General features: G+C 68.5%; 51 protein-coding genes and 1 riboswitch (1 of these 52 running past the window's edge). Of the genes, 29 read left to right on the top strand and 22 right to left on the bottom strand.

Translation table 11 applies throughout. From position 1 onward, the window contains the following. The 3 genes from BW971_RS16980 to gcvP form a co-directional block, all read left to right on the top strand. On the top strand, positions 1-688 hold the 3' end of the coding sequence (locus BW971_RS16980; protein ID WP_083710205.1) for an MFS transporter. 698 nt of this gene lie to the left of the window's left edge; the window shows 688 of its 1,386 coding nt (coding positions 699-1,386); the start codon falls outside the window, past its left edge; the stop codon is at positions 686-688. Beyond that, positions 685-1,458 carry an ArsR/SmtB family transcription factor gene (locus tag BW971_RS16975; protein ID WP_076481995.1) on the top strand — a complete coding sequence of 258 codons (774 nt, stop codon included), beginning with the start codon at positions 685-687 and terminating at the stop codon, positions 1,456-1,458. Before BW971_RS16980 ends, BW971_RS16975 begins: the two co-directional genes overlap by 4 nt. Positions 1,459-1,541: 83 nt before the next feature. Next, a riboswitch (glycine riboswitch) is annotated at positions 1,542-1,639 on the top strand. A 171-nt stretch (positions 1,640-1,810) separates the two neighbouring features. Next, positions 1,811-4,645 carry an aminomethyl-transferring glycine dehydrogenase gene (gene gcvP, locus BW971_RS16970; RefSeq protein ID WP_076481992.1) on the top strand — a complete coding sequence of 945 codons (2,835 nt, stop codon included), beginning with the start codon at positions 1,811-1,813 and terminating at the stop codon, positions 4,643-4,645. A 17-nt stretch (positions 4,646-4,662) separates the two neighbouring features. Here the strand turns inward: gcvP and BW971_RS16965 are convergent, their stop codons facing one another. The 6 genes from BW971_RS16965 to guaB1 form a co-directional block, all read right to left on the bottom strand. Beyond that, positions 4,663-5,829 (bottom strand): substrate-binding domain-containing protein, encoded by a 1,167-nt coding sequence (locus BW971_RS16965; RefSeq protein ID WP_083710203.1) that lies wholly within the window; start codon positions 5,827-5,829, stop codon positions 4,663-4,665. A gap of 80 nt (positions 5,830-5,909) precedes the next feature. Then, the gene (locus tag BW971_RS16960; protein ID WP_076481986.1) at positions 5,910-8,093 is read right to left on the bottom strand and encodes a malate synthase G; all 2,184 of its coding nucleotides are present in this window, start codon (positions 8,091-8,093) and stop codon (positions 5,910-5,912) included. Between the two features lie 63 nt (positions 8,094-8,156). Then, on the bottom strand, positions 8,157-9,053 hold the full coding sequence (locus BW971_RS16955) for a 3-methyladenine DNA glycosylase (RefSeq protein WP_076481983.1): 897 nt from the start codon (positions 9,051-9,053) through the stop codon (positions 8,157-8,159). Between the two features lie 3 nt (positions 9,054-9,056). Next, positions 9,057-10,130 (bottom strand): hemolysin family protein, encoded by a 1,074-nt coding sequence (locus tag BW971_RS16950; protein ID WP_076481980.1) that lies wholly within the window; start codon positions 10,128-10,130, stop codon positions 9,057-9,059. Then, positions 10,127-11,623: a hemolysin family protein gene (locus BW971_RS16945; RefSeq protein ID WP_083710200.1), complete on the bottom strand. Its 1,497-nt coding sequence runs from the start codon at positions 11,621-11,623 to the stop codon at positions 10,127-10,129. The genes BW971_RS16950 and BW971_RS16945 overlap by 4 nt, the downstream gene beginning before the upstream one ends. 220 nt (positions 11,624-11,843) lie before the next feature. Beyond that, positions 11,844-13,283 carry a GMP reductase gene (gene guaB1, locus BW971_RS16940; RefSeq protein ID WP_076481978.1) on the bottom strand — a complete coding sequence of 480 codons (1,440 nt, stop codon included), beginning with the start codon at positions 13,281-13,283 and terminating at the stop codon, positions 11,844-11,846. Positions 13,284-13,462: 179 nt separating this feature from the next. On the opposite strand from guaB1, the gene BW971_RS16935 reads away from it, so the two are divergent. Continuing rightward, positions 13,463-14,377: an NAD-dependent epimerase/dehydratase family protein gene (locus BW971_RS16935; RefSeq protein WP_076481975.1), complete on the top strand. Its 915-nt coding sequence runs from the start codon at positions 13,463-13,465 to the stop codon at positions 14,375-14,377. 43 nt (positions 14,378-14,420) lie between these two features. On the opposite strand, the gene gndA is transcribed toward BW971_RS16935, so the two are convergent. The 3 genes from gndA to BW971_RS16920 all read right to left on the bottom strand — a co-directional run bounded on the left by gndA (position 14,421) and on the right by BW971_RS16920 (position 17,369). After that, positions 14,421-15,911 (bottom strand): NADP-dependent phosphogluconate dehydrogenase, encoded by a 1,491-nt coding sequence (gene gndA / locus BW971_RS16930; protein ID WP_076481972.1) that lies wholly within the window; start codon positions 15,909-15,911, stop codon positions 14,421-14,423. A gap of 71 nt (positions 15,912-15,982) precedes the next feature. Continuing rightward, positions 15,983-16,927 (bottom strand): M56 family metallopeptidase, encoded by a 945-nt coding sequence (locus tag BW971_RS16925; protein ID WP_076481969.1) that lies wholly within the window; start codon positions 16,925-16,927, stop codon positions 15,983-15,985. Between the two features lie 43 nt (positions 16,928-16,970). Beyond that, on the bottom strand, positions 16,971-17,369 hold the full coding sequence (locus BW971_RS16920; RefSeq protein WP_076481966.1) for a BlaI/MecI/CopY family transcriptional regulator: 399 nt from the start codon (positions 17,367-17,369) through the stop codon (positions 16,971-16,973). A gap of 339 nt (positions 17,370-17,708) precedes the next feature. Here BW971_RS16920 and BW971_RS16915 point away from each other — a divergent pair, with 339 nt between their 5' ends. From BW971_RS16915 to BW971_RS16880, 8 genes are all read left to right on the top strand, one after another. Beyond that, positions 17,709-18,092, top strand: a complete 384-nt coding sequence (locus BW971_RS16915) for a PaaI family thioesterase (RefSeq protein WP_076482164.1) — start codon at positions 17,709-17,711, stop codon at positions 18,090-18,092. Between the two features lie 7 nt (positions 18,093-18,099). After that, a complete protein-coding gene (locus BW971_RS16910; protein ID WP_076481963.1) occupies positions 18,100-19,383 on the top strand; it encodes a DUF6986 family protein in 1,284 nt (427 codons plus the stop codon). A 99-nt stretch (positions 19,384-19,482) separates the two neighbouring features. Continuing rightward, positions 19,483-19,785, top strand: coding sequence for an urease subunit gamma (locus BW971_RS16905; RefSeq protein ID WP_076481960.1), 303 nt, complete (start codon positions 19,483-19,485; stop codon positions 19,783-19,785). A gap of 65 nt (positions 19,786-19,850) precedes the next feature. Continuing rightward, positions 19,851-20,162, top strand: coding sequence for an urease subunit beta (locus BW971_RS16900; protein WP_407701234.1), 312 nt, complete (start codon positions 19,851-19,853; stop codon positions 20,160-20,162). Then, positions 20,162-21,883 carry an urease subunit alpha gene (locus tag BW971_RS16895; protein ID WP_076481954.1) on the top strand — a complete coding sequence of 574 codons (1,722 nt, stop codon included), beginning with the start codon at positions 20,162-20,164 and terminating at the stop codon, positions 21,881-21,883. Before BW971_RS16900 ends, BW971_RS16895 begins: the two co-directional genes overlap by 1 nt. 53 nt (positions 21,884-21,936) lie before the next feature. Next, positions 21,937-22,578, top strand: a complete 642-nt coding sequence (locus tag BW971_RS16890) for an urease accessory protein UreF (protein WP_076482161.1) — start codon at positions 21,937-21,939, stop codon at positions 22,576-22,578. 45 nt (positions 22,579-22,623) lie between these two features. After that, positions 22,624-23,304: an urease accessory protein UreG gene (gene ureG / locus BW971_RS16885; protein WP_076481951.1), complete on the top strand. Its 681-nt coding sequence runs from the start codon at positions 22,624-22,626 to the stop codon at positions 23,302-23,304. A gap of 6 nt (positions 23,305-23,310) precedes the next feature. Further along, entirely contained in the window at positions 23,311-24,102 is a 792-nt protein-coding gene (locus tag BW971_RS16880) for an urease accessory protein UreD (RefSeq protein WP_076481949.1), read from the top strand. On the opposite strand, the gene BW971_RS16875 is transcribed toward BW971_RS16880, so the two are convergent. Continuing rightward, the gene (locus BW971_RS16875) at positions 24,090-25,574 is read right to left on the bottom strand and encodes an NAD(P)/FAD-dependent oxidoreductase (protein WP_076481947.1); all 1,485 of its coding nucleotides are present in this window, start codon (positions 25,572-25,574) and stop codon (positions 24,090-24,092) included. The genes BW971_RS16880 and BW971_RS16875 overlap by 13 nt on opposite strands. A 102-nt stretch (positions 25,575-25,676) precedes the next feature. Then, positions 25,677-26,237: a CGNR zinc finger domain-containing protein gene (locus tag BW971_RS16870; protein WP_143690432.1), complete on the bottom strand. Its 561-nt coding sequence runs from the start codon at positions 26,235-26,237 to the stop codon at positions 25,677-25,679. A gap of 110 nt (positions 26,238-26,347) precedes the next feature. Here BW971_RS16870 and BW971_RS16865 point away from each other — a divergent pair, with 110 nt between their 5' ends. Beyond that, positions 26,348-27,352: an EamA family transporter gene (locus BW971_RS16865; RefSeq protein WP_076481943.1), complete on the top strand. Its 1,005-nt coding sequence runs from the start codon at positions 26,348-26,350 to the stop codon at positions 27,350-27,352. Here BW971_RS16865 and BW971_RS16860 read toward each other — a convergent pair. After that, a complete protein-coding gene (locus BW971_RS16860; RefSeq protein ID WP_076482158.1) occupies positions 27,279-27,875 on the bottom strand; it encodes a GNAT family N-acetyltransferase in 597 nt (198 codons plus the stop codon). The genes BW971_RS16865 and BW971_RS16860 overlap by 74 nt on opposite strands. A gap of 395 nt (positions 27,876-28,270) precedes the next feature. Here BW971_RS16860 and BW971_RS16855 point away from each other — a divergent pair, with 395 nt between their 5' ends. From BW971_RS16855 to recD, 7 genes are read left to right on the top strand one after another with little or no spacing between them, the layout of a single operon-like run. Further along, positions 28,271-29,653, top strand: a complete 1,383-nt coding sequence (locus tag BW971_RS16855; protein ID WP_234974453.1) for an NAD(P)/FAD-dependent oxidoreductase — start codon at positions 28,271-28,273, stop codon at positions 29,651-29,653. Beyond that, positions 29,650-30,432, top strand: coding sequence for a DUF1365 domain-containing protein (locus BW971_RS16850; RefSeq protein WP_083710237.1), 783 nt, complete (start codon positions 29,650-29,652; stop codon positions 30,430-30,432). The genes BW971_RS16855 and BW971_RS16850 overlap by 4 nt, the downstream gene beginning before the upstream one ends. Before the next feature lies 1 nt (position 30,433). After that, positions 30,434-31,678: an SAM-dependent methyltransferase gene (locus BW971_RS16845; RefSeq protein WP_076481937.1), complete on the top strand. Its 1,245-nt coding sequence runs from the start codon at positions 30,434-30,436 to the stop codon at positions 31,676-31,678. Between the two features lie 50 nt (positions 31,679-31,728). Further along, positions 31,729-32,211 (top strand): acyl-CoA thioesterase, encoded by a 483-nt coding sequence (locus BW971_RS16840; protein ID WP_076481935.1) that lies wholly within the window; start codon positions 31,729-31,731, stop codon positions 32,209-32,211. Positions 32,212-32,218: 7 nt separating this feature from the next. Next, positions 32,219-35,593, top strand: coding sequence for an exodeoxyribonuclease V subunit gamma (gene recC, locus BW971_RS16835; RefSeq protein WP_076481933.1), 3,375 nt, complete (start codon positions 32,219-32,221; stop codon positions 35,591-35,593). Further along, positions 35,590-38,919 (top strand): UvrD-helicase domain-containing protein, encoded by a 3,330-nt coding sequence (locus BW971_RS16830; protein ID WP_076481930.1) that lies wholly within the window; start codon positions 35,590-35,592, stop codon positions 38,917-38,919. Before recC ends, BW971_RS16830 begins: the two co-directional genes overlap by 4 nt. Continuing rightward, entirely contained in the window at positions 38,916-40,877 is a 1,962-nt protein-coding gene (gene recD, locus BW971_RS16825; RefSeq protein ID WP_083710196.1) for an exodeoxyribonuclease V subunit alpha, read from the top strand. The genes BW971_RS16830 and recD overlap by 4 nt, the downstream gene beginning before the upstream one ends. 51 nt (positions 40,878-40,928) lie before the next feature. Here the strand turns inward: recD and BW971_RS16820 are convergent, their stop codons facing one another. Continuing rightward, the gene (locus BW971_RS16820; protein ID WP_076481928.1) at positions 40,929-41,690 is read right to left on the bottom strand and encodes a PIG-L family deacetylase; all 762 of its coding nucleotides are present in this window, start codon (positions 41,688-41,690) and stop codon (positions 40,929-40,931) included. Between the two features lie 177 nt (positions 41,691-41,867). On the opposite strand from BW971_RS16820, the gene htpG reads away from it, so the two are divergent. The 3 genes from htpG (at position 41,868) to BW971_RS16805 (ending at position 45,750) form a co-directional block, all read left to right on the top strand. Then, the gene (gene htpG / locus BW971_RS16815; protein ID WP_076482150.1) at positions 41,868-43,844 is read left to right on the top strand and encodes a molecular chaperone HtpG; all 1,977 of its coding nucleotides are present in this window, start codon (positions 41,868-41,870) and stop codon (positions 43,842-43,844) included. A gap of 142 nt (positions 43,845-43,986) precedes the next feature. After that, positions 43,987-44,415, top strand: a complete 429-nt coding sequence (locus tag BW971_RS16810; protein WP_076482148.1) for a type II toxin-antitoxin system Rv0910 family toxin — start codon at positions 43,987-43,989, stop codon at positions 44,413-44,415. A gap of 57 nt (positions 44,416-44,472) precedes the next feature. Beyond that, a complete protein-coding gene (locus BW971_RS16805; protein ID WP_076481925.1) occupies positions 44,473-45,750 on the top strand; it encodes a lipase family alpha/beta hydrolase in 1,278 nt (425 codons plus the stop codon). Positions 45,751-45,862: 112 nt separating this feature from the next. Here BW971_RS16805 and BW971_RS16800 read toward each other — a convergent pair whose 3' ends face one another. The 3 genes from BW971_RS16800 to BW971_RS16790 form a co-directional block, all read right to left on the bottom strand. Then, positions 45,863-46,903, bottom strand: coding sequence for an LLM class flavin-dependent oxidoreductase (locus BW971_RS16800; RefSeq protein WP_076481923.1), 1,041 nt, complete (start codon positions 46,901-46,903; stop codon positions 45,863-45,865). A gap of 84 nt (positions 46,904-46,987) precedes the next feature. After that, positions 46,988-48,241, bottom strand: coding sequence for a formamidase (fmdA, locus tag BW971_RS16795; protein WP_076481920.1), 1,254 nt, complete (start codon positions 48,239-48,241; stop codon positions 46,988-46,990). 11 nt (positions 48,242-48,252) lie between these two features. Continuing rightward, positions 48,253-48,477, bottom strand: a complete 225-nt coding sequence (locus BW971_RS16790) for a zinc ribbon domain-containing protein (RefSeq protein ID WP_234974452.1) — start codon at positions 48,475-48,477, stop codon at positions 48,253-48,255. A 225-nt stretch (positions 48,478-48,702) separates the two neighbouring features. Between BW971_RS16790 and BW971_RS16785 the strand changes: the two genes are divergently transcribed. Beyond that, positions 48,703-49,230, top strand: coding sequence for a DUF1697 domain-containing protein (locus tag BW971_RS16785; protein WP_076481915.1), 528 nt, complete (start codon positions 48,703-48,705; stop codon positions 49,228-49,230). 14 nt (positions 49,231-49,244) lie between these two features. Here BW971_RS16785 and BW971_RS16780 read toward each other — a convergent pair whose 3' ends face one another. Genes BW971_RS16780 through BW971_RS16765 form a run of 4 tightly spaced genes read right to left on the bottom strand, consistent with a single transcriptional unit; the run spans position 49,245 to position 51,345 of the window. Next, entirely contained in the window at positions 49,245-49,646 is a 402-nt protein-coding gene (locus BW971_RS16780; RefSeq protein WP_143690431.1) for an NUDIX hydrolase, read from the bottom strand. Between the two features lie 30 nt (positions 49,647-49,676). After that, entirely contained in the window at positions 49,677-50,036 is a 360-nt protein-coding gene (locus tag BW971_RS16775) for a VOC family protein (RefSeq protein ID WP_076481912.1), read from the bottom strand. Positions 50,037-50,079: 43 nt separating this feature from the next. Next, positions 50,080-50,865, bottom strand: coding sequence for an SDR family NAD(P)-dependent oxidoreductase (locus tag BW971_RS16770; protein WP_076481909.1), 786 nt, complete (start codon positions 50,863-50,865; stop codon positions 50,080-50,082). Positions 50,866-50,874: 9 nt separating this feature from the next. Beyond that, the gene (locus BW971_RS16765; protein ID WP_076481906.1) at positions 50,875-51,345 is read right to left on the bottom strand and encodes a GNAT family N-acetyltransferase; all 471 of its coding nucleotides are present in this window, start codon (positions 51,343-51,345) and stop codon (positions 50,875-50,877) included. Between the two features lie 169 nt (positions 51,346-51,514). On the opposite strand from BW971_RS16765, the gene BW971_RS16760 reads away from it, so the two are divergent. After that, positions 51,515-52,927 carry a glucose-6-phosphate dehydrogenase gene (locus tag BW971_RS16760; RefSeq protein WP_076481904.1) on the top strand — a complete coding sequence of 471 codons (1,413 nt, stop codon included), beginning with the start codon at positions 51,515-51,517 and terminating at the stop codon, positions 52,925-52,927. Positions 52,928-52,950: 23 nt separating this feature from the next. On the opposite strand, the gene BW971_RS16755 is transcribed toward BW971_RS16760, so the two are convergent. Then, positions 52,951-53,274, bottom strand: coding sequence for a WhiB family transcriptional regulator (locus BW971_RS16755; RefSeq protein ID WP_407701231.1), 324 nt, complete (start codon positions 53,272-53,274; stop codon positions 52,951-52,953). A 193-nt stretch (positions 53,275-53,467) separates the two neighbouring features. On the opposite strand from BW971_RS16755, the gene BW971_RS16750 reads away from it, so the two are divergent. Together BW971_RS16750 and BW971_RS16745 are read left to right on the top strand one after the other, a co-directional pair. Continuing rightward, positions 53,468-54,268 (top strand): IclR family transcriptional regulator, encoded by an 801-nt coding sequence (locus BW971_RS16750; protein ID WP_076482139.1) that lies wholly within the window; start codon positions 53,468-53,470, stop codon positions 54,266-54,268. 30 nt (positions 54,269-54,298) lie between these two features. Continuing rightward, complete coding sequence (locus BW971_RS16745; protein WP_076481901.1) at positions 54,299-55,132, top strand: alpha/beta fold hydrolase; 834 nt, start codon at positions 54,299-54,301, stop codon at positions 55,130-55,132. Here BW971_RS16745 and BW971_RS16740 read toward each other — a convergent pair. Then, positions 55,129-55,599 (bottom strand): type II toxin-antitoxin system Rv0910 family toxin, encoded by a 471-nt coding sequence (locus BW971_RS16740; RefSeq protein ID WP_076481899.1) that lies wholly within the window; start codon positions 55,597-55,599, stop codon positions 55,129-55,131. The two genes, BW971_RS16745 and BW971_RS16740, sit on opposite strands and share 4 nt — an antisense overlap. A 186-nt stretch (positions 55,600-55,785) precedes the next feature. On the opposite strand from BW971_RS16740, the gene BW971_RS16735 reads away from it, so the two are divergent. Both BW971_RS16735 and BW971_RS16730 read left to right on the top strand, forming a co-directional pair. Then, entirely contained in the window at positions 55,786-56,163 is a 378-nt protein-coding gene (locus BW971_RS16735) for an ArsR/SmtB family transcription factor (RefSeq protein ID WP_076482136.1), read from the top strand. Positions 56,164-56,202: 39 nt separating this feature from the next. Continuing rightward, the gene (locus BW971_RS16730; RefSeq protein WP_076481897.1) at positions 56,203-57,603 is read left to right on the top strand and encodes an ABC transporter substrate-binding protein; all 1,401 of its coding nucleotides are present in this window, start codon (positions 56,203-56,205) and stop codon (positions 57,601-57,603) included. The last annotated feature ends 68 nt before the right edge of the window (positions 57,604-57,671 follow it).

Below are 57,671 nucleotides of genomic sequence, written 5' to 3'. Positions count from 1 at the left end.
CCAGGGACGAGTGGTCGCGACGGTGCTGTTGGTGGTGCTCGCCGCGGTCGCATTCGTCGTCTTCGTCGGAGTCGAGCGAAGGACACCTCATCCGCTGCTACCGCGCAGCGTGCTCGCCCGACCCGCGCTGCACTGGACGATGGTGACGGGCTTCGGCTTCAACTTCGCGATGTACGGTTCGCTGCTCTGCGTCACGCTGACCCTGCAGAAGGCGCATGGATTCGGTGCTCTGAGCGGCGGATTCGCCACGGTGCCGATGGCAACGATCGTATTCGTCGGGGCCACGGCCAGCGGAGCGCTCACCGCGCGGTGCGGCCCTCGGTACCCGATGGTCATCGGTCTGGTGCTGGGGGCCGTCGGTACAGTCGGCATCGGTACCGGTGCGCTGTTGCGGTCACCCGGGTACATCATCACCGGTCTCGCGATGTGCGGGCTCGTGTCACTGTCGATGCCCGCCATGACCTCGGTGGCGCTCGGTGCCGTGGCTGCTGATCGTGCCGGACTCGCCGGCGGCGGATTGAACACCACGCGCCAGATCGGCGGTGCCCTGGGAGTGGCGATGATGGGTGCGATCCTCAACGGGCTCGGGTACCGGTACGGGCTCGCGGTCGCCGCGCTGCTCGCGACGATCGTTCTCGCCATCGCCTGTGCCTCCGCGGTCGCCGCCACCAGGGAGGAGGGTTCGTGACCGGGTCGACGCATCATCGGGTGTCGCCGCGGGGCGGGGACGCCGATCTCGCCGCCGTCGCGGAACTCATCGGTGACCGAGCTCGCGGCAGGATCCTCCTGGCGCTGTCCGGAGGCCGTGAGTTGTCGGCGAGCGTATTGGCCGCCGAGGCGGGCGTCAGCCGGTCGACCGCGAGTGAACATCTGCGGCGTCTGAGCGACGGCGGTCTGGTCGTCGCGCGGATCGATGGACGGCACCGCCACTACCGGCTCGCCGGTGACCAGGTGGCCGAGGCATTGGAACGGCTGATCGAGCTTGCCCCCGCACAACAGGTGAACTCGTTCCGGGGGAGTCGCCGTGCCGACAAGCTGCGGGTGGCGCGCACCTGTTACGACCACATCGCGGGGCATGTGGGTGTCGGGATGATGCGCGGGATGCTCGAGTACGGCTACCTCACCGGTGGTGACGGTCGGCTGGATCCGGCCCGGGGTGGTGGGGACCGTCCCGCGGCTCCCGGCAACGACCACGACTATCAACTGTCGGATGCCGGTCGGGACTTCATCGCCGACATCGGCATCGAGCTGCCCGTGGGCCGTCGGCCACTGGTCCGCTACTGCGTCGACTGGACCGAGACGCGCCACCACCTGGCCGGCCGGCTCGGCCGCGGGTTGTACGACCGGGCGCTGAGCGCCGGTTGGGTGGATCCGCTGCCGACCTATCGTGCGCTTGCCGTCACCGACCGTGGTGTGCAGGCGTTCGCCGAGCACTTCGGACTGGTGCTGGAGCGGTGACACGGGGCGGGTCGACCCGTGATCGGCCCCTCGGGCACGCCACCCGGACCACACACGCGCACCCGACTACACTGATGTCACGTCGCTGCGACACGGGAGAGCGTCATCCGGAATCCGGATGACCGCCGAAGGAGCAACACCTCCCCGTCAAACTCTCAGGCACCCGGACCGTGTCGCGACCGACGACTCTGGAAAGTGGCGACCCGTCGCCCGCCCACGGTGAAAGGCCCTACCCGGGCTGAATCTCTCAGGCGTCCCGCCCGCATCCGCGTCCGGGACATGACAGAGGGGGAGGATCGCCCATCGCATCGCCCGGCACGCCGCGGCCGATGCCGAGCCCGGAGGTCCGCCCGTGGTGCACACCGACTTCGCCGACCGTCACGTCGGCCCCGATGCCGGCGAGATCGCCCGCATCCTGCAGACGCTGAACATCGACTCCCTCGACGACCTGGGTCGCGCGGTGGTCCCGTCGGCGATCGCCGACGGTGCCGCGGCCAACGGCCTCGACGCGTTGCCTCCCGCGTTGTCGGAGGTGGGGATCCTCGCCGAACTCGCCGACCTCGCCGCAGCCAACACCGTGGCCACCACGATGATCGGGCTGGGGTACTACGGCACCCTCACCCCGCCGGTGCTGCTGCGCAACATCATCGAGAACCCTGCCTGGTACACCGCGTACACGCCCTACCAGCCGGAGATCAGCCAGGGCCGACTCGAGGCGCTGCTCAACTTCCAGACCATGGTCGCCGATCTCACCGGGATGGAGGTGGCCAACGCCTCCATGCTCGACGAGGGCACCGCCGCCGCCGAGGCGATGACCTTGCTGCGCCGCGCGGGGAAGAACAAGTCGCCGAGGTTTCTCGTGGACACCGACGTCTTCCCGCAGACCGCGGCGATCATCGAGACGCGGGCCGAGCCCCTGGGCATCGAGGTGGTGTACGCCGACCTCACCGCGGGCCTGCCCGACGGAGAGTTCTTCGGGGTGCTGCTGCAGACCCCCGGTGCCTCCGGTCGGGTGGCCGACACGGCGGCGGTGATCGCGGCCGCGCACGACCGCGGTGCTCTGGTCGCGGTCGGTGCCGACCTGCTGGCCATGACCCTCATCACCCCGCCCGGTGAGGCCGGGGCCGACGCGTGCTTCGGCACCACCCAGCGTTTCGGGGTGCCGATGGGCTTCGGAGGACCGCACGCGGGATATCTGGCCGTGCACAGCCGTCACGCGCGTCAGCTGCCCGGCCGCCTGGTGGGCGTGTCCAAGGACGCCGACGGCAACCTCGCCTACCGACTGTCGTTGCAGACCCGGGAGCAGCACATCCGTCGGGAGAAGGCGACGAGCAACATCTGCACCGCCCAGGTGCTGCTCGCGGTGCTCGCCGCCATGTACGCCGGCTATCACGGACCCGACGGGCTACGGGCCATCGCCGCGCGGGTGCACGCGCATGCCGAGACCATCGCCGCGGCGCTCGGTGCCGCGGTGGTGCACGCCCGCTTCTTCGACACCGTGCTGGCGCACGTGCCCGACCGTGCGGCGTCGGTGGTCAACGCGGCCAAGAACCACGGCATCAACCTGCGCTTCGTCGACGACGACCACGTGAGCATCGCCTGCGATGAGCTCACCACCGACGACCACGTGGCCGCCGTGCTGGACGCCTTCGACGTCACGCCCTCCGACGAGACCGCGGCGGCCGTCGACATCGCCGACCGCACCTCTGAGTACCTGACCCACCCGGCGTTCAACCGATACCGCACCGAGACCGCCATGCTGCGCTACCTGCGTCGGCTGTCGGACAAGGACATCGCGCTGGACCGCAGCATGATCCCGCTGGGCTCGTGCACGATGAAACTGAACGCGACCGCGGAGATGGAGTCGATCACCTGGCCGGGATTCTCGGCGATCCACCCGTTCGCCCCCGCCCAGGACGTGCCCGGATACCTGCAGCTCATCACCACCCTGGAGGGGTGGTTGTGTGACATCACCGGATACGACCGGGTCAGTCTGCAACCCAACGCCGGGTCGCAGGGCGAGTACGCGGGACTTCTCGCCATCCGTAAGTACCACCTGTCGCGCGGTGACGAGAACCGTGACATCTGTCTGATCCCGTCGAGTGCGCACGGCACCAACGCCGCGTCGGCGGTGATGGCCGGGATGCGAGTGGTGGTGGTCGCCTGCCGCGACAACGGCGACGTCGACGTCGACGACCTGCGCGCGAAGATCGACGCCCACGCCGAGCGGCTCGCGGCGATCATGATCACCTACCCGTCCACCCACGGGGTGTTCGAACACGACGTCACCGACGTGTGTGGCGCCGTGCACGATGCAGGCGGTCAGGTGTACGTGGACGGTGCGAACCTGAACGCGTTGGTCGGGCTCGCCCGGCCGGGCCGGTTCGGCGGCGACGTCAGCCATCTGAACCTGCACAAGACGTTCTGCATCCCGCACGGGGGTGGCGGGCCGGGCGTGGGTCCGGTTGCCGTGCGCGAGCATCTGTCGCAGTTCCTGCCCGGGCACCCACTGGCACCCGGTCTGGGCGACGGTCCCACCATCGCCGCGGCGCCCTACGGGTCGGCGTCGATCCTGCCGATCACCTACGCCTACATCCGCATGATGGGAGCCGGCGGATTGCGCAGGGCGACGCTCACCGCGATCGCGGCCGCCAACTACGTCGCCGCGCGGCTTCGCGACCACTTCCCGGTGCTCTACACCGGAGAGAACGGGTTGGTGGCACACGAGTGCATCCTCGACCTGCGCGAGATCAGCAAGCGCACCGGTGTCACCGTCGACGACGTGGCCAAGCGTCTCGCCGACTACGGGTTCCACGCGCCGACCATGAGCTTCCCGGTCGCGGGCACCCTGATGGTGGAACCCACCGAGAGCGAGAACCTCGACGAGATCGACGCCTTCTGTGACGCGATGATCGCCATCCGCGGTGAGATCGACCAGGTGGCCGAGGGGGAGTGGTCGGTGGAGGACAGCCCGTTGCGCGGCGCGCCGCACACCGCCGAATGCCTCGTCGCCGAGGACTGGGACCGTCCATACAGCAGATTCCAGGCCGTGTACCCCAACGGCCTCCCGTCCACGGGTGCGCGGGAGAAGGTGTGGCCGTCGGTGCGGCGGATCGACGGTGCGTTCGGCGATCGCAATCTCGTCTGCAGTTGCCCACCGCTCGAGGCGTTCAGCGAACCGGTCTAGGCGGCGACCGCGACTGATCAGCGGTCGACGATGCGGGTGAGCGCGGCCGCGGCGGCCGCCTCGGGTGCGGCCAACGGGGTGTCGACGGCCGGGAAGGTCACCGCGGCGGTGGACTGCGGCAGCGGTGCCGCGGCCCGGAACCCGTCGGACGCCAGGGTCTTCTGCTGCTCCGCGCGACGCAGGAAGGTGACGAAGTCGGTGACGGCGTCGCCCGCCGTGGCGTCGACGTGCGATCCGGTCAGGGTCACCACCGGGTAGTCGGCGATGGGGGTGGCACCGCTCGGCAGGATCTCGGCGACGTCGAGCGCGGGGTCGGCGCGCGTCAGCGCATAGAGGCCCTGCTCGGTGGTCGCGACCGCGTGCACCGCCCCCGACGCCGGGGTGCCGGAGCCGATGGCCTTCACCGCACCGCTGATCGTTCCGTTCGGCGCGGCCGGTGCCCGCCGGACGAGATCCCGCAGGGTGGTCGTCACCCTCGGCGACCCGACGTCGGCACCGGACAGCGGACCGGTCGTCGAGCGCGACACCGCGGCGGCCACCGCCTGGGCGGCCAGCAACCCGGCGTCGGACTCCGGGCCACCGGGTACCGCCATGCGCAGGCTGCCCCAGCCCCGCAACCCCAGGGCGTCCAACGCATTGTCCCGTGTCTGCAACGTCGGCAGGTCCAGCCACGCGACCTTCGACCCCGCGGTCGAGGCGAACTCCCGGGACACCGCCAGCACCACCGGTGAGGTGGTCAACGACTCCGGCGACCCGGCGACCACACCCGCCCTGGTGGAGGCCAGCTGCGCACTCCACAACGACGACGGTGGGATCCAGGCGGCCGGGAACGATCCCATCGACGCCTGGTCCCAGTTGCCCGCGAGCGCGTCGAGGGTGACCTTGGGATCGGTCGGCCGTACCTCGACGGTGATGCAGTGGTCCCGCGCCTTGGGGGCGGTGGCGTTGTAGGTCGTGGCGATCGACGAGAGCGGGTCGGCCAACGCCGGGGCGACCGCCACCGACACAGTCTGCGGGCCCTTGACGCACCGGTCGGCGTCGGCATTGCCCTGATCGGTGATCCGGTCACCCAACTGCGCCCACAACACCCCGGCCACCACCAGCACCACCACGGCGACGATGGCCACCAGCAGGCCACGGCTCACCCCGCGGCGTGCGGTCCCCGACGAGCGGTGCTTACCCACGCCGCGTCCTCCTCTGCGGTCGAATCAGGCTCTGCGGTCGAACCATCGGCGGCCGACGGCCGGGTCGGACCCCGGTGCTGTCAGGCGTTCGCGGCCTTGTACTCGCGCCGACGGCGGTGCAGGATCGGCTCGGTGTAGCCACTCGGCTGCGTGGTGCCCTCGAGGATGAGTTCCCTGGCCGCCTGCCAGGCGATGCTGGAGTCGAAGTCCGGTGCCATCGGCGTGTAGGTGGGGTCCTTCTCGTTCTGCCGATCCACCACCGGCGCCATCCGTTCCAGGGAGGCGGTGATGTCGTCCGCGGACACGATTCCGTGCCGCAGCCAGTTGGCCAACAACTGGCTGGAGATGCGCAGGGTGGCCCGGTCCTCCATCAGCGCGACATCATGGATGTCGGGGACCTTGGAGCAACCCACACCGGCGTCGATCCAGCGGACCACGTAACCCAGGATCGACTGACAGTTGTTGTCGAGTTCCTGCTGCTTCTCCTCGTCGGTCCAGTCGGTGGACGGGGCCAGCGGAATGGTCAGCAGCTCATCGATGGACGCCGGGTCACGCTTGGCGATCTCGTCCTGCCGCTCGAACACGTCCACCAGGTGGTAGTGCAGCGCGTGCAGGGTGGCGGCGGTCGGTGAGGGCACCCAGGCGGTGTTCGCACCGGCCTGCGGGTGGCCGATCTTCTGCTCCAGCATGTCGTGCATGAGATCGGGCATCGCCCACATCCCCTTGCCGATCTGCGCCTTGTGCTGCAACCCGGCGTGCAATCCGGTGTCGACGTTGTGGTCCTCGTAGGCCTTGATCCAGGTCTGCGCCTTCATGTCGGCCTTGCGGACCACCGGTCCGGCCTCCATCGAGGTGTGGATCTCGTCTCCGGTGCGGTCCAGGAAGCCGGTGTTGATGAACACCACCCGTTCGGAGGCGGCGTTGATGGCGGCCTTGAGGTTGAGCGTGGTGCGACGCTCCTCGTCCATGATGCCCACCTTGAGGGTGTTGCGCGGCAGGCCCAGGGCCTCCTCGACCCGGCCGAACAACTCGACGGTGAAGGCGACCTCGTCGGGACCGTGCATCTTGGGTTTCACGATGTAGATCGATCCGGTGCGCGAGTTCTGCAGACCCTCGGCGGAGGTCCCGTGGATACCGATGAGACCGGTGACCAGGGCATCGAGGATGCCCTCGGGAACCTCCTGACCGTCGGCGGTGAGGATGGCGTCGTTGGTCATCAGGTGCCCGACGTTGCGCACGAACAGCAGTGACCGACCGTGCAGCTCGAGGTCGCTGCCGTCGGGTGCGGTGTAGGTGCGGTTGGCGTTGAGCACGCGGGTGAAGGTCTTGCCGCCCTTGGCGACCTCCTCGGCCAGGTCACCGCGGTTGAGTCCCAACCAGTTGCGGTACCCCAGCACCTTGTCGTCGGCGTCGACCGCGGCCACCGAGTCCTCGAAGTCCATGATCGTGGTGATCGCGGACTCGACGACGACGTCCTTGATGCCCGCCGGATCGGTGGACCCGATGGGGGAGTCGGGGTCGATCTCGATGTCGAGGTGCAGGCCGTTGTGGCGCAGCAACACCGAGGTGGGCGCGGTCGGTTCGCCGCGGTACCCGACGAACGCCGACGGATCGGCGAGCGTGGAGATCGCGTCGTCGGCCAGCGTCACCTGCAGCGACCCGTCGACCACCGCGAACCCGCGGACGTCGGCGTAACCGGCGTGTTCGAGGGGAACAGCCTTGTCCAGGAAGTCCTTCGCGTAGGCGATCACCTTGTCGCCGCGCACCCGGTTGTACGAGGTGCCCTTCTCGGCGCCGTCGCTCTCCGGGATGGCGTCGGTGCCGTACAGCGCGTCGTACAGGGACCCCCACCGCGCATTGGAGGCGTTCAGTGCGAACCGTGCGTTGAGCACGGGGACCACCAGCTGGGGTCCGGCCGTGCTGGTGATCTCCCGATCCACGTTGTCGGTGGTGATCTGGAAGTCCTCGGGCTGCTCGACGAGGTACCCGATATCGGTCAGGAACTGCTTGTACCCGGCCATCGCCTCGGCGTCGGAGGGGTCGAAGTCCCGGTGGGAACGATGCCAGTCGTCGATCTGCTGCTGCAGCGAGTCGCGCACCCCGAGCAGTTCCGCGTTCCGCGGCGCGAGGTCGCCGATGATCGCGGCCGCGCCGGACCAGAACTGATCGGCGTCGACTCCGGTACCCGACAACGCCTCGTCATTGATGAAGTCGTGGAGAACTCGTGCGACCTGCAGGCCGTTCACCGTCACGCGATCTGACATTCGCCCTCACTCCTCTATTCCTGCGCCTGATGTGTCGACGCCCAGGTTACCCGTGGGTAATGGTCACGGATCAGCCCGGTCGTGGGCGTCGATCAGGGCGGCGGTGGCCTCGATGAGCCGCCGACGCACGGCCGCGGCCCGGTCGGCCAGTGCGGTCTGTTCGCGCACGTAGTCGGCCCGCCCGCTCGGTGTCTCCACCGGCACCGGGGCCAACCCGTGGTCGGTGAGATCGTAGGGGCTCGCGCGCATGTCGAGGTGACGGAAGTCCAGTGCCAGGGCGAAGGCGTCGCACACCAGGTCGGAGACGACCAGGGGGCTCAGCTTGAACGCCCACTTGTACAGGTCCATACCCGCGTGCACGCACCCCGGTTGCTCGTCGGCGACCTGCGACTCCCGCATGGGCCGGGTCTGGTTGCGCGGTGCGGCGGGTTCGGTGAAGAAGCGGAACGCGTCGATGTGGGTGCATCGCAACTGGGACGACTCGACCACCGCGTCCGTGTCGGCGGCCGACAGCCGCATCGGTACCGGGTGTCGGGTCCGGTCGGTGCGATAGACCATCGCCCACTCGTGCAGGCCGAAACAGTTCAACCGGGGTGCGCGGGCTGCCGTCGCGGTGAGCAGCCGGTGGACGAAACGGGCCGTGTCGATGCGTTTGTGCAGCTGCCCGTGGTCGACCGTCGCGGCGGGCCGGCCCACGCCATCGGTCAGCGCCCGGTAGCCGGGACGACGCGCGTGGTCGGGGGCGTCGTCCAGGATCACCCCGAACCCGGGATGCCAGCGACGTAACGCCGACGGCTTGTGGTTGTAGTAGGTGAACAGGAACGACCAGACCGGGTGTGGGGTGCCGTCGGCGCCACGGGGCGGGTGGGAGGTCAGCAGCTCGTCGATCCGGTCGCCGTGTGCCTGCTCTCGGGGCCGCCAGACCTCGGCGGGCAGGGTGATCGATGCGCCGGTGGTCATGATTCAGACCCGGTGGGTCTCGTCCCGCACGGTCCCGACGAACTCCTCGACCAGATCCTCGAGCGCGACGACCGCGACCGTGCGGCCGTTGGTGTTCACCACCGCGCCGAGGTGTGAACTGGTCCGCCGGAGTGCGGCGGTGGCCGCGTCGAGCGGGGTGTCGGCGGACAACACCGGCAGCGGGCGGATCTTGTCCGCCCCGATGATGGTGTCCGGTCCGGCCTCGTCGTCGACGATCTCGTCGAGCACGTCCTTGAGGTGGAGGTAGCCGGTATAGGTGCCGTCGGTGGAGCGCACCGGGAACCGGGAGTACCCGGTGTCGGCGACCGCCTCCTCGATCGAACCGAGGGTGGGCCCCATGCGGCCGGAGCCGTCGCTGGTCGCGGCCACGCTGCGCAGGTCGTTCAGCGGGATCGCCACTTCCACCACGGTGCGGCCGGAGGTCTCCAAGGCGCGGGTGAGACGGGCGTGCTCCTCCGCGTCGATCAGCCCTTCCTCACGGGATTCGCCGATCATCTCCGACAGCTCGACCGCCGACACCGTCGCGTCGAGTTCGTCCTTCGGTTCCACCCCGGCGACACGCAGCGAGATGTTCGCCAACCAGTTGTAGAACGCGATCAGCGGTCGGGACACCCTGATGAACACCAGATGGGTGGGGACCAGCAGGATCGCCATCCGTTCGGGCCCGGCCAGCGCGATGTTCTTGGGCACCATCTCACCCAGCAGGATGTGCAGCACCACCACCAGTGCCAACGCGATGGTGAAACCGATCGGATGCAGTAGCGCCTCGGGCACGTGTGCGAGCTCGAACGGCTTCTCCAGCAGATGAGCGATGGCCGGTTCGCCGACCCGTCCCAGCAAAATGGAGCAGATGGTGATGCCCAACTGGGACGCGGCCAGCATCAGGGTCAGGTTCTCGCTGGCCTTGATGACCTTCGCGGCCTTGCGCTCGCCCTGTTCGACCATCGCCTCGAGACGGTCGCGGCGGGCGGAGATCAACGAGAACTCCGCACCGACGAAGAACGCGTTGGCGGCCAGCAGCAGGACCGTGAGCACCACACCGAGGACGTCGTTCATCGCTGCCTGCCCCCGTCGGTCTCACGGATGGGCGACGCGGTCGTGACGTCGTCCTGGACGTTCTCGAGGTGACTGCTCACGGTGGACAGCTCTGCCTCCGCGGGATCCTTGGCCAGCCTGCTGGCGACCTCGTTCAGCGGCTGTAGGCGGACCACGTCCACCCGGCGGTGATCCATCGCCACCACCGTCGCCCGCCAGGCGGGTTCCAACGGCACGGGGTCGTCGGAGTCCTCGTCCTCGTCGGCGATGGTGGCCTGGACGGGCAGGTCGGTCTCGTCGCCGGTGGTCGGTATCCGACCCAGGCAGAACATCACCAGGCCGCCGAGGGTGTCGTAGGGACCGTCCGGAGGTCGGTACCCGGTGGCCTCGGTGAGCTCGTCGACCCGCAGCAACCCGGCACAGACGTACCCGGCACCGTCGGTCTGCACATCGGCCTGTTCGTGATCGTGTTCGTCGGTGACGTCCCCGACGATCTCCTCGATGAGGTCCTCGGTGGTGACGATGCCTGCGGTGCCGCCGTACTCGTCGATGACCACGGCGACCTGCAGACCGTCCGCCCGGATGCGGTCCATCAGGGTGTCGCCGTCGAGGCTGGTCGGGACCACCGGGACGGTGCGGGCCAGGTCGGCCATGGTGGTACTGCGACGTTCCGCGGCGGGTTCGGTGAAGGCCTGTTTGACGTGGACGAACCCCAGGATGTTGTCCAGGTCGCCGTCCTCGACGATGGGGAAGCGCGACAGGCCGGTCCGCGACGACTCGGTGATCAGGTCGAGCACGGTCGCGGCGCGGTCGAGCGACTCCACCCGCACCCGCGGGGTCATCAGTTCCTCCGCGGTGCGTTCGCCGAAGCGCAGCGAGCGTCCGACGAGTGTGGCGGTGCCCTGATCGAGGGCGCCGTGCAGTGCCGAGTTGCGGACCAGGGAACCGAGTTCCTGCGGTGATCGGGCCGACCGCAGTTCCTCCGCGGGCTCGATCCCCAACCGTCGGACCACCCAGTTGGCGGAGTTGTTCAAGGCCTTGATGGCCCACCGGAAGACGGCCGAGAACACGATCATCGGACCGGCGGTGAAGCGGGCGGTGGGCAACGGACGTGCCACCGCGAAGTTCTTGGGGATCAGCTCGCCGAGCACCATCGACAACGACGTGGCCATGACGAGGGCGAGGATCAGCGACACGACGTCGGTGGCCGAGGTGCTCAACCCGATGGCCCCGAACAGCGGACCGAACAGTTCGGCGAGTACCGGCTCGGCGATGTAACCGGTGATCAGAGTGGTGATGGTGATGCCGAGCTGCGCACCCGACAGCTGGAACGACAGCGTGCGGTGTGCTCGGCTGACCTGCTTGGACCGGCGGTCACCGCGTTCGCGGACACCGGCCTCGACGGTGGACCGTTCCAGTGCGGTCAGCGAGAACTCGGCGGCCACGAAGAGTGCGGTGCCCAAGGTGAGTGCGATGAAGCCGATCAGGCTGCCGACGATGATGAGGATCTGCACGTCTCACGACCGTCCGGCGGCCGCGGTGATCGGCGGGATCAGGGGTGAATCGAGCGGAACGACGGGCGCGGTTGACCCGGCCGGGTCATACGGGCTCAGGATGTCCTCCAGGTCTGGCTCAGATCCCGTTCAGGGAGTGCCGACCAGTCTAGGCGACCTCGGTGGGGCGACCCAGTCCAGGCGCGGTGGTCGTCGACGGTCGCACGCCGGCGGTCAGGTGTCACCAGCCGCCCGGTAGCGGTCGGCCCTCGGCGAAACCGGCGGGCGACTGCACACCGAGCACCACATTCCGATGCAGTTCCTCGAGGTTGCGTGAACCGGTGTAGGTGGCGGTGCTGCGCACACCGGAGCAGATGTGATCGATGAGGTCCTCGACTCCCGGACGGTCCGGGTCGAGCTTGATCCGCGAGGTGGAGATACCTTCCTCGAAGAGCGCCTTGCGCGCCCGGTCGAATGCCCCGTCCGACGACGTGCGCGCGGCCACGGCGCGCTTCGAGGCCATCCCGAAGCTCTCCTTGTACGGCTGCCCCGACGAGTCGACGCGCAGGTCACCGGGCGATTCGTAGGTGCCGGCGAACCAGGAACCGATCATCACGTTGGACGCGCCCGCGGCCAGCGCGAGAGCGACGTCACGCGGATGCCGCACCCCACCGTCGGCCCACACGTGTCCGCCGAGCTCGCGGGCGGCGGCGGCGCATTCGGCGACCGCGGACAGCTGCGGACGCCCCACGCCGGTCATCATGCGGGTGGTGCACATGGCACCCGGGCCCACGCCCACCTTCACCACGTTCGCGCCCGCACCGATGAGGTCGGCGGTGCCCTCGGCGGAGACCACGTTGCCCGCCACCAGCACGACCCCGAGGTCGGCGGAGGCGACCTGCTCGACCGCGGCGATCATCTTCTCCTGGTGGCCGTGGGCGGTGTCGATCACCAGCAGGTCGGCACCGGCGGCCACCAGGGCCTTCGCCTTGCCCGCGACGTCACCGTTGATCCCGACCGCCGCGCCCACCCGTAACCGACCCTCGGCGTCGACCGCCGGTGTGTAGATGCCGGTGCGCAACGCGCCCGTGCGGGTCAGCAGACCCGCGAGTCGACCGTCGGGGGCGGTGAGCACAGCGACGCCGAGGTGACTGTCGACCAGTGCTTCGAACACCTCGCGGGCCGGGGTGTCGGCGGGCAGACCGACGAACTTGGGGTCGAGGACCTCACCGAGCCGGGCGAACCGGTCGACGTCCGCACATCCACTCTCGGTGACCACGCCGACCGGGCGGCCTGCGTCGTCGACCACCACCACCGCGCGGTGTGCGCGTTTGGGCAGCAGAGCGAGTGCGTCGGACACCGAGTCGTGCGGACGCAACACCACCGGTGTGTCGGCGACGAGGTCCCGGCTCTTGACGAACGCGATCGACTCCTCGGCGGCGGTGGTGGGCAGGTCCTGCGGCAGGATGACCATCCCGCCCCGTCGCGCCACCGTCTCGGCCATCCGCTTCCCGGCCACCGCGGTCATGTTGGCGACCACGATGGGGATGGTGGTGCCGGAGCCGTCCACGGTGGACAGGTCGACGTCGAAACGTGAGCTCACGTCAGACCGCTGGGGAACGACGAAGACGTCGTCGTAGGTCAGGTCGTGAGGAGCGTCATGGCCCTGGAGGAATCGCACGTGCGCCCATGCTACCGGTGGCCACCTCTCGTCCGGCGAATTCTCCCCATCGCCGGATTGTCCCCATCGTCGAATTGTCCCCGCGCGGCATACGACGTCTCCTAGGCTGCGGGTGGCATTGCACCTCGTCGATCACGCCATCGACGCATCACGTCCGCGACGTCGGGAGGCCATCGCACATGCGGTTGTTCGTCACCGGTGGCACCGGCGCGTTGGGTCGGCATGCGGTGCCCGCGCTGGTGGGCGCGGGCCATGACGTGCGTGCGCTCGCGCGCTCGGCGCGCAAGGCCGAAGTGTTGCGCGACCAGGGCGCCGAGCCGGTGTCGGGGTCGATCGTCGACCGCGATGCGCTGGCCGCGGCGTTCAGGGGATGTGACGCCGTGGTTAATCTGGCCTCCTCGATACCGTCGACGACCTCGTTCGTCCGGGCATCCGCCTGGGACGAGTGCACCCGCGTCCGCGCCGAGGGGTCGGCGGCCATCGTCGATGCCGCCCTGCGTGTGGGCGTCGGTCGCTTCATCCAGGAATCGGTCGTCATGGTCTATCGCGACGGCGACGATCGGTGGCTCGACGAGCAGTCCGCCGTCGACCACTACCCGATCACCGTCGGCAACCACGCCGCGGAGCGGAGTGCGCGCAGGTTCACCGAGGCGGGGATGCACGGCCTGGTGTTGAGATTCGGTCTCTTCTACGGGCCCGGCGCCGCGCACAGTGAACAGTTCGTCGACCTCGCCCGCCGTCACGTCGGGTTCACCGCCGGCCGCGCCGACTCGTTCCAGTCGTCGATCTATCTACCCGACGCGACCACGGCGATCGTCGCGGCGCTCACCGCACCGTCGCATCTGTACAACATCGTCGACGATCGGCCGGTGACCAAGCGGGAGAACGTCGACGCGCTGGTCGCGGCCACCGGACGCCGGGCCTGGCTCCGCGGGCCCGGCCGCGCCGCCGAACTCCTGGGCACCCGCACGACGTCGCTCACCCGGTCGCTGCGGGTGAGCAACGCCGCGTTCCGCGAGGCGACGCCCTGGCGTCCGCGGTTCCCGAGTGTCCGCGACGGATACGCCGACATGGTGTCGGCCACTCGGCGATAGCGCATTGTCGGCGCGTCGGCGACACACCCCGGCCGAGGATCGGTCAGGCCTCGACCTCGGAGCGGTCGTCGCTCCACAGCGTGTGGAACGTGCCCGGCTTGTCGATGCGCTGGTAGGTGTGTGCGCCGAAGAAATCGCGCAGCCCCTGGGTGAGCGCCGCAGGTAGGCGCTCGCTGCGCAGCGCGTCGTAGTAGGCGAGCGAGGACGCGAACGCCGGTGCCGGGATGCCCATCGTGGCGGCGGTGGCCACCACCCGGCGCCAGCTGTCCAGCGCGGTCTCCACCGCCTCGCGGAAGTACGGCGCGAGCAGCAGGCTGGGCAGTTCCGGGTTCTCGGCGTAGGCGTCGCGGATGCGGTTGAGGAACTTGGCCCGGATGATGCATCCGCCGCGCCAGATGGTCGCCAGATCACCGGGGTGCACGTTCCAGTCGTATTCCTGCGATCCGGCCGCGATCTGATCGAAGCCCTGGGCGTAGGCGACCACCTTGGAGGCGTACAGCGCGTTGCGGATGTCGTCGACGAAGGTGTCCGGGTCGGCGGGGGATGACGCCAGGTTGCCTGCGGCCAACCCGGTCGCCTGCGCGCGCTGGTCGGTGGCGCTGGACAGGGCGCGAGCGAACACTGCCTCGGCGATCCCGGTGGTCGGGATCCCGAGGTCGAGCGCCGACTTCACGGTCCACCGACCGGTGCCCTTCTGTCCGGCGGCGTCGGCGATCACGTCGACGAGCGGTGTGCCGGTCTCGGCGTCCACCTGCGAGAGCACCTCGGCGGTGATCTCCACCAGATAGCTGTCCAGGTCACCGGAATTCCATTCCCGGAAGACGTCGGCGATCTTGTCGACCGGCAGGTCCAGTGCCTTGCGCATCAGGTCGTAGGCCTCACCGATGAGCTGCATGTCGGCGTATTCGATGCCGTTGTGCACCATCTTCACGAAGTGACCGGAGCCGTCGGGCCCGATGTGGGTGCAGCACGGCTCGCCGTCGACATGGGCGGAGATGGACTCCAGCAATGGTCCGAGCGAGGTGTACGACTCGGCGGGGCCGCCCGGCATGATGGATGGACCGTTGAGTGCACCCTCCTCGCCGCCGGAGATGCCCGCCCCGACGAAGTTCAACCCGCGCTCCGACATCGCCGCCTCGCGACGGATGGTGTCGGTGTACAGCGAGTTGCCGCCGTCGATGATGATGTCGCCCTCGTCCATCAGGTTCGCGAGTTCGTCGATGACGGCGTCGGTGGGTTCACCCGCCTTGACCATGATCAGCACCCGGCGCGGCTTCTCCAGAGCTGCGACGAACTCCTCGGTGGTCTCGGTGCGGACGAAGTCGCCCTCCGACCCGTGCTGGTCGAGAAGGGCGTCGGTCTTGGCGACGGTGCGGTTGTGCAGGGCGACCCGGTGGCCGTGTCTGGCGAAGTTGCGCGCGATGTTCGACCCCATCACCGCGAGCCCGGTGACGCCGATCTGGGCCAGGCCGGTGTCGGCGCTCGACTCCTGTGCGGTGGCATTCGACGGTGTGCTGGACGCTGATTCGCTCATGTCCTGAGCTTAGGTGGTCGGTGGACCGGTCGTCCCGGGTCTGTGGCGGACAACCTCGGCGGGGAAGAACCTCAGGTGAGGAGCCGGCCGAGTTCGGTCAACCACGGGATGGCGACCGCGAGGGTGGGGATCACCAGGATCGCGCCCGCCGCGAGATAGGCGAGGACACCGGGGAGCGGTGACACCTCCGTCTCGGCGAGCCGCTGGACCCGGGTCACCGCGGTTCGGCCGCCGACGGCCAGCGCGCCGCTGGGTGCGGTGGCGCCTGCGCAATGCACCAGTGCGCGTCCCAGCGGGGTCGGTCCCACGGCGCGCACCGCCTGATCGTCGGCGAGCAGCTCGACGAGCAACTCCACCGCACCCAGGGCCGACGTGCTCCGCACGAAACGGGGGAAGGCCTCGTGCACGGCGACGAACGCCTCCAGCACCAGATCGTGGCGGGCGCGCAGGTGCGACCGCTCGTGAGCGACCACCGCACACAGCTCGTCGTGGCTCAACCGGGCCACCACCCCGTCGCTGATCACCAGCCGACTGCGCAGACCCGGCAGGCAATAGGCCATCGGAGTGTCGACGGCGATCATCCGCACGTCGTCGGCGCACAGCGGACCGCCCTCATCGGGTCGGTCGAGCTGGGCCAGGAGGTCGATCATCTGGCGGTGCGCGTTGCGTCGGGAGCGGGTACGCACGCCGACCCGCACGGCGGTGAACATCAGCCGCGCACCGATCAGGAGGGTCAGCAGGAACACTCCCGCGTAGACCGACCAGGCGAACCATCCGAGATGGGCGATCTCGTCGAACGGATCGGCCAGTGGGCGGCCATCGGGACCGAGCACGATGAGGTTCTGGGCGACGGCGAGGCCGCAGCTGAACGCCGACAACACCGCTGCCAACGCGATCGACTGCCACAACACCAGTGCGGCCCGTGGCGCGTGCAACGGCCACCGTGCGCGCGACAGCAGGTCGGGGACCGGCCCCGTCAGGATCAGGGCCACCACCCCGAACACAACAGCTGTCACAACGTCTTCCTCGAGATCGGCGTCGAACGCACCGTGGCGCGTCTCAGAGGCTTTCGGAAGCCCGACGACTCGTCTCGAGTTCGTCGAGCGCGCGCCGCAGCGCATCCGCCTCGTCGGCACCCACCCGTCCCACGAACGACACCAGTGCGGCCTCCCGCGAGTGTGACTCGTCGACCTCGCGGAGGGCGTCGACCATCAGGCCGGCGACCATGTCCTCACGCGGTCGGGTGGGGCTGTAGCGGTGAGCGCGATCGTCACGGATCTGCGCGACCAGGCTCTTCTTCGCCAAGCGCTGGAGCACCGTCATCACCGTGGTGTACGCGAGTTCGCGATCCACCGACAAGCCGGCGTGGACCTGGCGCACGGTTTGCGGCGCGTCGACGGACCACAGGTGATCCATGACCGCGCGTTCCAGTTCGCCCAAGCCGCTCATCCTCCGCATTTTAACTCCCCGGGCCGCAGACCAGTGCAGTCAGCACCGGCACGAGTCGATGTCCGTCCGGTGTCGGGGACGAGGCGAGGAACGGCAGTTGACATGTAGGTAAGGATAACCTATGTTCATTTCAGCGTCGGATCGCGTGAGAGTCCTGAGGGCTGCAGAGACCCCCGATCCACGTCCGGATGGGCCCCGCATCTCCAGCAGATGCGGGGCTCATTCAATTCTCGGTCGTCGTCGACACCCGGTTGTCCGGTCGGTGGTGCTGATCGCGCAAGATGGACTCACCTGTGCTGATCTGGAGAGACGGAGGGCCGCGTGAGCGAGTCGGACGAGTTGGAGTACATGTCCACCGGGTTGGACGAGACCCTGGGCCTGGAACTGGTCAGCGCCTCCGGCGACGGTTCACGCGCCACCATCGAGATCGGTCCCCGGCATCTACAGCCGTTCGGCATCGTGCACGGGGGCGTGTATTGCGCGGTGGTGGAGAGCCTCGCGAGCATCTCCGCGGCGGTGTGGCTGCGGGAGACCGGTGTCGACGGCCTGGTGGTGGGTGTGAACAACAACACAGACTTCCTCAAGTCGGTGCGTGGGGGTCGTCTCACCGCCACCTCGCGGCCGGTCCACCGTGGTCGCCGCCAGCAGCTGTGGAACGTCGACATCGTCGACGTCGACGACCGGCTGGTGGCCCAGGGGCGGGTGCGGTTGCAGAACCTCGAGAACTCCTGAGCGACCGATGGGTCAGGACCGATCGGGCAGCGGCGAAAGGGTCATGTCGGCGTCGGCGCGGCAGCGGGTGGAGGAGGTGCTGTCGGCGGTCGACACCCGACTGGCGGCCGGCTATCCCGGTGATCGGGATGCCGCCCAACCCGCGCACACGGTGTACGTGCCCGCCGACCGCGTGGAGGTGACGACCCCGCAGCAGTGGGGCGAGCAGGCCGTCGCCCTGTTCGACGAGTCCCACGCCACCGTGTCCGACCTCGACTCCGCCGGTGCGGCGGACGCGGTTCGGGAACGCCTGCGTGGCGAACCGATCGTCGACCTGCGCATCGACCTCGAGGACGGCTACGGCTGGCGTCCCGACGAGACCGAGGATGCCGATGCTCGCCGGGCCGGGCGAGTTCTCGCCGCCTGGGCGGATGTCGACCGGTCGGCGAACGCGGGGCCGATCACCGCAGGGCCGACCACCGCGGGGGTGCGCGCCAAAGGGCTCGGTGCGGTGGAACGGCGCCGTGGACTGCGCACCCTGGAACTCGTGCTCGACGGTGCGGGTGGGGTGCCCCCGGGTTTCGTCGTCACCGTGCCCAAGTTCCGCGCGGTCGAGCAGGTCGACGCGGTGCTGCTGATCTGCGAGGAGCTCGAACGGGTGCACGGTGTGCCTGCCGGTGCGCTGCGCTTCGAGCTGCAGATCGAGAGCCCCCAGGCGGTGGTCGGCGCCGACGGCACCGCACCGCTGGCCGTGGCCGTGCACCGGGCCGGTCCGCGGCTGGTCGGGCTGCACTACGGCACCTACGACTACAGCGCCGCCTGTGGGATCGTCCCGGCCCAGCAGTCGTTGGAGCACCCGGTGGCCGACCACGCGAAATCGGTGATGCTGGCCGCGTCGGCACAGACCGGGGTCTGGGTCAGCGACGGGTCCACCCAGGTCATCCCGGTCGGCGAGCCCGCGGAGGTCGACGCGGCGCTGCGCAGGCACTTCCGGCTGGTCACCCGCTCGTTGGAACACGGGCTGTACCAGGGCTGGGACATGCATCCCGGACACCTGGTCACCCGCTGGCTGGCCGTCTACACCTTCTTCCGGCGAGCGTTGCCCGTCGCGGCGGGTCGACTGCAGAACTACTTCGACCGCCAGGACTCCGGCATCATGGACGAACCCGCGACCGCACAGTCGCTCGCACTGGTGCTGCTGCGCGGACTGTCCACCGGTGCCCTGGACGACGCCGACGTCACCGCCATCGCCCCGTCCTGCGGCCGCGAGGCGCTGGTGGAGTTGCGCCGCCGGGCGGGCGTCGTCGACTGAGTCCGCCCGCGTTTCTCGTGCCGAGCCGACCGGCCGTCCCCGTGGCACTATGAGTCACCCGAGAGATCGCCCGCGAGGGCCTGGCGCAGAGGAGCCGCGGTGCGACTGTCCCCGCACGAACAGGAGCGGTTGATGATCTCCTACGCCGCCGAGCTCGCGCGCAGGCGTCAGGGTCGTGGGCTGCGGCTGAACCACCCGGAGGCGGTCGCGCTCATCACCGACCACATCCTCGAGGGCGCTCGCGACGGTCGGTCGGTGACCGAGTTGATGAGCAGCGGTCGCGAGGTGCTGGGTCGCGACGACGTGATGGACGGGGTGCCGGAGATGCTGCCCGACGTGCAGGTGGAGGCGACGTTCCCGGACGGCACCAAACTCGTCACCGTGCACCACCCGATCTCCTGACCCCGACTCTCCTGACCTCGTCTCCCAGCACCCATCCCCCAGAGAGGAGTCCGATGGCCGACAGCATCATCCCCGGCGAGATCGTCTGCGCCGCCGGCGACATCGAGCTCAACGCGGGGTCCCCGGAGACCACTCTGAGCGTGGTCAACACCGGCGACCGGCCGGTGCAGGTGGGCAGTCACGTGCATTTCCCGCAGTCCAATGCGGCGCTGGATTTCGATCGTGCGGCCGCTCATGGGCTGCGGCTGGACATCCCGGCGGGAACTGCCGTCCGGTTCGAACCCGGAATCGAGATGACGGTGACGCTGGTGCCGCTGCGTGGCGCCCGTGAGGTGTGGGGCATCTCCCTCGACCCGCCCGGCAGATTGGATTCCTGATGGTCTCGCTGAGTCGCGAACGCTACGTCGAACTGTTCGGCCCAACCGTCGGCGATCGCATCCGGTTGGCCGACACCGATCTGCTCATCGAGGTCACCGAGGACCGCAGCGGAGGTCCCGACCGTGCGGGTGAGGAGGCCGTCTTCGGTGGCGGCAAGGTGATCCGCGAATCGATGGGTCAGGGCCGGGCCACCCGCGCCGAGGGCGCCCCCGACACCGTCATCACCGGGGCCGTCGTCCTCGATCACTGGGGTGTGGTCAAGGCCGACGTCGGCATCCGCGACGGCCGCATCGTGGCGCTGGGCAAGGCGGGGAATCCCGACACCATGGACGGGGTGCACCCCGACCTGGTCATCGGGCCCTCCACCGAGGTCATCGCGGGCAACGGCAGGATCCTCACCGCGGGCGGCATCGACTGCCACGTCCACTTCATCGCGCCGACGATCATGGCCGAGGCGCTCGGCAACGGGATCACCACCCTGATCGGCGGGGGCACCGGCCCGGCCGAGGGCAGCAAGGCGACCACCGTGACTCCGGGGTCGTGGCACCTGGCGACCATGCTGCAGGCACTCGACCCGTGGCCGATGAACATCGCGCTGCTCGGCAAGGGCAACACCGTCAGCGAGGCGTCGATGCGCGAGCAACTGCGCGCCGGGGCGTCGGGGTTCAAACTGCACGAGGACTGGGGGAGCACCCCGGCGGCTATCGACGCCTGTCTGCGGGTGGCCGACGAGACCGGGGTGCAGGTCGCGCTGCACTCCGACACCCTCAACGAGGCCGGATTCGTGGAGTCGACGCTCGGGGCCATCGCCGGGCGGAGCATCCACGCGTACCACACCGAGGGCGCGGGAGGTGGTCACGCGCCGGACATCATCACGGTGGCGTCGCACCCGAACGTACTGCCCAGTTCCACCAACCCGACCCGGCCCTACACGGTCAACACGCTGGCCGAACACCTGGACATGTTGATGGTGTGCCACCACCTCAGCCCGTCCATCGCCGAGGACCTGGCCTTCGCGGAGAGTCGCATCCGCGGCACCACCATCGCCGCCGAGGATCTGCTGCACGACCTGGGTGCCATCTCCATGATCGGGTCGGACTCACAGGCGATGGGGCGGATCGGCGAGGTGGTGCTACGTACCTGGCAGACCGCACACGTGATGAAGCAGCGACGTGGGGCGCTGCCCGGCGACGACCGCGCCGACAACCAGCGGGCGCAGCGCTACATCGCCAAGTACACGATCTGCCCGGCTGTCGCGCACGGTCTCGACCACGAGATCGGGTCCGTCGCCGATGGCAAACTCGCCGATCTGGTGCTGTGGGAGCCCGCGTTCTTCGGGGTGCGCCCGCATCTGGTCATCAAGGGCGGAGCCATCGCCTGGGCGCAGATGGGTGACGCCAACGCCTCCATCCCCACCCCGGAACCGGTGCTGCCGCGACCGATGTTCGGGGCCGCGCCGCGGCCGGCCGCGGAGACGTCCATCAGCTTCGTCGCCCAGCAGGCTCTCGACGACGGCATCGCCGACCGGCTCGGCCTGCAAGGTCGCCTCGTCGCGGTGAAGGACACCCGCTCGGTCGGCAAGGCCGACATGACCAACAACGACGCCACCCCCGAGATCACCGTCGACGCGGACACGTTCACGGTGCACATCGACGGCGAGGTGTGGCAGGAACAGCCCGCCGAGTCCCTGCCGATGGCCCAGCGCTACTTCCTGTTCTGATCGTGGACCCGTCTGCATCGGTCACCGCCGGACCCTCGTCGCAACTCGCGACGATGCTCGCCCTGGCCGACTCACGCCTGCCGGTGGGCGGCCACGTGCACTCCGGCGGGGTGGAACAGGCCATCGCCGACGGCTCCGTGCGCTCGATCCCGGCGCTGCGCGACTTCCTGGTCCGGCGGATGTCCACGGCCGGACTGGTGTCGGCGTCCATCTGCGCCGCGGTCGCCGACGGTCGGTTGTCGGTGGAACGGGCGCATCGGGAGACCGACGCCAGGACCCCCTCGCCGTCGGCCCGCGCAGCATCCATGGTCCAGGGCCGGGGCATGCTGCGGTTGGCCAGGAGGGTGTGGCCTGAGCGGCCCGGTGCGGGTCCGCGGCAGGCGGACTGGTCGGTCTACCCGGTACGTCCACATCTGCCGGTTATCGCGGGTGGGGTGGCCGCGGTGACCGGACTCGACGCCCGGCAGGCAGCATTGGTCCTCGTGTACACCACGATGACGGGTTCGGCGACGGCCGGGCAACGCCTGCTGGCCGCCGACCCCGGTGACATCGCGGTGCTCACCTTCGAGCTGGCCCCGTTGTGCGAGCAGATCGCCGCCCGCGCCGCGGCGGAGCTCGCCGACCTGTCCGACCCGCTGTTCGACGTACTCGCCGAACGGCACCAGCGGCGCGAGATCCCGCTCTTCGCATCATGATCGGGCTCGCGACCGCGCGATGAAGTACCGAGTGAAGGAGTTGTCATGCCCCCACATCTGATCGACGGTGAACCGCACACCCACGACCACCCCCGGCGGGTCCGACGCCCGGGTGACCCGCTGCGCATCGGTATCGGTGGTCCGGTCGGATCGGGGAAGACAGCGCTGGTCGCGGCCCTGTGTCGGCAGTTGCGCGACGAGCTGTCGGTGGCCGTGCTGACCAACGACATCTACACCACCGAGGACGCCGACTTCCTGCGCCGCAACGCTGTTCTGCCCGACGAACGCATAACCGCGGTGCAGACCGGCGGCTGCCCGCACACCGCGATCCGCGACGACATCACCGCCAATCTCGACGCCATCGACGACCTGGTGGAGGCGAACCCGCCGCTGGACCTGATCCTGGTGGAATCCGGCGGCGACAACCTCACCGCCACGTTCTCGACCGGCCTGATCGACGCCCAGATCTTCGTCATCGACGTCGCAGGCGGTGACAAGGTGCCCCGCAAAGGCGGTCCGGGGGTGACCTTCTCGGATCTGCTGGTGGTCAACAAGACCGACCTGGCACCGCAGGTGGGTGCCAGCCTGCAGGTGATGGCCGATGACGCCGCCCGGGTTCGGGAGGGCAGGCCCACCGCGTTGATCTCGCTGACCGACGATCCCGCAGCGACCGAGGTGCTGGCCTGGGTGCGCACACAGTTGGCGGCCGTGCCGGCGGGTGCCTGACCACCGGTGCACACCGAGGTCGTCATCTCCGCGATCGCTGGTCGGTCGCCGAGGATCCACGCCGTCGGCGGGCTCGCCGTGCGACAGACCGGTCCGCACCGACTGCATCTGGTCTCCGCAGCGGCCACCCCGCTCGGCGGTGACACCATCCGCGTCGTCGTGCGGGTGGCACCGGGGGCACGACTGCACCTGACCGCGGTGGCGGCCACCATGGCGATGCCGTCGCGACCGGACCGCACGTCGTACGCCGACTGGGAGGTCGAGGTCGGTGCCGGGGGGCGGCTGCTGCTGGATCCGCTACCGACGCTGGTCGCCGGCGGTGCCGACCACGAATCCGTGTGCCGGGTGTCGGCTGCGGTCGACGCCTCGGTCACCGTCACCGAGGCCGTGCAGATCGGCCGCACCGGGGAGACGGCAGGTGCCTGGTCGGGACGGTTGGACGCCGACATCGACGGGACGCCCGTGCTGCGCCACCGGCTCGAATTGCCGCTGGCCGACCCGTCCCGGCTCGGTCAGCCCGCCGCGCCCACAGTGCGGTGCGCGGTCAGCACGCTGACCCACCCCGACCCACGGCCCACGGCGGTCTCCGACACCGAGGTGTGTGCGCGGCTGGTCCTCCCCGCCTCGTCGGTCACCGGATCATCCCCGTCGACCACCCTGACCACCGCGATGGGGCGGTCGTTGACCGCGGTGCGCGCGGCCATCAGCGCACTCGACCCCGCACCCGCGACCGGCGCGGTCGCGGAGAACGGGGTCGGTGAGGACAGGCCCCAGGGTCGTCCGGCTCAGCTGGCCTGAGTCTCGGCGTCGGGTGCGTCGTCCTTGTCGGCGGTGGTCGTGCTCTCCACCCCGGTGTCACGATCGGCGTCGGCGGTGGTGACCGGCGGGATCTCCACCGCATCGGCGTTGCGTCGCCTGCTGGAGATCTGCTGCAGCTGACCCAACGCGGTGCGGGCGTAGACCTGCTGTTCGGTGACCACCAACTGTGAACGGTTGGGGGTGGAGAACGCGAACAGCCAGTCGATGGTGGTGGCCAACCGGTTGCGGAAACCGACGATGTAGATCAGGTGGAGGAACAGCCACCCGATCCAGGCCAGGAATCCTTCGGTCTCGATGACCTTCTTGGTTCCGGGGATCGGGATCTGTGCCACCGCGGCGAACCGGGAGATCGTGGCCATCGACCCCTTGTCCCAGTATTTGAACGGTGCGCGCTCCTGGGGGGACTTGCCCGCCAACCCGGCCTCGATGGCCTTGGCGGCGTACCGGCCGCCCTGGATCGCGCCCTGGGCCTGGCCGGGAACGCCGTCCACGGCCATCATGTCCCCGACGACGAACACGTTCGGCTGCCCCGGGATCGACAGATCGGGGAGCACCTTCACCCGCCCGGCCCGGTCCAACTCGACGTCGCTCTGATCGGCGAGATCGCTACCCAACGGCGACGCCGCCACACCCGCCGACCACACCTTGCACTGGCATTCGATCCGCCGGGTCGTGCCGTCCTTCTCTTTGACGGTGATGCCGTCGTAGTCGAGGTCGACGACCATCGCGTTGAGCTGGATCTCCACGCCCATCTCCTCGAGGCGCTCCGCAGCCTTCTTCCCGAGCTTCTGGCCCATCGGGGGCAGCACCGCGGGCGCGGCGTCGAGGAGGATCACCCGCGCCTTGGTCGGGTCGATGTTGTGGAAGGTGCCCTTCAGGGTCTTGTCGCTCATCTCGGCGATCTGACCCGCCAACTCCACACCGGTGGGACCCGCACCGATGACGACGAACGTCAGCAGTCGGGCTTGCTCGGCGGGGTCGTCGGAGAGCTCGGCCTGCTCGAACGCACCCAGGATGCGCCCACGGAGTTCGAGTGCGTCGTCGATGGTCTTCATACCCGGGGCGAACTCGGCGAAATGGTCGTTGCCGAAGTACGACTGGTTGGCGCCCGCGGCGATGATCAGGCTGTCGTACGGGGTCTCGGTGACCCGTTCCAGCAGACGCGACTTCACCACCTGACGCTGCAGATCGATGTGTTCCACATCACCCAGCACCACCGCGGCGTTGCGTTGCTTGCGCAGCACCACCCGGGTGGCGGGGGCGATCTCGCCCTCGGAGATGATCCCCGTCGCGACCTGGTACAGCATCGGTTGGAACAGGTGATGCGTCGTGCGCGCGATCATCGTGACGTCGACGTCGGCCGACCTCAACTCGTGCGTTGCCGTCAGACCGCCGAAACCGGAACCGATCACCACCACGTGGTGACGGTGCGAACCACCCGCAGGGCTCATGGGAATCTCCTGTCGTTCGTGGACGTGCGTCCACCGCGCTCGACGGCAGACCTCGGCCCAACGGTAGTCAATGCGGGGCGTTCGGTCGCGGGGAAGGGGCGATCACGCCGTGGCGTCGCGATCGGCGCCGGCCAACCGCCTGCGGTAGGCGGCCACGTTGGTTCGGTTGCCGCAGTTGCGTTCGGCACAGAACCGGCGCGATCTGTTCCTGGACAGATCCACCAATACGCAGTCGCAGTCGTCGGCGGCGCAGGTCGCGAGTCGATCGAGCTGCCCGCCGCGGATCAGGTCGACGAAGGCCATCGCGGCCTCGGCGCCCATCCGATGGGCCAACGGGGCGTCGACATGGGTGACGTGGATGTGCCAGTCCCAATCGTCGTGTCTCGTCAGATAGGGGCGTGCGTCCACAGCCTCGAGGATCGCGTTGGCCTCGGCGGCGGCATCGTCGGTGGTCATCTGCCAGAACTGCGCGAGCTGGTGACGCAGGGCGCGTACCTCGTCGAGTTCGGCGACCGTCTGGTCACGCCGCCCCCCGAACCGCCAGTGGTCGAGGAAGGCCGTCAGTGCATCGGTCGTGGTCAGGCCGTCGTCGGCGAGGCGAGCGGTGTTGACCAGCGCGGCCGCCGACTGCAGCGCGACATCGGTGTCATGAGCAAAAAGCACATTGACTCCTGACATGGTGGTCGGGTAAATGTAAGGAGTGTAAGCGACTATCGGTGATGACTGCGCCGATCAGGTCACTGTCGGCGTCGAGGTGCGGGACGAGGTGTGTGATGAGTGCTCGGGTGGGAACGCCTGTTGCCGCGGGTGTCGCGGTGGCGGTGACCTCCGCGACCACGTTCGGCACTTCCGGCCCGCTGGCCAAGGCGCTCATCGACAGCGGCTGGTCGTCGTTGACGGTGACCCTGGTCCGCCTGGGTCTGGGCACCGTGCTCATCGCGGTCCCGATGCTGGTCGTCGGTCGGCGTCGTCTGCGCACGATCGCCAACGCACCGTGGTTGGTCATCGGGTACGGCGTCTTCGGCGTGGCTGTCACCCAGTTGTTCTTCTTCAACGCGGTCCGTCATCTCGACGTCGCGGTCGCCCTCCTGATCGAGTACACGGCCCCGGTCCTGGTGGTCGGGTACGAGTGGGGGATCCGCAGACGCCGTCCGCCGGTACTGACCCTGACCGGTTGCGTGGTCGCCCTCACGGGGTTGTGTGTGGTGATCGCGGGTGGTGGTTCGGGTCTCGGAGTGGACCCGATCGGGGTGCTGTGGGGCCTGGGTGCCGCGGTCGGACTCGCGGGATACTTCATCTTCGCCACCGACGACGTGGTCCGGTCGCCTGGTGCGGTCGATCCGTTGGCGCTGGTCTGCGGAGGCCTCGTGGTGGGGACCACGCTCATCGGGCTGGTCGGCGCGACCGGTCTGCTGCCCGTGCGGATCGGTGACGAGACGGTGCGTCTGGCCGGATCCACCGTCCCCTGGTGGACCGCCACGGTGGCCATCGCGCTGGTGTCCACGGCGATCGCCTATGCGGCGGGCGTGGTCGCGGTGCGGTCGTTGGGGGCCACGGTCGCGTCGTTCGTGTCACTGCTCGAGGTCGTGTCCTCGGCGGTCTTCTCGTGGCTGCTGCTCGGCCAGACCATCACCGCCTGGCAGATGGTGGGCGCCGCCACCCTCCTCGCCGGCGTGGTGGGTGTGCAGATCGGCGGCGCAGGCGTCAGGCGATCAGATGCGAGATCGGTCGCGCCGACCGAGCCCACGGGAACCGCGCCGTCTCCCACTCGGACCTGAGGAGTTCGTATTCCACCTCGCCGCGCTCATCCCGGTCGCGGCGGTCCCCGTCGGCGGCGTGGTGCAGCCCGGCCAGATGCATGCCCGACTTCTCCATCACCCGCCGCGACGCGGTGTTCGCCGCCATCGTCCCGGCGAACACCCGCAGCGTCCCCAACTCACCGAAGGCCAGGGTCATCATCGCTCGGGACCCCTCGGTGCCCAGCCCACATCCCCACAGGTTGCGACGCAACCGGTAGGTCAACTCCAGCTCGGGACCGCGCGAATGGCGGGGTGCGCGCAGGCTGAACCACCCGGCGAAACCCATCCGCACGTCCACCGCGGCCCATATCCCCACACCCGGGCGCCGGGCCATCTCGTCGATGGCACGCGGGATCACCCACTCGGCGATGGTGTCGGCGGGCGTCGGGGTGCCTCCGCTGACGTATCGCATGACCGTGGGGTCGCTGTCGAGACGTACCAGCTGGTCCGCGTCGGCCGTCGTGATGGGCCGTAACACCATGCGGTCGGTCTCGATGATCACCGTGCTCCCGTCTGCCGGTCGTTGGAGATGACTCTCGTCGATGTCGACTCCCGCCACCCGGGGACTGCCCTCGTCCGAAGGTCCGCGGCACACACGCGACTGTCGAATCACGGTCGGCAGCCCAGCCGACCGGCCAGACGGTGTGCGGCGGGGTCGGATCAGTATCGTACGACGCAGACAGCGCCGCGGGCGTTCGGCGGCATGAGTGTGTCGCGACGGTGCGTGGGATCGCGGTCACACCCATCCGTGGAGTGGGGCCGGGCCGAATGGACGGTGTCGAGGTCGCCCGAATGCACGACAAGCCGGACCGGCCCAGACTCGGAGAACACGGGTAGCGACGACAACGGACCCGGACGCGAACGGCAACGACGGACCGACGGTGTGAGGGAGGCGATGTGGCGGCCATCAACGACGCGGCGACGGGGCGGCGTCCCAGCGTCGGCGTCATCGGGTCCGGGGTGTCCGGGCTGACCGCCGCCTACCTCTTGCACGACACCCACGCCGTGACCGTCTACGAGGCCGACCGACGTGCGGGCGGCCATGCCCACACGCACACGGTCGACGACGGTGACCGCCGGCTGTCCATCGACACCGGTTTCATCGTGCACAACGAGATCACCTATCCGTTGCTGCGCAAGCTCTTCGGTCGACTCGAGGTGGCGACCACACCGACCGAGATGAGCATGAGCATCGCCGACCGCCGCGGACGGTTCGTCTACGCGGGCGGCCGGGGGATCGGTGGCGTCTTCGCCCAACGGCGCCGGGTCGCCGATCCGCAATTCCTGGGTATGTTGATGCAGGTCAAACAGTTCCATCGGGCGGCGTCGCAGTTCCTGGACATCGGTGAGGACGACGATCTGACCACCTTCGGACAGTTCCTCGCCGACCACCGGTTCGGTCGGTACTTCATAGATCGCTACGCGCTGCCCCTGGTGTCGTGTGTCTGGTCCGCAGGCGCCAGGACCTCGTTGGACTATCCCGCGCGCTATCTGTTCGCGTTCCTTCGCAACCACGGCATGCTCACCGTCACCGGGTCGCCCACCTGGCACACGGTCACCGGTGGGTCGCGCCAGTACGTCGACCGGATCCTCGCGACGCTCGACGACGTGCGACTCGGCACCGCGGTGACCGGAGTCCGTCGAGATCGCGACGGGGTGGAGATCACCGATGGTGATGGCCGCACCCAGCGATTCGATCGCGTCGTCGTCGCCACCCACCCCGACCAGGCACTGGAACTGCTCACCGATCCCACCCGCGCGGAACGTGCCGTGCTCGGCGCGTTCGGGTACACACCCAACGTCGCCCTCCTGCACACCGATGCCTCGGTCATGCCCCGTTCCCATCGCGGGTGGGCGTCCTGGAACTACCTGATGAGCGAGGGATCGGACCCGGACGGCATGCGCGATCGTGACGGCGCCGCCGGCGACAACGCTCCTCCGGGGGTCACCTACTGGATGAACCGGCTGCAGGCTCTCGACGCCGGCCGCGACTACTTCGTCAGTCTGAATGCCGGCGACCGGGTGGACCCGAGGTCGGTCATCGCCGAGATACACTACTCGCACCCGCAGTACACCCCCGCAGCGGTGGCCGCGCAGGCCCACCTGCCCGCGCTGAACACCACACACACCGCCTTCGCCGGGGCTTACCACGGCTGGGGATTCCACGAGGACGGTTGCCGATCGGGAACCCTGGCCGCCGAGCACTTCGGTGCGGGTTGGTCCGACGGCACCACCGCCGCGTCGGTCTCTACGACCACCGGGGCCGGAGGTGCGTGGTGAGCGTCGCCGCGACCGCGGGTTACGACGACCTGCCCGCGCTGCCCGCCATCGTCGACGGCGTCGTGCGTCACCGGCGGATGGGCCCGGTGGCGCACGCCTTCCGGCACCGGGCCTACGAGTGGCTCGTCGATCTCGACCACCCGCCACGGCCGGGCGCCTTGCTGAGCAGGGTCGCCACCTTCCGCGCCGGAGACCATCTGGGTGCCCCACCCGACGACGACCGTGGGACCGCGGTCATCAAGGCCAACGTGCTCCGCTATCTCGCGACCAACCACATCGATCTCGGACCCGATCCGCGCATCGTCATGCTCGCCAACGCGCGGGTCCTCGGCTACGTCTTCGACCCGCTGTCGATGTACTGGTGCCACGACGCGACCGGGCGTCTGCGGTGTCTGGTGGCCGAGGTGCACAACACCTACGGCGAACGCACCGCGTACCTCCTGGAACCCGACGATGATGGCCGCTCCCAGGTCGAGAAGACCTTCTACGTCTCCCCGTTCAACGACGTGTCCGGCCGGTACGAGATCCGGGCCACGGCCACGCCCGCGCGGGTCGCCGTCTCGATCACCCTGCACCGCGACGGTCGAGAACCGTTCGTCGCCACCTTCACCGGCGTACCCCGGCCGGCGACCCGTGGGGCCACCGTGCGCGCCGTCACCCGGATGCCGTTGATGCCCCAGCGCGCCCGCGGTCTCATCACCGTCCACGGGATCTGGCTGTGGGCCCGCGGCCTGCGCATCGTTCCCCGTCCCGTTCACCATCCGCCGAAAGAGGTGTGAGATGCAACCGATCGTCGAACCGTCCTGCATGCGTCGTCCCGTGCTCCGGAATCGGTGTCTCACCGCGGCGGTGGCACGCAAGTTCGTCGGTTACGCCATCGACCATGCGCCGGTCCGGGTGCGGTTTCCGGACGGCGCCGTGCGTGGAGCGGGCGACGCCGGCAGTGAGGTGCTCGAGATCGTCCACCCCACCGCCATGTTCGAGCGGATAGGACACAGCCCCAAGATCGGTCTCGGCGAGGCGTACATGGCCGGTGACTGGAAGGCAGCGGAGGGCAGCGACCTCGGTGCCCTGCTGACGCCGTTCGCGGAGCGGCTGACCTCGCTGGTCCCCGAGCCGTGGTGGAAGCTCCGCGCCTTCGTCGACCGCCGACAACCGGCGCAGAGCCGCAACTCGCTCGCCGGCTCACGCCGCAACATCGGAGCCCATTACGACCTCAGCAACGAACTGTTCGCCGCCTTCCTGGACCCCTCGATGAGTTACAGCTCGGCACTGTTCGACGAGTCCGTGCCGTTCGCCGAGCAGGACCTGCACACCGCGCAGTTGCGCAAGATCGACTCCATCCTCGACATGGCCGAGGTCCGGGACGGCACCCGCGTGCTCGAGATCGGCAGCGGCTGGGGGGCATTGGCCATGCGGGCGGCAGAGCGTGGCGCACTGGTCACCACCGTCACGCTGTCCACCGAGCAACTCGAGTTGGCCAAGCAGCTGGTCTCCGAGGCCGGACTCACCGATCGTGTCGACATCCGGTTGCAGGATTACCGCGACGTGCGCGGCAGCTACGACGCCATCGTCAGTGTGGAGATGATCGAGGCGGTCGGCGAGGAGTACTGGCCCACCTATTTCCGCTCCCTCGACCAGTTGCTCGCCCCGGGCGGGGTGGTCGCGATCCAGGCGATCATGATGCCGCACGACCGGATGCGCGCCACCCGGCGCTCGTGGGGATGGATCCAGAAGTACATCTTCCCCGGTGGTCTGATCCCGTCCCTGGAGGCGATCGACGACACCGTGGCCGCCCACACCTTGTTGACCCGCACCGACCGGCACGAGTTCGGTCAGCACTACGCCGAGACGCTGCGTCGCTGGCGCCACCGGTTCCTGGAGAACTTCGCCTCGGTGACCACCGAGGAGTTCGACGAGACCTTTCGCCGGATGTGGGAGTACTACCTCGCCTACAGTGAGGCCGGCTTCGCCTCGGAGTACCTGAAGGTCAGCCAACTGCGATTCGAGCGGGTGCGACCGTAGCGGTTCTCGTGGCCGAGGTCGTGTCCGCGGCCCCCGATAGGGTGTAGCCGATGACCGAGCTCTCGAACCACCCCGGCACCTCCACCCTCGACGGTGGCGATCCCGATCGACCGGACGTGCGCACCGATGTCGACGTGGCCCTGCGTTGGGGTGACATGGACGCCAACGGTCACGTCAACAACGTGCAGGTGGCCCGCCTCATCGAGGAGGCCCGCGTCCGCATCGTGTCGGGCTGGGTCGCCGATCTCGGCACCGATCAGTCGTTCGTGGTCGCCCGGCAGGAGGTGGAGTTCGTCGCCTCGATCGCCTACGACCTGCGACCGGCCCAGGTGTCGGTGTGGGCCAGCCGCATCGGCGGACGGTCGTTCGATCTGGCCTGCGTTCTGGTCGACCCGCGCGGCACGCTGAGTGTCCGCGCCGAGACCCGTCTGGTCGCCGTGGACGCGACCGGGTCCGTGCCGCTGCCGGACGGCTTTCGCGCCGTACTGGCCGGACATCTCGCGCCCGCACCCCGGTTCCGTAGCCGCGACTAGGGCCGTCGTGTTCATCCTGCACCGCGCCGAGCGCACCGACACCCTGGTCGACGTGCTCGCCGAGGTGGTCGCCGACCCGCTCGAGGACCCGTTCGCCCCGGAGGTCGTGGCGGTGCCCGCCCGGGGGGTGGAACGCTGGTTGCGGCAGTCGCTGGCCACCCGCCTCGGCGTACCGCAGGGGAACGTCTCCGGCGCCGGCGTGGCCGCGAACATCGACTTCCCTTCGCCGGTCGAACTCACCGACCGCATCACCGCGGAACTGCGCGGTTTCACGACCTCCGACCGCCCGGACGGCACCGCGGACCCGTGGACCGGCACGGCGCTGCTCTGGCAGGTGCTCGCGGCGATCGACCGGGTGGCCGGAGACCCCCAGTGTGCGGTGCTCGCCCGGCACATCGGGCGTCGCCCGGACGGCGGTGCCGATCCACGACGGTCCGGCCGCCGCTTCGCCACCGCCGCACGTCTGGCCACCGTCTTCCGCGGGTATGCCGCCCAGCGACCGGCGATGCTCGTCGACTGGGCCGCGGGGTTCGACGGTGACGGCCTCGGGGGTGAGTTGGACCCCGATCTGCGGTGGCAACCGCATCTGTGGCGGTCCATCCGTACGGCCACCGGGGTGCCCAGCCCGGCCGAGGAACTCGACGCGTTGTGCGAACGTCTCATCCTGACCCCGGAGGCGGTCTCCCTGCCGGCCCGGTTGGCCGTCTTCGGACCCACCCGGCTGGCCGTCGAACAACTGCGCATCCTGGACGCCGTGGGCGCCCACCGCGACGTGCACCTGCTGATCCCGCACCCGAGCGACGCGCTCTGGCGGTCGGTGGATGCCGACATCGCTCGGCTCACCGGCGATGGGGTAGCCGTCGGATCTATGCGCCGCAAGGACTTCCGGACCAGCCCGGTGGCCCACCCGCTGCTGGCCGGGTTGTCCCGCGACGTCCGCGAACTGCAGGCCCGGTTGAGCGGGCTCATCGACCGGGATCATCATCACGCGACGGTCGAGCACGCGACCGCGACGTCCGGGGGCGGGGTGTTACACCGGTTGCAGGACGGTCTGCGTCGCGACGACCCGCAACCCGTCGACACCGCCACCGCGCCGGACACCACGTTGGGGGTGCACGCCTGCCACGGCCCCGACCGACAGGTGCAGGTGATGCGGGAGCGGCTGCTGCGGCTGTTCGCCGACGATCCCACGCTCGAGCCGCGCGACGTCATCATCATGTGCCCGGACGTGGAGACCTACGCGCCGCTCATCCGCGCAGCCTTCGGTGCACCGTCGGCGAAACATCCGGGGCACGCGGTGCGGGTGCGACTGGCGGACCGTGATCTGCGACAGACCAACGCCATCCTCGACGTGGTCGCCACCGTCGTCCGCTTGGCCACCGCGCGGGTCACCGCCACCGAACTGCTCGATCTGGCCGGTCGAGAACCGGTCCGCCACCGTTTCGGTTTCACCGACGACGACCTGCAGACGATGACCGACTGGGTCGCCGAGACCAACATCCGCTGGGCGCTGGACGACGTGCAGCGTAGATCCCATGGTTTGCCCGGTTTCCCGCAGAACACCGTCGACACCGGACTGGACCGGGTGCTGCTGGGGGTCAGCGCCGACGAGACCGAACTGGCCTGGCTGGGTCTCGCGCTACCGCTGGACGACGTGGAGAGCACCGACATCGACCTGGCGGGCCGATTCGCCGAGTTCGTCGCCCGCCTGCAACACCTCGTGGCGGTGCTGCGCGGGGTGCAGCCGGTCGCCGACTGGGCTGGCCACCTCGAACAGGTGGTCGGCGAGTTGACCGACACCACCCGGGACGACAGCTGGCAACGCGCGCAGGCGTTCCGATCCATCACCGCCCTCACCGAGCACGCCGGACCCGACCTCCTGAGCCACGCCGATGTGGTCGCGATGACCGACCGGATGGTCGCCGCCCGGCCGACCAGGGCCAACTTCCGCACCGGCGAGCTGACCGTCTGCACGATGGTCCCCATGCGGTCGGTGCCGCACAGGGCCGTCATGCTGTTGGGCCTCGACGACGACGTGTACCCGCGGTCCACCCGGCTCGACGGCGACGACGTGACCGGTCGCACACCCTGTGTGGGCGAGCGTGATCCGCGCAGTGAGGACCGTCAGTTGCTGTTGGACGCGGTGATGTCGGCGACCGAGCACCTGAGCATCTACTACACCGGTGCCGATCCGGTGTCGGGTCTGCGCCGCCCCCCGGCCGTGCCGGTGTCCGAGTTGATCGACGCGGTCACCCCGTTGCTGGAACCCGGGACCGCGTTGACCCGGCGGCATCCCCTGCACGACTTCGACGCCGACAACTTCCGCGCCGACAGTCCACTGGCGGTGTCGGGCGAGAGTTTCAGTTTCGACACCGCGGCCCTCGCGGGGGCCCGCGCCGTGGTTCGGCCGCCTGTCCGGGCGGCGCGTGTGCAGCTCGGTGGGCTGTCGGCGGCCCCTGAGGGCGACGTCGACCTCGCCGATCTCGTCGCCTTCGTCGAACACCCGGTGAAGGCGTTCTTCCGCCAGCGCGCCGAGCTCACCATCTCCGAGCGCGACGACGACATCGCCGACGACCTCGATGTCGACCTCGACGGTCTGGCGAAGTGGCAGATCGGCGAGCGGATACTGCGTGCGCGGATCGCTGGTGCCGAACCGGGCACCCTGCGCGCCGCCGAATTCCGGCGTGGCACCCTGCCCCCGTTCGGCTTCGGTCTGGAGACCATGAACGCCATCGACGCGGACGTCGACCGGCTGATGCGCGAGGTGACACCACGGCTCACCGAACCGGTCACCAGCATCGACATCTCTCTCGGGCTGCCCGGTGGACGTCGACTGTCCGGCACGGTGCCGTCGGTGTTCGGTGGCACCATCGTCACCGCCACCTACTCACGTCTCGGCCCGGTCCACCGGCTGGCCGCCTGGGTGCGCTTGCTGGCCGTCGCGGCGTCGGGACGGGTCTCGAACCCGAGCGCTGTCGCGGTCGGTCGCGGGCGCTACGGCTCCGGCACCTCCACGCTCACCGCCCCCGACGACCCGCTCGACATCCTCGCCGGTCTCGTCGGTCTACGCGATCGGGGGTTGCGCGCACCGCTCCCGGTGGCCACCAAGGCTACCGCTCTGTACGCGACGCGACGCCGTCAGGGTGTCGACGAACATCCCGCTCTCTCCACGGCCGGTGACGAATTCAGCGGCAGATACGGCGAACACGGTGACCGTTACCTGCGGTTCGCCTTCCCCGGCGGCTTCGACGACCTCACGTCGTTCCCGGCCGCCGACGGGCCTGTGCTCGCTGACGTGACCGCCGAGCACACCGAGTTCGGCGCGGTCGCCGGTGCGCTGTGGAATCGCCTGCTCGACGACGAGAAGGTGCGGGGATCATGACCGCCCAGCCGCGGTTGACCCCCGCCGCCTTCGAGGTCACCGGCGCCCCGCCCACGGGTACCACCGTCTTGGAGGCCAGCGCGGGCACCGGTAAGACGTTCGCCATCGTCGGCCTCGCGGCCCGACTCATCGCCGAGGGGCTGGACATCTCGGAGCTGCTGTTGGTCACCTTCAGCCGATTGGCCAGTGCCGAACTGCGAGAACGCACCCGCGATCGGTTGGCTCGCCTGGAGGTCGCGCTGCGGGACCCGGTGGCCGCCGCCGAGGATCCCGACGAGCTGACCGCCTTTCTCGCGCGGGGGGCCATCGACGAGGTCGCGCTGCGACACCGTCGGGTCGCCGATGCGTTGTCGAACTTCGACGCCGCCACCATCGCGACCACGCACACCTTCTGCAGCCGGATGCTCGACTGGTTGGGGATCGCCGGGGAGGCCGAGAGCGACGTCACCCTCGTCGAGGAGGTCGACGAGCTCACCGCGGAGGTCGCAGGCGACGTATTCCTCAACCGGTTCGCTCGCAACGGTCCCGCCTTCGCGTACAAACACGCCGGCGAGATCGCCAAACAATCGGTGCGACAGCGCTATGCCGACCTGCGTCCCGACGGCGCGGCCGACGGCGAGGTGGTCGACGACCCGGAGGTCGCCGCCCGTCTGGAGTTCGCGACGGTGGTCCGCAGGGAGGTGGATCGACGCAAACGGCTACACCGCATCCGGGACTACGACGACCTGCAGCTCACCCTGCGCGACGTACTCCGCGACCCCGACCACGGGGCAGCGGCCGCCGCGCGCATCCGGGAACGGTTCTCGGTGGTGCTGGTCGACGAGTTCCAGGACACCGACCCGGTGCAATGGGAGATCTTCCGCCGCTGTTTCCACGGCCATCGCACCCTGGTGATCGTCGGCGACCCCAAGCAGGCCATCTACTCGTTCCGCGGTGCGGAGGTGCTCAGCTACCTCGACGCGGTCGCACACGCCGATCACCACCAGGTGTTGCCGGTCAATCACCGCACCGACGCGCCGCTGCTCGCCGCGCTGGATCACCTCTACGGTGGTGCGGCCCTGGGCAACGACCAGATCGTGGTGCACACCGTCGGTTCGTCCCATGCCGAGCCGAGAGTGCACGGCGGTGAGCCGCTACGGTTGCGGCAGGTGATTCGGGCCGGACATCCGCTCAAGAAGACGGGTTTCCCCACGGTGGGCCTGATGCGGGACGCCGTGGTCGACGACGTGGCCGCCGACATCGCCGACCTGCTCGCCGGGGGGCGGGCCATCGACGCCGCCGACGGAACCCGGCCGCTGGCCGCCGGTGACGTGGTGGTGCTGGTCCGCAGGCGTGATGTCATCCCCACCCTGCAGGAGAAGCTCGCCGACCACGGCGTGGTGTCGGTGGTCGGCGCCGGACGCAGTGTGTTCAGCACCGACAGTGCGCGGCATTGGTTGTGGTTGCTGCAGGCGGTCGAACAACCCGGCCGCACGTCGCGAGCTCGGCTGGCCGCGCTCACCCCGCTGATCGGTCGCCGCCTCGCCGAACTGGACGACGGTGGTGAGCAGGTCGTCGCCGAACTGTCGCGCCTGCTGCGGGACCTGTCGCGGCTGTTCGCGACGACCGGGTTCGCGGCCCTGTTCGAACACCTCTCCGGTGCCACCGATCTCGAGGCGCGAGTGCTCGGGACCGAGTCGGGGGAGCGCATCCTCACCGACCTCCGTCACGTCGCGTCGTTGTGCAACACCGTGGTGGTCAACGAGGGCATGGGTCTCGCGGCGCTGATCCGGTGGCTCGCCGACCGTATCGACGACCCCGCTCTGGGCAATCAGGCCGATCAGAGCCGCAGACTCGACAAGGACGCGCACGCCGTGCAGATCATGACCGTGCACGCCAGCAAGGGATTGCAGTTCCCGGTGGTGTACGTGCCGTTCGGCTGGGACGCGGCCAAGAGCTTCGACAATCAGACGTTGTCGCTGCACGACGCGGCCGGCCGACGGCTGCTCGACGTCCGCGGACCCGACGCCCGGGGTTACCGCGTCCAGCAGGACATCGCCGACGACGAGGAGTCCGGCGACGACCTGCGATTGTTCTACGTGGCCGTCACGCGTGCCCAGTCGCAGGTGGTCGTGCACTGGGCCCCGAGTTACAACACCAAGGACTCGGCACTGCAGCGCATGCTGTTCGGTCGAGACCCCGGATCCGCATCACCCGGTGGGGTGCCTGCTCGCTCGGTGTCGGTGCCCGACGACAACACCGTGTTCACGCGGTTGCAGGAATGGGCCGGTCCTCGCGCCGACCTGATCGGCATCGAGCGGGCCGTCGCGCAGACGCCGGTGGTGGTGGCACCGACGGACGACACCGTGACGCCCGAGCTGACGGTCTCCCGCTTCACCCGCACCGTCGACACGACCTGGCGCCGAACCTCGTATTCGGCAATCGTCGCCGCAGCCGATCACAGCCTGCCGGTGGTCACCGACGAACCCGAGGAGTCGCTCACCGACGACGAGCCCGACGACGCCGACGATCTGCTCGTGGTGCCCTCTGGCACACCCGGAGGCGCACCGTCGCTGATGAACGCGATGCCTTATGGCGCCGCTTTCGGCACCCTGGTCCACGAGATCCTGGAGGAGATCGACACCGGCGCCGACGACCTGACCGCCGAGGTGACCGCCCGATGCGCCGCCGCCGTCGGTCGGCGACTCGTGGACGTGGACACCGAGTTGCTGGCCACCGCACTGATGGGGGTGCTGCGCACTCCGTTGGGCTTCGGTGATCTCGCCGCGATCACACCGTCGGACCGGTTGTCGGAGTTGGACTTCGAACTGCCGTTGGCCGGTGGTGACATCGCGCGCCCGGGTGCGGCGACGGTGGCCGGAATCGCCGACGCGATGGCCGAACACCTGCCGTCCGGGGACCCCCTCGTCGGTTACCCCGCGCGCTTGCGGGAGGTGTCGGACCTGCCGTTGCGCGGATTCCTGGTCGGCAGCATCGACGCGGTGCTCCGTGTCGACGGCCCGCGCTTCGTGGTCGTCGACTACAAGACCAACCGACTCGGCACCGGTGACCTCACCGTCGGCCATTACACCCGATCGGCGATGGCCGAGGAGATGATGCGCGCGCACTATCCGTTGCAGGCCCTGCTGTATTCGGTGGCGTTGCACCGGTACCTGCGTTGGCGATTGCGCGGATACGACCCGCGACGACATCTGGCGCCGGTGCAGTACCACTTCGTCCGCGGTATGGCCGGCCCGGACACCCCTGCCGATCACGGGGTCTTCGAATGGGCCATCCCGGCCGACCTGGTGAGCGCGGTCTCGGAGTTGTTGGCGGGAGGGTCATGACCACGTCGGTGACGGGCACCCAGGACCCTGGAGACGGTTCGGAGAGATCCGTTCGGGCGGCCGGTGACGCGCAACTGGTCTCCGGTGCCCGGGGTCTGGTGGCGGAATTCAACCGGGCGGGGGTCTTGGACGCCGCCGACGTGCACGTCGCGCGTCGGCTCTCCGCCCTCGCCGGGGTGCCGACGGTCGACGAGGTGGAGCTTGCCGCCGCCTTCGCCGTCCGCGCGGTACGGGCTGGTTCGGTGTGCGTCGAACTGGACCGGTTGCGCGACATCGTGTTCGACGGCGACACCGAGGGGTTGCCGTGGCCGGATCCGGAGACCGTGATCGCGGCGGTCCGGGCCAGTCCGCTGGTCCAGGGTTCCGCGGCGGGGCCGCTGCGACCACTCTGTCTGGTCGACACCGACGAGGGTCCACTGTTGTACCTCGACCGTTATCACCGGCAGGAGAACACAGTCCGCCGCATTCTCGACGAGCGTGGCGAGTCGTCTGATGCCACCGACGAGCGCAGCGATGCGGCCGACGGTCCGGGCCGGGTCCGCGACGCCCTGGACCGCTACTTCCCCCGGGGTGATGGCCCGGACCGGCAGCGGATCGCTGCCGCCGTCGCGGCGACCACCCGTACATCGGTGATCGCCGGTGGGCCGGGAACCGGCAAGACGCACACCGTCGCCCGGGTACTGGCGGTGTTGCGGCATCTACACGGGTCCGGAAGGGGGGACGCCGCCGACGACGGACCGCGCATAGCGCTGTGCGCACCCACCGGCCGGGCCGCTGCGCAATTGCAGTCCGCGGTCTCCGCGCAGTCCGCGGAGATCGGCCTACCCGATACTCTCTCCGCGGTCACCATTCACCGGCTCCTCGGCTGGGCTCCCGGCAGCAGCAGTCGTTTCCGACACCACGCGACCAATCGGTTGCCGCACGACGTGGTGGTGGTCGACGAGACGTCGATGGTGTCGCTCACGCTGATGTGCCGACTGCTCGAGGCGATTCGACCCGACGCGAGACTCATCCTGGTGGGCGATCCCGACCAACTCGCCTCGGTCGACGCCGGCGCGGTTCTCGCCGATCTGGTGGCCCGTCCGTCCGCTGCCCGGTTGTCCGCCCATACCGCCGAACTGATCCGCCCCGATGTCGACGCACCGGCGACCGATGACGAGCCCGCCGTCGACGCCGCGGAGACCGAGGGGTTCGCCGCCGGGGTGGTCCGGTTACGCCGCCGTCGTCGCTTCGGTGGCGACATCGCGGCGGTGGCCGACGCCGTCCGCATCGGCGACGCCGACGCAGTGGTCGACCTGATGCGATCAGGATCGTCGGCGCTGAGCCTGGTCGGCCTCGACGAGCTCGGCGAGCTCCGCGCGGACGTGACGGGGTGGGCGGTGGATCTGCAACGTGCGGCGACCGCGGGTGACGTCACCGCGGCTCTTGACCTGTTGAACCGGCATCGGGTGCTGTGTGCGCACCGTGAGGGCGCGGCGGGCGTGACCCGCTGGTCGCGTCAGGTCCAGGACTGGGTCCGCGACGCGGGGGCCCGGATTCCCGTCGATGTCTGGTACCCGGGTCAGCCGTTGCTCATCACCGCCAACGATCCCGCGGTGGAGTTGTACAACGGCGACACCGGCGTGGTCGTCGCCGGGCCGCGCGGTGAGCCGGTCGCCGCGTTCCGCCGCGGTGTCGATCGCCGGCAGGTGCACCCCGGACTACTGGCCGATGTGCAATCGGTGTACGCGATGACCGTGCACCGCAGTCAGGGCAGTCAGTATCGGTCGGTGTCGATCATCCTCCCTCCCGAGGGATCGTCGCTGCTGACGCGGGAACTGCTGTACACCGCGATCACCCGCGCCGCCGCCCACGTGCGGATCGTCGGCAGCGTCGAGGCGCTGCGGGCCGGAGTCGACCGCAAGGTGTTGCGAGCCAGTGGACTACGATCCGTACCGCGCCATACCTCCGCCGGTTGAACCCGCTTGTCGCAGCTCCGCCTGCCGAGCACCCGTCGGAGAGTCCGGGGGCTATGAGCCCAACAGGTCCGCACCGCCGGTGACGAGGTCGCGCCGCAGGTAGTACTCGGTGTTCAGCAGTAGATCGCGCTGATCGCGCGGCAATTCGGCCAGTCGCCGCAATGCGCGACTGCGGGCCAGTTCGGATCGGTGCGCCGACAACGCTTTCCATTTCACATCGGCCTGTGCCGACACGTCCAGGGAGAGGTCGATGGCGTCCTCGGGGGTACCGACCAGCGGCGGGTCAGGGATGTCGTCCCGTACCGCGGGCAACACGCGGGCGGCCACCCACCGGGGGATGGTGGACAGGTACAGCGACCGCACCTGCCAGGGTTGGCCGGTCTCCGGGTAGAGCGCGGCGGCAGCCGCGGCTTCCACCGCGATCACGGTGACCCGGTGGGCCGCGACGTGATCGGGATGACCGTAGATCCCGTAGGCGTCGTACGTGATGACGATCTCCGGACGGATCGTCCGGATGTGGGCGACCAGATCGCGCGAGACGTCGTCGGGGTCGGCGTCGCACAGGCGTGGTCGCCCCGGCGCGGACTCCTCACCGAACATCAGGTCGCCGTAGCCCAGCGTCACGGGTGAGCCCGACCCCAGGACCTCGGTGGCTTCCGTCAGCTCGTCGTATCTGCCGGTTCCCGCGGTCCAGGTGCAGGTGACGATCGTGCAGTCTCCGTCCGCGGCCACGTGTCGCGCGATGGTCCCGCCGGTCCACAACGACTCGTCGTCGGGGTGCGCGTGCACGAGCAGTAGCGAGGGAACGGACACAGATCTCCTGACGTCTGCGGGTGAGCCGCCCTCAGCCTAGGCGAGCGACCTCCGCCGCCGCGGATATCACGCGTGCTCGGCTAAACTGGCGTGCCGTCCGCAACCGCCATCAGCCCCGTCAGGGCCACCGAGACATGTCTGGAGATGCGCCGCACCGGGCGCCCGAAAGGAGAACCGATGAACGCAGGTGCCGAGGAACGCGAGTTCCAAGCCGAGACGCGGCAACTGCTGGACCTGATGGTCCACTCCGTCTACTCGAACAAGGACAGCTTCCTCCGCGAGCTGGTGTCCAACGCCTCCGATGCCCTGGACAAGCTGCGTCTCGAGGCATACCGCGACAAGGACCTGTCGGTCGACACCGGCGATCTGCACATCGAGATCGACATCAGTGACGGTGCGGGCGGCGACGACGCGACCCGCACGCTCACCGTGCGCGACAACGGTATCGGCATGTCGCGTGACGAGGTCGTCGACCTCATCGGCACACTGGCCAAGTCCGGAACCGCCGAGCTGCGGCGGAAGCTCGCGGATGCCAAGGACGCCGCGAGCTCCGACGACCTGATCGGCCAGTTCGGCATCGGTTTCTACTCCACCTTCATGGTCGCCGACAAGGTCACCCTGGTCACCCGCAAGGCGGGGGGGGCCACGGGCACGCGCTGGGAGTCTGCCGGTGAGGGCAGCTACACCATCGAGACCGTCGACGACGCACCGCAGGGGTCGTCGGTGATCCTCGATCTCAAACCCGCCGACACCGAGGACCACCTGCACGACTACGCGTCCGAATCGACGATCCGGCAGCTGATCAAGAAGTACTCCGACTTCATCTCCTGGCCGATCCGTATGCAGATCGAGCGCACCAAGCCGGTCGAGGACGCCGACGGCGAACCGGTCGAGGGACAGACCGAGACGGTCATCGAGACCGAGACCCTCAACTCGGGCAAGGCGCTCTGGGCCCGACCGCGTGACGAGGTCTCCGAGGAGGAGTACCGAGAGTTCTACCGGCACGTCTCGCATGCGTGGGACGACCCGCTGGAGGTCATCACACTCACCGCCGAGGGATCGTTCGAGTTCCAAGCCCTGCTGTTCATCCCGTCGCAAGCGCCGTACGACTTGTTCATGCGCGACCGCGCCCACGGGGTGCAGCTGTACGTCAAACGGGTGTTCATCATGGACGACTGCGACGACCTGATGCCGGAGTACCTGCGGTTCGTCAAGGGCGTCGTCGATGCGGCGGATCTGTCGCTGAACGTCTCCCGGGAGATCCTGCAGCAGGACCGACAGATCAGGGCCATCCGCCGCCGGTTGACCAAGAAGGTGCTGTCGACCATCAAGGAGCTGCGAGGACAGGACCCGGAGAAGTACCGCACCTTCTGGACCCAGTTCGGCCGGGCGGTCAAGGAGGGGTTGGTCGCCGACCCCGACAACCGCGAGACCCTGTTGTCGATCTCGTCCTTCGACAGCACCCACTCGGCCGATGAGACCACCACGCTGGAGGACTACATCGCGCGGATGAAGGTCGGTCAGGAGACGATCTACTACCTGACCGGTGAGTCGCGTGCGCAGGTCGAGCACTCACCGCATCTGGAGGCCTTCCGCGCCAAGGGGTACGAGGTTCTGCTGCTCACCGATCCGGTCGACGAGATGTGGACGGGCGGCCCGGTGGAGTTCGAGGGCAAGACGTTCCAGTCCATCGCCAAGGGGGAGGTGGATCTGGACGACGCCGACAAGTCCGAGGACGAGAAGAAGGCCGCCGAGACCGAGCGGGAGGCCCGTGGCAAGGAGTACGCCGATCTGCTCGAATGGCTCGGTGGTGCGTTGGGTGACAGCGTCAAGGAGGCCAGGTTGTCGTCCCGGCTCACCGAGTCACCCGCCTGCATCGTCGGTGACACGTTCAGCTTCTCGCCGCAGTTGGAGAAGTTGTACCGGGCGTCGGGGCAGGAATTGCCGCCCACCAAGCGCATCCTGGAACTCAACCCCGACCATCCCTTGGTCACCGGTCTGCGGGACGCACACCGGGACCGTCCCGACGACGCGTCGCTCACCGAGGCGGCGGAATTGCTGTACGGCACCGCGCTGTTGGCGGAGGGTGGTGAACTCGCCGACCCGGCGCATTTCGCCAAACTGCTGACCGATCGGCTGACCCGCAGTCTGTAGCGGTGATCGCCGGGCGGGACCTCGCCGTCCCGCCCGGCGACGCTCGATCGGCAATGTGGTGACGTGGCTCGCCACACGCCCGCTGCCGCCCGCCCCGGTCATCTGTAGCGTCGAGGGTCACCACCCACGAAAGGATCCCGCGTTGGCAGGAGTGAACGTCTCGGTCGACTCGGCGATGGCCCCCGCGACCGCCTGGTCGCTTGCCTCGGATCTGAAACGATTCGACGAGTGGATGACCATCTTCGCCGGCTGGAAGGGTGAGGTGCCCGCGACGATCGAGAAGGGCACGCAGGTGTCGTCGGCGATCAAGGTCAAGGGGTTTCGCAACGTGATCCGCTGGACGGTCACCCGTTACGACGAACCACACCTCATCGAGTTGTCGGGCAAGGGGCGCGGTGGCGTGAAGATCGATCTGGCGATGAAGGTGACGCCCACCGGCAAGGGATCGTCGTTCGATGTCTCTGCCGAATTGCGGGGTGGCCTGCTCAACGGGCCTGTGGGATCGTTCGTGGCCCGGATGATGGACTCCGATGTACGACGTTCGGTGACCAACCTGTCCCAGCTGCACTGAGTGCCCTGCGCCACGAAGGCGCCCCAGTTTGGGTGTACATATGTACACTCAGTTGTCATGACGGATATCGCTGTGCGCCGGGATCGAGAGGTCCGTGCGTTGACCTCGCTCGGTATGCGCGAGCTCGCGACCGCGACGAGCGGTGTACACACGGTGCACCGTGCGGTGTCCGACCGGGTGTTCGCACTGCTGGGCATCGGCCTCGGCGACCTCGGGCGCGCCGTCAAACCCGCCCACGACGCCATCACGGACGGGGTGTACGCGGTCATCAGCGGCACCCTGGCCGAGGTCGGTGGGCTCGCCGGTCAGGTCGCCGTAGGCCGTGGGCGGCCGCCGTCGGAGACACCGAAGGGCGCCTTCGTGCTCGGGGTGGTGAACGGTCTGATCGGCGACGCGCTGGCCGCCGAGGCGTCGCCGCTGGCGGAGAGCATGTCGGTTCGCGTGGACAATGCGGCAGTCGCCGTGCGGCGGTCCTCACTCGACGCCGCGTTCCCGGACGCGAGCGAACGGGTGGTGGTGTTCCTGCACGGTCTGATGGAGACCGAGAACGCGTGGCGACTCGGTGACGGCCCCGGTTACGGCCGCCGACTGCACGATGACCTCGATTACAGCGAGGTGCAGATCAGGTACAACACCGGTCGGCACATCAGTGAGAACGGTCGAGAGCTCGCGACCCTGCTGCAGGATCTGGTGTCCCAGTGGCCGGTGCCCGTCCGGACGTTGACGTTGGTCGGACACTCGATGGGTGGACTGGTGATGCGCAGCGCCTGCCATCAGGGGGCCGACGAGAATGCTCCGTGGGTACAGCGGGTGCGGCACACCATCTGCCTCGGCACCCCACACCTCGGCGCCCCGATGGCGCAGGCGGTGCACTACGCGAGTGCGGGCCTGCACGCGTTCCCGGAGTCGCGACCCTTCGCCCAGCTGCTGCGACGTCGTAGCGGCGGAATCCGCGACCTGCAACAGGGTTCGCTGGTCGACGACGACTGGCGCGACTCCGACCTCGATGCTCTGCGATCGCGTGCGGTACGAGAGATCCCGCTGTTGCCACACGCCGTGCACTCGTTCGTGTCGGCGACCGTCACCGCCGACGCCAGGCATCCGCTGGGTCGTGTCATCGGTGACGGGTTGGTGTTGTCACCGAGTGCATCCGGCCGGAATCGCGCCCGCCGCATCGGTTTCTCCGACGACGCCGGATTGGCGATCGGTTCGGCCAATCACTTCACGCTGTTGAACAACGATGCCGTCTACGACTGGTTGGTCGAGCGCCTGCGCCCGTTGCCCGAGCTGCCCCCGGCCCGGGTGTATTCCGCGACACTGGGAGCCTGGGTCTGACCACTCCCCGAAAACTGCGGGAGATCCGATTTCCCGCAGTCTCGACCATTCACCGCTGATGCATCGGCGGGAAACCTCGACACTGCGGGAAATCGGTTCGGCGGTGCGCCGCTCACGGGGCGCGGAGGGTCTGGGCAGCGGGCGTCCAGTCCAGAGCCGGTCCGAGGCGCTGGGCCAGGTCGGTGATGATCTGGACATAGTCCTCGGGCTCGAAGGAGAAGGGGAGCGCGAACGCCACCTCGGTGGCTCGCTGGAACCCGGCGTGCGAGTACAGCCGTTCGGCGATCTCGTCGGAGGTCCCCACGATGTCGGGCGCGAAAAGCATGCCGCGCGGACCCTGCGGTGTGGTGGTGCGCGGGAACCGCGCCGCCGCGTAGTCGCGGTAGCGGCGGACCTGTTCGGGGGTCGCGGAGTCGGTGGGGATCACCACCAAGCCCTGTGACACCCGCGCATTCTCCGGCTGCGGATGGTGGGCGCGGTAGGCGTCGATGTGTTCGCCCTGGATGATCGCGAAGTCACGCGACGACGTGCCCTCGGTGGTGACCACGGAACTCGTCAGATAGTTGAGCTCGTGCTCTCCGGCCCAGATGGCGGAGCTGAGCCCGCCGCCGTACCAGACTCGGTCCCTGAGCCCCGGCGAGTGAGGTTGCACGATCCGGGAGTAGTTCTCGATGCCGACGGTGCCCTCGAAATCGCTGACCGGTCGACCGCCGAGGTTGTCGATGAGACGCAGCACCCGGTCCTTGCTGAAGTTCTCCACGTCGTGGGTCTCTGGGTACAGCGCGTGGCGGAAATCGTCGTACCGCATCGGCGTGCCCACCGAGACCCCGGGATTCAACCGCCCTCCCGACAGCAGGTCCACCGTGGCGAGGTCCTCGGCCAATCGCATCGGGTTCTCCAGCCCCAGCGGGATGACCGCGGTACCCAGGTCGATCCGGGAGGTGCGCTGGGAGGCCGCGGCCAACACCGCGACCGGTGACGAGATGCCGTACTGCAGATGCCGGTTGCGCAACCACACGCTGTCGAACCCGAGTTGCTCGGCGAACTCGATGATCCGGAGTGTCTCCTCGTGCCCGGTCGCGGGGTCGTCGGCGTCGAACCGGCCGATGGTCAAGAAACCGAGTTTGGCCAGTGGCGTCCCCTGGGTCGGCACGTCGTCTCCTCCGAGTACTTCGCGGCGTCTCGCCGCGGTTGAACGACTCGACGTACCACCTCGCGGCGACGTCGGATCCTGTGCTCAGCCGAACGACGAATGCGGCGCTCCGATTCCCGGGTCGATGGTGACCGGGCCCGACACCGACGGACTCACCGGGAAGTCGAAGATCGCGGTGGGGATGTAGACAGTGGCGCAGGCGTTCGGGATGTCCACCACACCCGACAACCGGCCCTCGATCGGTGCGGCGCCGAGCAACAGATAGGCCTGCTCTGGGCTGTACCCGAACGTGGTCAGGTAGTCGATGGCATGCAGGCAGGCTCGTTGGTAGGCCAGATGCGAGTCCAGGTAGCGCTGCTCCCCGTCGAGGGTCACCGACGTGCCGGAGAACGCCAGCCATTCCGAATACTGCGGGTCGGTGTTGCCCGGCATGAAGATCGCGTTCTCGCTGACTCCGTAGGTCTCCATCCCGCCCGGGATGATATCCACGCGCAGATCGATGAAGCCACCCATCTCGATCGCACCGCAGAACGTGATCTCGCCGTCACCCTGGGAGAAGTGCAGGTCACCGACGGACAGCTTCGCACCGTCGACGAATACCGGATAGAAGATGCGGCTGCCCTTGGTCAGGTTCTTGATGTCCTGGTTGCCGCCGTTCTCGCGGGGCGGGGCGGTACGAGCGGCCTCCGCGGCCGCGGTCGTGAATGCATCGCCGGTGAGGCTGCCGAGGATCGCGTCCTCGGGCTCCGGTGCCAGGGCCAGTGGTGGCACCCGGTCCGGGTCGGTGGCGATCAGCGCACCCTCGCGGGCGTTCCAGGTCGCCAGTAACCCGGCCGACGGTGCGGTGCCCATCAGACCCGGGTGGACGATCCCGGTGAACTCGACCCCGGGGATGTGGCGTGACGTGGCCTTCTGACCGGTGAAGTCCCAGACCGCCTTGTAGGCGTCGGGAAACTGTTCGGTGAGGAACCCGCCACCGTTGCGGGTGGCGAAGATACCCGTGTAACCCCAACCCTGGCCCGCCAACGGGCCCTCCTCCAGCGGGATGGGGCCGACGTCGAGGATGTCGACGACGAGCAGGTCTCCGGGTTTGGCACCCTCGACGCCGATCGGGCCGGACAACGTGTGAACGCTGTTCAATGGCGCGTTGAGGATGTCGTCGGCCGAGTCGTCGTTGCGAATGGCGCCGTCGAACCACTCCCGACAGTCGACGCGGAACGACTGGCCCGGTGTGACGGTGACGGCGGCCGGGATGTCGGGGTGCCACCGGTTGTGGCCCACCTTCTCCTGGTCGACGAACGTCCGGGTGGAGTCGAGGGGAAAGATCACGTCGGGCATGGTGGTCCCTCTCAGGGTCGCGGGAGTGTCCGGTGCAACGGGTTGGTCGAGTGGCGTCCGCGTGAGATGCGGGTGGGTGGGCGGGAGACCACATCGGGCCGGTCGCCGGTCGCTCGGGTCGCGTCCTGCAGCCGCATGGCCGTGGTGTTCCCCACGCCCAACCGCGCCCCGACGAACGTCCTGATCGACCGACCTCCGCAGCGGGGGCAGGTCGACAGGTCGGGCCGATCGGCCATCCGATGACTCTCGTCGAAGTCCGGACATTCACCTGTGCAGCGGAAGGTGTAGGTGGGCAACCAGTTCCCTCACTTCAAAGCGTGTCGGCGCCGTGACGACACCGAGATGACCCAGCCGAAGCTAGGGGGCGTTTGTGTCGGCGATCGGACCAGGATGTTTCCGGCCGGAAAACCCGCACATCACGGGGTATGGAGTCGACGCCCGTGTGGGGGTTGAATCGGACGATGAACAAGTCGGTGTTTCTCATCCGCGCGGTGAATGTGGGTGGTACCAAGCTGCCGATGGCCGAACTACGGCAGATCGCGGGCGACCTCGGTGCCACCGACGTCGCCACCTACGTGGCGTCGGGCAACCTCATCTGCTCCCCACCGGGTTCGGCGTCGGAGTTCGCACCCGCTCTCGAGTCGGCGCTCACCGAGCGGTACGGATGGTCGCGTGAGGTGATCGCCCGGTCGGCCGAGGATCTGGAGCAGGCGGTGGCCGCGCACCCGTTCGAGGTGGTGGAACCCAAGTTCTCGTACGTACATTGTCTGGTCGATGCGCCTGAGCCAGAACGTGTCGAGGCGTTCTACGAGCGAGATCTCGACGGTGCCGAGGTGCGCGTCATCGGCGACGACGTGCACATGCGGTATCCGAACGGGGCAGGGACGTCGAAGTTGACCGCGGCGGTGTTGGCCCGCTCACTCGGCGTGCAGGGCACGGCTCGCAACATGCGGACGGTCGATGAGCTCATCGCACGCGCTCGATCGTGAGCGCCGTGCGATGATCAGCCGCCAACCAATTGCGGGAACACCGCGTCGGACAGCAACGGCGCCAACAGTGCCGTGTCGACGGATTTCACTTCGAACCAACGGATTTCGGCGATCTCGCCGGACGGGGTGTGTACCTCGACGGGTGGGTGCTCGTACACGGTGGCCACCACCTCATGGTCGACCTCGTTGGCCGCGGGCGCGGTGAAGGTGCCGAGCAGTCGCAACCGGGCAGGGTCGACCGCCACCCCGAGTTCCTCGGCGACCTCACGGACCGCGGTGGCGGACGGGTCCTCACCCGGCTCCGGCTTCCCTCCGGGGAGCATGAAGCGCGACGTCCTGCGTTTGCGCACGGTCAGCACTCGACCGGACGCGTCGCGCAACACCACGGCGCTGACGTGAATGCGGTTGGTGGTCACGCGGTCCACCGTAGCGAGGGGGTGACGCGCTCACAGATTGGCGACCACGTTGACGATGTTGCCGTCGTGGTCGCGGAAGAAGAATCGCCGGACACCCCAGGACTCGTCGGTCAGCGGGTGGACGATCTCCAACCTGGCGGCCATGACCCGTTCGTGGATCTCGTCCACATCGTCGGCTGTGGCCATGCCGACGCTGATGGTCGGATTCTCCGATGCGGCGGCGTCGGTGGTGATGGTCTGCAGTTGCACGGCAGGCGCGGCGGTCGGGGAGAGGTTGCCGACCCAGCCCAGGTCCATGTTCACATCGAGGCCGAAGAGTTCGGCATAGGACGCATTGGCCCGGCCGACATCGGAGACCTGGAGGTTGGGGACGATTCGCACGACTGCCATGTGGTCCGAACCTACGCCGGGAAGTGGGTCCCGCGCGGCCGGATCATCGGGTGCCGGTGATACCACCGTCGACCGGAAGGTCGACCCCGTTGATGTACCCGGAGCGTTCGCCGGCCAGGAACGTCACGGCGTGCGCGATATCGTCGGGTCGGCCGAGGCGTTGTTGTGGATTCGGTGCGTAATCGGTGGTGATCGAGGGCTCGATCTCCTCCCATGTGCGGCTGTCTGCTCCGGTTCGCGAGAGGAACATGGACCGCATCGACGGTGTGAGGATCACGCCGGGGCTGACCATGTTGACGGTGACACCGGGGACCACCGCCGCGCGCGCGAGGCTGATGGTCGCGTTGGCCAGCGCCGCCTTGGCGGCCGAGTACTCGATCATCGTCGGGATCGGGGTGCGGGTGCCCCGGGTGCCGATGAACACGATCCGGCCGAATCCTCGACGACACATCCCGGGCAACGCCGCCTTCGCGAGCTCGACTGCGGAGATCACGTTCGTGCGGTAGGCGAGCAACCAATCGGCCGGCGTCACGTCGGCGATCGAGTGCTCCTCGAACGGCCCGGCCGCGGCGACCACGACGTCGAAGTCGCGGTCGCGAACCTCATCGGTGAGGCGCCGGACGTCGAGATCGTCACCGACGTCGCCCCACATCGCCGACGTGCCGCCACCGAGTCGGCGGGCAGCATCAGTCGCCGAGTTCTCAGCGCGTCCGTGCACGGTGACGCGGCTGCCTGTCGTGCGCAACGAGCTCGCGATGGCCCAACCTATCCCCGCGGTGCTCGCGGTCACCAGTGCGTTGCGTGCGGGCGATTCGTTCGTGTCGGTCACGCTGCGAGACTAGGCGGTGGTGATGACATCGCGGACGTAGCAGAGCATTCGCGACCCGTTGCTCTCGAAGTTCGTGAATCCGTGCCGCTCGTAGAAGCGCCGCGCACCGTCGTCCACCTCGTCCACGTTGATGTGGATCTCCCCGTGATCGCGTCTCACCAATTCCGCGGTCATCGCGGCCACCATCTGTTGTCCGGCTCCACGGCCACGCGACTGAGGTTCGACGTAGAGCTCCTCGAGCTGGGCGAGGGGACCGTCGAAATACACCGAGGGGCGCAGGGTCACCAACGCGAAGCCGAAGGGACGATCCCCGTCGATCGCGAACCAGATGAGGATGTCGTCGCGGCGAAGGAGTTCGGCGAAGCGGGTGGTCAGGGTCGGCACATCGGGGACCGGGGCGTCGAACTCGGTGTTGAAGGCGTGCAGCAGGGTGGCAGCGGTCGCTGCGTCGTCGGGGTGAGCACGTCGGGTGGTGATCATGGTTGCAGCTTCGTCGTTTCCGCGCAGTCACGCAGCAATCTCGCCACGTTGTCTCTGCGCCCGAGTGCGGTTTGTCCACCGATCTGGACGGAACAAACCGACGGGGTCTTCTCGGCGACCTGAGGCGCCGCGGAACGCCGCCGCCACCGGTCGGCGTAATACTGGTGTCATGGCAGATGACACCGCGACGATCTTCGTGCTGTTCGGCTCCACCGGCGACCTGGCCAAACGAATGGTGCTCCCAGCATTCTTCGAACTCGAACGTGCAGGTCTGTTGCCCACGCACTGGGCGCTGGTGGGTAACGGTCGAGGCCATCGCAGCGACGACGACTTCCGCCAGCACGTCCGCGATTCCCTCGACGAGTTCGACACCGCTCCCTCTGACGACGAGTGGGAGCCGTTTGCGAAGAACCTGTACTTCGCGGGCGGGGGTTTCACAGCCGACGACCCGGGCGACCTGCTCGACGTGATCGCTGATCTCACCGGGACGTTGGGCGACGACCGCCAGCTCGTCCTGTACCTGGCGCTGCCGCCCTCGGTGTTCGTCGACTACACCGAGGCCATCGGTGCGCACGACCTGGCCAAGGGATCTCGTGTGGTGTACGAGAAGCCCTTCGGTACCTCACCGAAGTCGTTCGAGGAACTCGATGAGGTGGTGCACCGCTATTTCGACGAAACGCAGGTCTACCGCATCGACCACTTCCTCGGCAAGGAGAGCACGCAGAACCTCCATGTGCTGCGATTCGCCAACGGGATGGTCTCCGGTGTGTGGAATCGCGAACATGTCGAGGAGGTGCAGATCGACATCCCGGAAACGCTCGACATCGACGACCGCGCCGAATTCTACGACTCCACAGGCGCATTCCTCGACATGATCGTCACGCACCTGTTCCAGGTCGCCGCCGAGGTGGCCATGGAGCCGCCGCTGAGTCTGTCCGCCGACGATCTGCAGACCGCGCGCGAGTCGGTGATCGCCGGGTTCCGTCCGATCGACCCGGACGACGTGGTCCTCGGCCAATACGAGGGCTACCGCGACACCGACGGAGTGAGCGACGACTCCGCCACCGACACCTTCGTCGCCATGCGCTTGTGGGTGGACACCGACCGGTGGCGTGGGGTGCCGTTCGTGCTCCGCACCGGCAAGGAACTCGGTGTCAGCGCCCAACAGGTGAGCCTGATCTTCCGACGCCCCGACGATGGCCCGATCACCCATCTGCCCGCCGACGGCACCGTCCTCACGTTCGACCTCAGCGGCGACGGCGCGGTCGACCTGACCGTGACGGTGAAAGAGCCGGGACCTGGCCTCCACCTCACCCTCGGGCACACCGAGATGGACCTCGATGCCATCGCCGACGGGCTCTCGCCGTACTCCCGACTCATCCTCGACACGTTGCACGGCGACCGGTCGTTGTTCACCCGCCCCGACGGACTCAGTCACGTCTGGCACGTTGCCGCACCGGTACTCGACAATCCGCCGACGCCACAACCGTATGCCCGGGGCTCGATGGGACCGGGGGCGGCCGATCGACTGCCCGGACCTCCCGGATGGATCCTCACCGGCGCGGACGCCACCAAGGGCTGAGTACAGCCGAACGGGCCCGTCGGTCAGCCCGTGCGCAGTACCCCGGCCTCCATCAACGCGCGCTCACGGGGCGTGGTCCCACCCCAGACCCCGTGGGGTTCGCCTGCCTGTATCGCGTACGACAGGCACTCACGCATCACCGGACATTCGCGACAGATCTGTTTGGCGTCACGCTCCTGGGCGTCGCGATCACGCCGACGGCCGTGATGGTCGGGGAAGAAGTCGACCCCGGTCGTGCGACACGATGCCTGCAGCTGCCAATTCCACGAACTCTCAACCGGTTTGGGTAACGAAGGCAGCCGGTGCTGGTATTGGTTGATGATGCTGTCGCGAGGGCGATTGGTCACGGGCGATTTCGCTCGGTGTTCGTGGGGTGCACTGGGTGATCCCTTCGGTCGAAACATGTCCACTGATCGGACGCCGTGTTCGAGTCAACGTCGGTGGGCTGAATGAGTCAAGGGTCATAACCGCACACGAACACTATTTATCTGTCAGTGATCGCCGGCGGTAGAGTGCGTTCATTGAGTGGACGCTGATCAGATGCTCACAGGAGGTGTGGTGGTCACGTATGCGGATTCCGGCACGCTGATCGGTCGGGTCAGCACCGCGTTGCGGGTGTTGTCGGCAGCCAATGACACCGGTGCCACCACGTCGGAGGTCGCGCGGTCGTCGTCACTTGCGAGGCCCACCGCCCACCGATTGCTCACCTCGTTGCTCGGCGAGGGTTTCGTCGATCGCGACAACGCCTCGGGCCGCTGGTTCCTCGGCCCCGAGCTGTACCTGTTGGGGGCCAGCGCATCGGCCCGTTACGAGATCAGCAGTCAGGCGCGGCCCTCGGTCCTCCGGATGGCCGAGGCAACAGGGGAGAGCGCCTTCTTCGTCGCCCGACGTGGTGACGAGTCGGTCTGTCTGGTTCGCGAGGACGGCAGCTTTCCGATCCGCTCTTTCGTCCTCTACGAGGGTGCTCGTTTCCCGCTCGGCGTGGTCGCCTCGGGTCTGGCCATCCTCGCGTTTCTTCCCGACCCGGAGATCGAGGAGTTCCTATCCCGCGTGGATCTCGCCGCCACCCGGGGGCCGAGTTACACCTCGGACGCGGTATGCGCCCGGGTGGAGCAGACCCGACGCCGGGGTTACGCGGTCAACCCCGGTCTGGTGGTCGAGGGTGACTGGGGAATGGCCGCGGCCGTCTTCGACGAGACCGGGGTGGCGAAATGGGCGCTCACCATCACTGGTATCGAGAACCGTTTCCGAGTGGAGCGGCAGGAGGAACTGGGCAAATTGCTGCTCGACGAGGCGCACCGGTTGTCCAGGGCGCTGATCCGGCAGCCGTCACGCGGCTGAGGCCTCAGCTGCGTGTGGTTTGCTGAAGCCATGGCCGATCGGATCGATACGTTCTCCCACGACAACCTGACCTTCGACGTACTGGACACGGGCCCGCTCGACGGTGAGGTCATCGTGCTGTTGCACGGTTTTCCCGAGCGGGCATCGTCCTGGGCCCAGGTGTCGACGCTGCTGAATGAGCAGGGTTATCGCACCATCGCACCGGATCAGCGCGGGTACTCACCGGGCGCGCGACCCCGTCGACGACGCGACTACACCATCGACAAATTGGTCGGCGACGTCGTCGCACTGATCGAGACGATCGGCAGGCCCGTTCATCTGGTCGGACACGATTGGGGTTCCAACGTCGCCTGGTTCGTCACCATGCAGAACCCCGACCTGGTCATCGACCTCACCGCGTTCTCGGTCGCGCATCCGGCCGCGTTCCTCCGATCGCTGCTCGGGCCGCAGGCTCTGCATTCCTGGTACATGGGGTTCTTCCAGCTGCCGTTCGTGCCGGAACTCGCGCTGTCCGGACAGTGGGCGCCGACCCGCTACTGGATGTCGCGCGGCGGACTCGGCCGCGACGAACTCGCGCGGGTTCGCGAAGAAATCGTCGACTACGGCGCGCTGACCGGCGGTCTCAACTGGTATCGCGCGCTGCCGTTCGCCGACCGGCGGTCGTTCGGCCGGAGAGTGCAGGTACCGACCACGATGGTGTGGAGCGACAAGGATCTGTTCCTGGGTCGCGACGCGCCCGCGAAGACAGCCGAGTACGTCGACGCACCGTACGACCTGATCGTCTTGCCCGGGGTGACGCACTGGATCCAGACGCAGGCGCCGGAGTCGGCGGCGGCAGCGATTCTCGAGCGGGTGAGCGGTTAGAGCGCTCCCGCGGCGTACGCGTCGTCCGCGTCGGCGAAGACCCGTTTGAACGCCGCCAGCGAGTCCTGGATGTCGCTGCGCAGCACCTTCACGGTCAATTTGCCTGCTGGTCCGCTCATCGCCAAACCGGACAGATCGATGTCCACGTCCAGGATGTTGTGACCGTCCTGGGCCGCCACCGACAGGGTCATCTCGGCCTTGATGCCGCCCCGTCCCTTTCCGGACAGCTTCGCCTTGTGCTCGTGTTCGATCTCGACCAGACGCCAGTCGAACGACACCGGTGCACCGCGCAATCGGATCACCGACGACACCTCGAGGCCCGTGACCAGTTCCGATCGTGCCGGAATCCTCCCATTCCACTTCTGATGAATGGTCAGCCACTCATGGAAGCGGGAGAGGTCGGTGATGCAGTTCCACCCCGCCGCCAGCGACATCGGGATGGGGATCTGCTCGTTGAGATGGGCCATGCCGGTTACTGTAACCACAGTTGACACACAATTCCGTAAGTGTTTCGCAACGGTGTGTGTCTGACGCCGATGGACACCGCGAGCGCCGTGGTGTGTTGCTGATCGTCCGGTGAGACGCCTAGCATATGTCGATGAGTGTCGACATCGAATGACCATGCGCGCGAGCGCGGCTGCGAGAAGAGTCGGGTGACGGACCAGAATCAGGAGTTGGTGTTCGCCGCTCTGGCCGATCAGGTCAGACGGCAGATCCTCGACACCCTCGCCACGCACGGAGAGTGTAGTGCGGGCTTCATCAGCGATCAGATCGCTTCGGTCGGACGGACAACGGTGTCCACTCATCTGAAGTCGCTCCGCATGTCCGGCGTCATACGAGAGCGCCGTGACGGCAGACACCGGTACTTCTCCGTCGACCCGGCGGGCCCGGCCAACGATGCATTGCAGTTCCTGCGCGGTGTGCTCGAGCGCGCCCTGGTCGCCGGTGATGACGGTGAGCGGTCGGCCGGGGGCGACGTGGTGGTCGCACCGATCGGGTCGACGAGCCGCCCCGAACCGCGCCGCGCGTAGCGTCTTCCCGATTCTGCATTCCGCGGTGTACTGACTGCCATGCCCGGGCTATCCGTCACCGCGCGGATCGGTGCCCCCGATCCGCCGGATCAGGCGTTCGAGAGACTCGCTTCCGGTCACCTGCTGGACTTCGACTGTGACCGGATGGTCGTCGGTAGTGCGGTGTCCATCCGGCTGCCGGTCGGTGCCGGGGAACCCGGTGCTGCGGGCGCGCCCATCACCCTGCTCGGACACATCGCCGCCGTGAAATATGGCCGTTCCGTTCTCGTGGTTCATCATCAACCGTGGCGAGGTCGGCTGATGGTGAGGTTCTTCCCGGACGGCCGCGGCACGCGCATCGTCCTGGAATCGAGTCTGGACGAGGACGGTCTCGCCTGGCTCGCAGGCAAACGTGGATTCGATCCACCCGTGGCGCCGCGGTCGGATCGACACCGCATCGGTCTGTTGGTCAGCAAGTCGGGATCGGCGGCGGTGTTCGCGCAGGCCACGGAATCCCTTGCCGCACTCGCCGTCGACGACGTGAATGCTGACGGTGGTATAGGTGGAACGCCGGTGGAACTGCTCGTCGGTGACGACGCGTCGGACTCCCTGATGGGTTCGAATGCGGCGATGCGCCTGTACCGCAGCGGATGTCGGGTGATCTTCGCCTGTGTCACGTCGGCGACCTTCAACGCGGCGGTCTCTGCCCTGCAGGACACCGACGTGATGGTCATCCACACCGTTCTCAACGAGGGTGGCCCGCCGAATCCGCGGACCGTGCGACTCGGGGAACGCCCGTTGGAGCAGGTGCGCGCCGGAGTGCCGGCAGTGATGCGTGACACCGGCGCGGTGCGATGGTTCTTCGTCGGGCACCGGTACTCGTGGTCGTACGGCGCGCACTGGGCAGCCCGTCGGGTGGTCGCGGAGAACGGTGGTTCGGTCGTGGGGGAGCGTTACGTGTCTCTGGGTAGCACCGACTTCTCGACCACCCTCGACGCCATCGAGGCGTCCGGCGCCGAGCTCATCCTGTCGTCGTTGGTGGGGCATGACGAGGTCTTCTTCGAGCGACAATGTGCCCGACAGGGATTGCGTTCACACACCAGAACGCTGGCGCTGGTCCTCGACGAGGCAACCCAGCAGTTGATCGGCGACACCGACGCCGACGGGGTCTGGGCGGCTTTCGGGTATTTCCAAGGGTTCGACGACACCCACTCCGACCTCGAGACCCGTTATCGCAGCGGTGCACAAGGACTCACTCCGCCCCTGAGTTCGTTGTCGGAGACCACGTACGAGGCCATCATCGCGTACGCGAGAGCGGCGACCATGTCGGCGGCAGGTGACAGTGCGGCCATCCGCGGCAGGCTCATCGCCGGCGCGGGGACAGATCAGGAAGGTGCCGCACCGGCGCGCAGACGCATCCTGCTCGCCGAGTCGCGGCACGGCACCCTGCGACAGCTCTGACCTGCACCGTAGCAACCGCAACACAGCTTTAACACTTGGATATGTCGATACGTGTTGACGTGACGACA

The organism is Williamsia sterculiae (assembly GCF_900156495.1).
GTDB lineage: Bacteria > Actinomycetota > Actinomycetes > Mycobacteriales > Mycobacteriaceae > Williamsia_B > Williamsia_B sterculiae.
This window is presented reverse-complemented; position numbering and strand designations above follow the sequence as displayed.

Coding starts and splice junctions, on each gene's coding strand:
- BW971_RS16960 (WP_076481986.1), bottom strand. CDS start 8,093: ATGTCAGATCGCGTGACGGTGAACGGCCTGCAGGTCGCACGAGTTCTC.
- BW971_RS16955 (WP_076481983.1), bottom strand. CDS start 9,053: ATGACCACCGGCGCATCGATCACCCTGCCCGCCGAGGTCTGGCGGCCC.
- BW971_RS16950 (WP_076481980.1), bottom strand. CDS start 10,130: ATGAACGACGTCCTCGGTGTGGTGCTCACGGTCCTGCTGCTGGCCGCC.
- BW971_RS16935 (WP_076481975.1), top strand. CDS start 13,463: ATGCGGTTGTTCGTCACCGGTGGCACCGGCGCGTTGGGTCGGCATGCG.
- gndA (WP_076481972.1), bottom strand. CDS start 15,911: ATGAGCGAATCAGCGTCCAGCACACCGTCGAATGCCACCGCACAGGAG.
- BW971_RS16920 (WP_076481966.1), bottom strand. CDS start 17,369: ATGCGGAGGATGAGCGGCTTGGGCGAACTGGAACGCGCGGTCATGGAT.
- BW971_RS16915 (WP_076482164.1), top strand. CDS start 17,709: ATGTCCACCGGGTTGGACGAGACCCTGGGCCTGGAACTGGTCAGCGCC.
- BW971_RS16910 (WP_076481963.1), top strand. CDS start 18,100: ATGGGTCAGGACCGATCGGGCAGCGGCGAAAGGGTCATGTCGGCGTCG.
- BW971_RS16895 (WP_076481954.1), top strand. CDS start 20,162: ATGGTCTCGCTGAGTCGCGAACGCTACGTCGAACTGTTCGGCCCAACC.
- BW971_RS16890 (WP_076482161.1), top strand. CDS start 21,937: ATGCTCGCCCTGGCCGACTCACGCCTGCCGGTGGGCGGCCACGTGCAC.
- ureG (WP_076481951.1), top strand. CDS start 22,624: ATGCCCCCACATCTGATCGACGGTGAACCGCACACCCACGACCACCCC.
- BW971_RS16875 (WP_076481947.1), bottom strand. CDS start 25,574: ATGAGCCCTGCGGGTGGTTCGCACCGTCACCACGTGGTGGTGATCGGT.
- BW971_RS16865 (WP_076481943.1), top strand. CDS start 26,348: ATGAGTGCTCGGGTGGGAACGCCTGTTGCCGCGGGTGTCGCGGTGGCG.
- BW971_RS16845 (WP_076481937.1), top strand. CDS start 30,434: ATGCAACCGATCGTCGAACCGTCCTGCATGCGTCGTCCCGTGCTCCGG.
- BW971_RS16840 (WP_076481935.1), top strand. CDS start 31,729: ATGACCGAGCTCTCGAACCACCCCGGCACCTCCACCCTCGACGGTGGC.
- BW971_RS16830 (WP_076481930.1), top strand. CDS start 35,590: ATGACCGCCCAGCCGCGGTTGACCCCCGCCGCCTTCGAGGTCACCGGC.
- recD (WP_083710196.1), top strand. CDS start 38,916: ATGACCACGTCGGTGACGGGCACCCAGGACCCTGGAGACGGTTCGGAG.
- htpG (WP_076482150.1), top strand. CDS start 41,868: ATGAACGCAGGTGCCGAGGAACGCGAGTTCCAAGCCGAGACGCGGCAA.
- BW971_RS16805 (WP_076481925.1), top strand. CDS start 44,473: ATGACGGATATCGCTGTGCGCCGGGATCGAGAGGTCCGTGCGTTGACC.
- fmdA (WP_076481920.1), bottom strand. CDS start 48,241: ATGCCCGACGTGATCTTTCCCCTCGACTCCACCCGGACGTTCGTCGAC.
- BW971_RS16790 (WP_234974452.1), bottom strand. CDS start 48,477: ATGGCCGATCGGCCCGACCTGTCGACCTGCCCCCGCTGCGGAGGTCGG.
- BW971_RS16785 (WP_076481915.1), top strand. CDS start 48,703: ATGAACAAGTCGGTGTTTCTCATCCGCGCGGTGAATGTGGGTGGTACC.
- BW971_RS16775 (WP_076481912.1), bottom strand. CDS start 50,036: ATGGCAGTCGTGCGAATCGTCCCCAACCTCCAGGTCTCCGATGTCGGC.
- BW971_RS16765 (WP_076481906.1), bottom strand. CDS start 51,345: ATGATCACCACCCGACGTGCTCACCCCGACGACGCAGCGACCGCTGCC.
- BW971_RS16760 (WP_076481904.1), top strand. CDS start 51,515: ATGGCAGATGACACCGCGACGATCTTCGTGCTGTTCGGCTCCACCGGC.
- BW971_RS16750 (WP_076482139.1), top strand. CDS start 53,468: ATGCTCACAGGAGGTGTGGTGGTCACGTATGCGGATTCCGGCACGCTG.
- BW971_RS16745 (WP_076481901.1), top strand. CDS start 54,299: ATGGCCGATCGGATCGATACGTTCTCCCACGACAACCTGACCTTCGAC.
- BW971_RS16740 (WP_076481899.1), bottom strand. CDS start 55,599: ATGGCCCATCTCAACGAGCAGATCCCCATCCCGATGTCGCTGGCGGCG.
- BW971_RS16730 (WP_076481897.1), top strand. CDS start 56,203: ATGCCCGGGCTATCCGTCACCGCGCGGATCGGTGCCCCCGATCCGCCG.